Source organism: Cohnella xylanilytica (assembly GCF_014212175.1).
Taxonomy (GTDB): Bacteria; Bacillota; Bacilli; order Paenibacillales; family Paenibacillaceae; genus Cohnella; species Cohnella xylanilytica.
Genome location: NZ_JACJVR010000074.1, coordinates 1 through 57,671, shown reverse-complemented (window position 1 = coordinate 57,671; position 57,671 = coordinate 1). Strand labels below are relative to the sequence as shown.

Genomic DNA, 57,671 nt, shown 5'->3' with positions numbered 1-57,671 from the left:
TCAGCGACAGCACGACGGTCAAGACGATGGTGACCGCGGACACGAACAGGCTGTTGAAGAAATATTTCATAAATTTCCCATCCACCCACGCGTTCACGTAGTTCTGCCACTGGGGCGAGGAGGGCCACTTGAGAATGCTGTCGGAATAGAAATCGGCGCTCGTATTGAACGAGAAGTCGACCAGCCATACCAGCGGGAACAGCTGGAGGAAGGCGACGATCAGGAAGAAGATCCAGATACCCGTTTTGCCTTTGGTTCTCATGATGCCGCCCTCCTTAATACTCGGTCGCATCGCTGCGGATGAACCGGTTGCTCAGATAAGTCGCGATCAGACAGACGATGACGAACAGAATCGAGATGGCGTTGGCGTAGCCGTATTGGCTGGCCGAGAACGCCTTGTTGTACAGGTAGACGGCGAGGAATTGCGTGGAGTCGCCCGGACCGCCGTTGGTCGTCAGGAACACCGTCTCCATCTGCTTCAGCGCCGTGATCATGGCCAGCGTGACCTGCACCGCGATAACCGGCGACAGCAGCGGGACCGTAATGCGCAGGTGTAGCTTCAAGCCGGACGCGCCGTCGAGCGACGCGGCTTCGTACAGATCCTCCGGAATGCCCTTCACTCCGGCGTAGTAGAACAGAAGGCCCCAGCCGAAGCCGGCCCAGATCAGGATGAACAGCATGGAGCCGAGAGCCGTGCTGCTCTCGCCGAGCCAAGCGTGCTTGAGCATGTCCAGCCCGAGGACGTCCAGCACTTTGTTCAGCAGACCGAACGTCGGGTCGAGCAAGGACAGCCACATTTTCGAGATGACGACGACGGAGATGACGCAGGGTATGAAGAAAATCGTGCGAAACACCTTCTCCGCCTTGCCGCCGATGCGGTCGAGCAGAACCGCGAAGAAGATGCAGATCGGGTGCTGGATGACGATGAACCCGATCCCGAGCAGGACGGCGTTGCGCAGCGCGAGCCAGAACTTCGGATCGTGGAAGAGCAGGTTCGCGTAGTTCTCCCAGCCGACCATCGTCACCTTCGTTCCGGGGCCGACCGTCTCGGTGAACGAGTAGTACCCGCTCAGGACGATCGGGGCCAGGAACGTCAGCGCGAACAGCAGCATGCCCGGGAAGACGAACAGGAAGATCGCCGTTTTGTTTTGGAACACTCGATGCATGGTTATCCGCTCCATCCTCTAGAAAGGGATAAAGACAGGAGCGACCTGTCCTTATCCGTTCCTTCTATACTGTTATTTGCGACTGGTCGTACGGCTCGCGGCCCGTTATTGGGTATCCGCCGCGGCCTGGAGGTCCGCCAGCAGCTGCTCCGGCTTCGCGCTGCTCGAGAAGAACTTGCCGAACGCGTTCTGCGTGTCGTCCTTGTACTTCGGCGTGCCGTAGTCGATGAAGGAAGCGCCGGCCGTCGACGAGGCGTTGACCAGGATGTCCGTCAGCTTCTTCTGCACTTCGCTCTCCTTGCCGGTCAGCTCGTACTTCTGAGCCGGCACCGCCGCGCCCGTATCCCACGCCGTCTTGGCCCATTGGTTCGCGCTCATCAGGTAGTCGAAGAACTTCTTCGCTTCCTCCGGATGCTTCGAGCTGCTCACGAGCGCGTAGCCGCCGCCGTTCCAAGCGAGCAGGTCGTCGATCTTGCCCTTGCCGTCTTCGGCGATCGGGAATTGGACGACGCCCAGGTTCTGGCGGAATTCCTCCGGAAGGCTCTCGTTCGTCGCCATGCCGGCTTCCCAGGAGCCCATGTACCACATCGCCGCCTTGCCCTGCGTGAACAGGTTCTGGGAAGCGCCGTAGTCGGCCGTCATGAACGAATCCTGGAACATCTTCGCGTCGCGAACCTGCTGCAGGAATTGTGCGGCCTTCAGGAAGTTCTCGTCCTCCGTGAACTTCTTCTTCTTGTCGACGGCGTCGAGGATCAGGTTCTGGTCGCCGCTGTAGCGCTGGACGACGTTCTGGAACATCTCGCCGAAGCTCCACAGATCCTTGCCGTTGATGGACATCGGCGCGATGCCTTTGTCGCGGAACGCCTTGGCCGCGTCCAGCAGCTCGGCGAACGTCGTCGGCACCTTCACGCCGTTGTCTTCGAACAGCTTCTTGTTATAGTAGATCACTTCGTAGTCGCTGTTGCGGGGCAGGCCGTACAGCTTGCCGTCGAAGGTGAACGACTTGTAGACGCCCGGCAGGAAGTTGTATTGCTCGCCTTCGTATTGCTTCGGATCGAGCTCCTTCACGTAGCCGGCCTGAACGAGCGTGTTCAGCTCGGCGCCGCCGTGCACCATCGTGATGTCGATCGGCTCGTTGGAGGACATGTAGGCTTTGAGCTTGTTCTTGAACGGCTCCTCGGCCAGCGTCTCGACGTCGATCTTCACGTTCGGGTTTTCTTTAACGTAGTTGTCGATGACGGTCTGCTCGGCCAGGCCTTGGCCCGACTTGCGATCCGGCAGGTTGGAGAACAGTCTCAGCGTCACCTTGCCCTCTCCGCCGCCTCCGCCGCCGTTCGCGGCCGAGTTGCCGTCGTTCGATCCGCCGCAAGCGGACAGGGCGGCGACGGTCGCGATCGCCGCGGTGAGAAGAGTCGCTCTTGCCAATCGGGATTGCTTGGTCATATGGATATCCCCCTGATCTTCTGATCTTCGATTGCCTTGCTAGGTTCCTTCGCCATCATAGCAAGCCGGACCCGGAACGGGCAGTAGAGAAAAAGAGGGGAAGGTTCAAGATTGTCGAATCCTTGGCCGAATGCATTGTGATCGCGGCCGGGGAAGACTAGAATAACTACAAACGTCATCGCAAAGGCTCGTGATCGCCATCCTTCGCGCTTACCTGAACCTTAGTCTTAAGGTGAAAATCATCATTCTTTTCGCGCTGCTCATGACGATCTTCTCCGTCGCGTTCGGCTATTATGCGTTCCAGACGTCGCGCGCGCAGATCGTGAACAAGGTCAGCTCCACCAATCTCGGCGTCATGCGGGTGGTGGAGAACAATATGATCTCGATGCAGCGCTCCATGTCGGATTGGGTGACAGTGTTCACGATGGACCCGTTCATCCAGAAGACGCTGCGGCAGACCGAGCGCCCGGCGGAGCCGATCGATCCGCTGCTCTATTCCGGCTCGACCAGCTCGCTCATGAACCAGATGCTGCTGACCGGCAACTTCGACTACGTCGCGCTGTACGGCAAGACGGGCCAGCCGATCTTCCAGATGGCGACCGACGACAGCAGCGGGCCGAGCCCGATGGAGAGCATCGCGCGGAGCCCGATCTACGAGCGGACGGCGGAGCTGCGCGGCGCTCCGTACTGGTTCCCGCTGACGCAGGACAACAACGTGTTCATCCAGAACAACCGGAAGGACAAGATCGGCATGACCCGCGTCGTCAAGGACATGAACAACGGCGGCGTGATCGGCTTTATTTTCGTAGGGGTCAACCTCGACACGATCAAGGACCGGTATCTGAAGAACCTGTACGACAAAGATTACGGAATCGTCATTCTCGACTCCGCAGGCGCTCCCTTGCTTCAAGCAGGCAAGCTCTTCTACGACCAGGAAGCGGGCGGCTGGACGGACTTCCGCGCCGAGGCGTCCGGCTCGAAGGTCATCGGCGTCGGAGGGGAGAAGCTGCTGCTGACCTACAGCAAGGGAGACAACGGCTGGGAGTACCTGTACGCGGTCCCGGTCGGCATGCTGACGAAGGAATTGAATTCGATCAAGCTGTTCGTCATTCTCGCCATCTCGATCTGGCTGCTCATGAGCATCCCGGTCATGCTGCTGCTCACCTCGTTCCTGACCGCGCCGATCAAGAACCTGCTGCTCTCGATGCGCCGCTTCCAGAACGGCCAGTTCGACGAGAAGGTGGAGATCAAGTACGGGGACGAGATCGGGTACCTGAGCCAGGGCTACAACAACATGGTGGCCAACATCAAGAAGCTGGTCGACGACGTCTACGTCCTGCGGCTGAGGGAGCAGGAGGCGGAGCTGAAGGCGCTCCAGGCGCAGATCAATCCCCACTTCCTGTACAACATGCTCGACACGATTTTCTGGGAGGCCGAGGAGGCGGGGCAGGACCGGATCAGCGAGATGATCGTCAACCTGTCGCGCCTGTTCCGCCTGAGCCTGAACCGGGGCAAGAGCTTCACGAGCGTCGCCAAGGAGAGGGAGCTGCTCGAGCTGTACTTGTCGCTGCAGAAGATGCGGTTCCGGGACATCCTCGACTATCGGATCGACATTCCGCGCGAGCTCGACGATTACGTCATGCTGAAGCTGATCCTGCAGCCGTTCGTCGAGAACGCCATCGTCCACGGAATCGAGCGCAAGCGCGGCGGCGGCCGGATGAGCATCTCGGGGCGCAAAGAGGAGGGCGATCTCGTCTTCGTCATCGAAGACGACGGAACCGGGATGAGCCCGGAGGAGCTCGCCCGGCTGACGGAGCCGCCTCCCGAGAGCGACGTCCACTTGGCCCGGGAGACGGGCGGCTACGCGATCCGCAACGTGAACGAGCGGCTGCGGCATTATTACAAGGACGCTTACCGGCTGGTCTACGCCAGCGAGCCGGACAAGGGGACCCGCGTGGAGATCCGCATTCCGGCGGTTCTCGAGGGAGAGGAGGGAGACGAGCATGTACAAGCTGCTGATCGTTGACGACGAGGAGCGCGCGCGGACGGGGATCCGCAAGCTGATCGACTGGGCCGCGCACGGCATCGAGATCGTCGGCGAAGCCCGCGACGGCGCGGAGGCGCTGGAGCTCATGGCGGCGAATCCGGCCAACATTGTGCTCACGGACATCCGGATGCCCGTCATGGACGGCATCGAGCTCATCGAGCGGGTCGCGGAGGCGTATCCGGCCGCCCGCTGCGTCATCATGAGCGGGCACGACGAGTTCGCGTACGCCCAGCGGGCGATGGCGGCCGGCGCCGGCCATTACCTCCTCAAGCCGAGCCGTAGGCAGGAGATTCTCGATCTGGTGCTGAAGCTGACGGAGGAGATCGGGGAGGAGAAGGCGGAGGAGAAGCGGCTGGAGGAGCTGAGGAACGGCTTCCGCGAGAGCTTCCCCTTCCTGAAGGAGAGCGCGCTCAGCCGCCTCGCGCTGACGGAGCGCCCGCCTTACGAGCGCCTCCTCTCGAACCTGAAGCTGAACGGGATCGCGTTCCCGCATCCGTTCTTCGGGGCGCTGGTCGTGCAGATCGACAACTTCCACGCCGTCCAGCAGAAGTACGGCAACGTCGATATCGAGCTGTTCAAGTACGCGTTGAAAAACATCTCGGAAGAGACGTTCGCCCCGCTATGCAGGTGCGCCGCCTTCGAATATAACGACGATCTGGTCCTTATTCTGAACGCGGAGGAATGGCTGGACGCCAAGGAGATCGCTCCGTACGCCCGCGAGATTCAGACCAATGCGGAGCGGTACTTGAAGTTCACCGTGTCCGTCGGCATCGGCAGCCTGGACAAGGGGATCGAGCATCTGCGGGCGTCCCGTCTGGAGGCGGCGAAGGCGCTGAACGCCCGGTTCTTCGCCGGCAGCGGGAAGATCGCCGACTACCTGGAGGCCGCCGAAGAGGAGGAGGACTTCTCGCAGACCTCGTACCCGCTGGCCGACGAGAAGGCGGTGCTTGCGGCGGTGGCCGCGGGCGAGGAGGACGCGATCCAAGGCGGCCTGAAGGCGTTCCTCGCGGCGCTGAAGCCGGAGAGCTCCTCCAAGGACAGCGTCGTCAATTCGGTCATCGCCCTCTACTTCGCGCTGTACCGGCTCTGCGTCGAGAGGAACGTCAACGTCCAGGAGGTGTTCGGCAGCCAGCTCGCGGAGATTACCCGGATGCTGGCCCGTTCCAGCCTGGACCATATCGTCTCTTCGCTGACCGACGCGGCGCTGCGGATCGGCGAGCACCTGAACGCCAAGAAGAACGGCAACAAGCTGTTCGACGCCGTTCTCGCCTACGTGCGGGACAACTTCCGCAAGGACATCAACCGGGAGTCGGTCGCCCGCGAGGTGTTCGTCACGCCGGGTTACATCAGCTATCTGTTCAAGCAGCAGATGCAGACGAGCTTCATCGACTATCTGCACCGGATTCGCATCGAGCACGCGTCCCGCCTGCTGGAGGACCCCAGCCTGCGAATCTCCGACATCGCGCACGACGCCGGCTATCAAGATGAGAAATACTTTTTCCAAGTGTTCAAGAAGTATATGGGCATGACTCCGAATCAGTATCGGAACAACTTGTAATCGCGGGGAGATGGACGAAGATGGACGAATTGCTCTATGGGGTGGCGTATTACGACGAATACATGCCTTGCGAGAGGCTGGACGAAGACATTCGGATGATGAAGGAAGCCGGCATCAACCTGGTGCGCATCGCGGAATCGACGTGGAGCACCCACGAGCCGCAGAACGGCGTGTTCGACTTCTCCAGCGTGGACCGGGTGCTGGACGCCATGCACGAGGCGGGAATCCGCGTCATCGTCGGCACGCCGACGTACGCGGTGCCGACCTGGATGGTCAAGGAGCATCCCGACGTGCTGGCGGAGACGCCGGACGGACCCGGCCGGTACGGGGCGCGGCAGATTATGGACATCGCGAATCCGACGTACCTGTTCTACGCGGAGCGAATCATTCGCAAGCTGATCTCGCGCGTCTGCGATCATCCCGCCGTCATCGGCTACCAGGTCGACAACGAGACGAAGCATTACCGGACGAGCGGGCCGAACGTGCAGCTCCGGTTCGTCAAATACGTCCGGGAGAAGTTCGGCACGGTAGAGCGCTTGAACGAAGCGTTCGGGCTCGCTTATTGGAGCAACCGGATCAACAGCTGGGAGGACTTCCCGTCCGTCGTCGGCACGATCAACGGCAGCCTGGGCGCCGAGTTCGCGAAGTTCCAGCGGCGGCTCGTCACCGAATTCCTCGCGTGGCAGACGTCCATCGTCAACGAGTACAAGCGGCCGGGCCAGTTCGTGACGCACAACTTCGACTTCGAGTGGAGAGGCTATTCGTTCGGCGTGCAGCCCGACGTCGACCACTTCGAAGCGGCCAAGGCGCTCGATATCGCGGGCGTCGACATTTACCACCCGTCCCAGGACGAGCTGACCGGCAAGGAGATCTCGTTCGGCGGCGACTCGACTCGTTCGCTTAAGGGGACGAACTACTTCGTGCTCGAGACGCAGGCGCAGGCGTTCCCGAATTGGACGCCGTACCCCGGGCAGCTGCGGCTGCAGGCGTTCAGCCACTTGGCCTCCGGCGCGGACATGGTCGAGTATTGGCATTGGCACTCGATCCACAACTCGTTCGAGACGTATTGGAAGGGGCTGCTCAGCCACGATCTGGGCCCCAATCCGACGTACGACGAGGCCAAGACGATCGGCCGCGACTTCGCCCGGCTGTCTCCGAAGCTGGTGCATCTGAAGAAAAGGAACCGCGCCGCCATCCTCGTCAGCAACGAGGCGCTGACGGCGCTCGATTGGTTCCCTCTTCCCGGAGGGAACGTGCGGTACAACGACGTCGTCCGGCTCATGTACGACCGGCTGTACGAGATGAATGTCGGCGTCGACGTGCTTCACCCCGGCTCGGACTCGTTCGAGTCGTACGATCTTATCGCGGTGCCGGCGCTGTACGCCGCTTCGGACGAGCTGCTCGCGAGGCTGAACCGATTCGTCGAGAACGGCGGCCATGTCGTCTACACGTTCAAGAGCGGCTTCGCCGACGAGAACGTCCAGGTTCGCGCCGGCGCGCAGCCCGGTCTGATCGGGGAAGCGTGCGGCGTACGCTACAACCAGTTCGTCGAGCCGAAGTCGGTGACGCTGAAGGGCGATCCGTTCGGCGTCGGGGAAGAGCAGAGTGGCGTAAGCGTCTGGATGGAGCTGCTGACGCCGGCGACCGCGGACGTGCTCGCCTGGTACGACCATCCGCACTGGGGCGCTTACGCGGCCATCACCGAGAACCGGTACGGCAAGGGCACGGCGACCTACGTCGGCTGCCTGCCGAACGCGGCCGTGATGGGCAAGGTGCTCGAGCGGGCCGTCAAAGCCGCCGGCCTGTGGGGCGCAGACCAGGAACTGAGCTTCCCGCTCATCGTCAAGTCGGGGACGAACGAAGCGGGCAAGACGATCCGCTATTACTTCAACTATTCGGACGAGCCGCGTGCCTTCGCCTACCCGCACGGGGACGGCACGGAGCTGCTGTCGGACCGGGCGGTCCGCTCCGGCGAGCGGATCGAGCTGGACCGCTGGGGCGTGGCGATCGTCGAGGCGTAAAGCAGTCTGAATGAAAACCGAGCGAAAGCAGGAATCTCTTCTGCTGTCCTCGGTTTTTTTGTAGGAACGATGTTTCCATGTCTCCGCATTCCAAGAAGTTTGTTAGCGATATGGTGTTTCGTCGTATTTTTCGCAGCCATAACGGTTCATGCGTGCAAGATCGGAAGTTCGCGCCATTTGCGAAATGATGGAGCTAGCGGTAAGGTAAATGGAGGAAACTCGGAGCGAAGGAGGGAGAGACGGGAGCCTGTTCGGGAGCCTGATAAGGGAAGCGGATGATTGGAAGCGCTTCATGAAGGCTCGGCAGGGCTTGACAGGAGAAGAGGCGTTGTATACATTTGTATACAAAAAGAATGTTGTATACGGATGTATACATACTCTTGAACGAGGAATTCGAGCACCCGCTTTAAGCGGAATGGAGGTGCACCGCGATTTGAAGTCGACCGGCATTCTGCGACCCTACTTCGCCCGGACCTGGCGCATCTATCTCTGTTCGATCGCGCTGCATGCCGCCGCCAGCATCGTTTACGCCTTCTTCCCGAGAGTGCTGGGCGTTTTCACGGACCGGCTGCAGGCGGAAGATCTGGCTCGGCCGGATGTCGCGCGGTACAGCCTGATTCTGCTGGCGATCGGCGCGGCTTACGCTCTCTTCGGGGGATACGGCCAATATCTCGTCATGTACGTCGGCCGATTGTTCGATTCGATGACCCGCCGGCGGCTGTTCGCGCACTTCTCGGAGCTGAGCGAGCATTATTATTCGAAGAACGGCGTGGGCAAGATGCTGAGCTACTTCATGAACGACGTGACCGGCGTCCGGGAATCGCTCTCCATGGGAATCAACCAGCTGTCGATGGCGTCCCTGCTGTTGCTGTCCTGTCTGGGCGCGATGGTTCTAAGCGGCATTCCGCTCTATCTCGTCGCCGCTACCTTGGGGCCGTTGGCGCTTATCCCGTGGATCGTGACGCGAATCGGTCCGGTCGTTCGGGCGCGGTCCCGTCAGGTGCAGGAAGCGCTGGGCACGATGACGGAGTCGGCCGAAGAACAGTTCGGCGGCATCCGGGTGACGAAGAAGTTCGCGGTCGAGCGGATCATGATGGAGCGGTTCGGCGCCGACGTCGACCGGATCCGCGACAATCAGCTCTCCCTGGTGAAGATCTCCTCGCTGTTCCAGGCGCTTATTCCTTTTCTCGGATCGATGTCCTTGATCGTCGCTCTCGCGTTCGGAGGATACCTGACCGTTACGGACGAGATCACGTTAGGCGACTTCGTCGCGCTGACCCTGTACGTCCGGATGCTGATGAACCCGCTGCAGCAGATCGGCAACGTCATCAACGCCTTGCAGCGATCGCGGGCTTCCTTGCAGCGGCTCAACGAATTGATCGCCGTGCGGCCCGACATCGCCGAGGCGGACGGCGCCGTGCCGGTCGATCTGGAGCGGAGCGAAGTGCGTATCCAAGGGTTGACCTTCTCGTATCCGGGAGCGACCCGGCCTTCGCTTAGCGGAATCGACCTGGTTCTCGAGCCGGGGATGACGCTGGGCATCGTCGGGCGCACGGGTAGCGGCAAGACGACGCTGGTCAAGCTGCTGCTTCGAACCTACGAAGCGCCGGCGGGAACGATTCGGATCGGCGGCACGGATATTCGCGAGGCGAAGCTGGACAGCTTGCGGGGCCAGATCGCTTATGTCCCGCAGGACGGATTCCTGTTCAGCTCGACGATCGGCGAGAACATCGCCTTCGCCCGTCGGGAAGCCGGGCAGGACGAGATCGAGACGGCCGCGAAGCAGGCGCGGATTTACGACAACATCGTCCGGTTCCCGGATCGCTTCGAGACGAAGCTGGGCGAGAGGGGCGTGACCTTGTCCGGAGGGCAGCGCCAGCGAACGAGCCTCGCTCGCGGCCTGATCAAGAAGGCGCCGCTTCTGATCCTGGACGACAGCGTCAGCGCGGTCGACGCGGTGACCGAGACCGAGATCGTGAAGTCGATCCGGGAAGAGCGCCGGGGCAAGACGACCGTGATCATCGCCCATCGAATCAGCGCGTTGAAGCACGCGGACTTGATCGTCGTCCTGGACGACGGGAGAATCGTGCAGCGCGGGAAGCACGAGGAGCTGCTCGCGGAGCCGGGACCGTATGCCGAGCTCCATGCGATTCAAGAGGAGGGAAGCCGGCATGCCGCAGATCGTTGGCAATAGGTTGACGGGGCCGAAGACGGACCTGGGCGAGAAGGGGAACCCCGAATACCGGTCCGCCTTCCGGATTCTCGGCCGCTACGCGGGACCGCATCGGTTCACCTTCGCCCTGGTCGCGGTCTGTACGATAATCGCCGTGGCGTCCGACCTGTTCCAGCCGTACCTGGTCAAGGTCGCCATCGACGATCATCTGATGGGCGGCCGGGCGGAATTCGGAAGTGTTCTGGCGATCTGCCTCGTCTACTTCGGGCTGTCGGCATCGGAATTATCGTTTACTTATCTTCAGAACAACCTGCTGCAGCGTGCCGGGCAGAGCATCGTGGCCCGGATCCGCAAGCAATTGTTCGAGCATATTACGAAGCTGTCCATGTCTTACTTCGACAAGACGCCCAGCGGCAGTCTCATCACCCACGTATCGAGCGACACCGAGGCCGTCAGCCAGTTTTTCAACCAGGTGCTCCTTACGCTGCTGCGCGACGGGCTTACGCTGATCTTCATCCTCGCGATGATGTTCCGGCTCGACGCGACGCTCGGGGCGTATTGCCTCATTCTGCTCCCGATCATCGCGTGCATCTCGATCTCGTTCCGTTCCTACATGCGCCGGACGTATCAACTGGCGAGAACGCGCTTGTCCCGCCTCGTGGCGTTCGTCGCCGAGAATCTGTCGGGCATGAACCTGATCCAGGCGTTCCAACAGCAGCAGGCGCAGGGCGAGCGGTTCGAGGAACGCAACGAAGCGTACTTCCGCGCCAACGTTCGCGAGATCCGCACGAATGTGCTGTTCAACCGGTCGTTCGACCTGCTCAGCAACCTCACCATCGCGTTCGTCACGTGGATCGGAGGCAAGGCGGTGCTCGGCCACGCTCTCGAATTCGGCGTCCTGTACGCGTTCATCGCGTATATCCGCCAATTTTTCCAGCCGATCAACGCCATTACGCAGCAGTGGAACACGCTCCAGTCGGCTACGGTCGGCTTGAACCGGATCTGGGGAGTGCTCGACACCCGGCCGGAGATCGCGGACCGTCCGCAGCCTCTGACTATCGACAGGGAGTCGATCCAAGGACGCATCGACTTCAACCGGATCGAGTTCGGGTATGGGAGCGGCTCGCCCGTTTTTCGCGGTCTCGATCTTCATATTCGTCCGGGCGAGAGGCTCGGGGTCGTCGGAACGACCGGCGCGGGCAAAAGCTCGCTGATGAGCCTGCTGTGCCGATTCTACGACGTTCAGGGGGGCAGCGTTCTCATCGACGGCCACGATATCCGGGATCTCCCGCAGGCCGAGCTGCACCGCATCGTCGGGCTCGTCCAGCAGGAGCCTTATCTGTATGCGGGCAGCATTATCGATAACGTGCGGATGTTCGATACGGCCATCTCCCGCGAGGAGGTCGTGCGGGCGTGCGAGAGGGTGGGCGCCGATCCGCTCGTGAGGCGGATGAAGGACGGCTACGACACGAGGCTGTCCGAGCGCGGCAGCGGGTTGTCGGCGGGAGAGAGGCAGCTTCTGTCCTTCGCCCGCATCCTGGTCTATAAGCCGAAGATTCTGATTCTCGACGAAGCGACCGCCAATCTGGATTCCCGCACGGAGCAACTGATCCAGGAGGCGCTTCGGGTCGCGTCCGAAGGCCGCACGACGATCGTCATCGCGCATCGGCTGTCGACGATCATGGACGCCGACCGCATCATCGTCCTTCGTCACGGGGAGATCGTCGAGGCGGGGACGCATTCGGAGCTCTTGGCGAAGAGAGGTTATTACGAAGAGCTGTATCGGCATTCGCAAGGCAAGGCGAACCATCTGGCCAGCGGGCTTCCAATCTAAATCGAAGAAGAGGGGTATCGAGAAAATGAAAGCGATCGTACTTGACCGTCCGGGAACTCCGGACGCTATGCGCCTGGCCGAGCTGCCGCGGCCCGAACCCGGACCGGGCGAGATTCGGATCCGGGTTCGCGCCGCGTCGCTGAATCCGGCGGATTACAAGGTGGCGGCGGGCGGCCATCCGAATTGGACGTATCCGGTCGTCCCCGGCCTCGACGTCGCCGGGGTCGTCGATGCGGTCGGCGAAGGCGTCGCCCGCTGGCGAGCCGGCGACCGCGTCGTCTATCACGGCGATCTCGCGAATCCGGGCGCGTTCGCGGAATACGCGATCGCGAAGGCCCGCATGGCCGCCGCGATTCCGGAAGGCTTGTCCTTCGAAGCCGCCGCGGCGTTCCCGTGCGCGGGATTAACGGCTTATCAGGCGCTCGTTCGCAAAATGAGGTTCGAGGAAGGGCAGACGATCCTCGTCCATGCGGGAGCGGGGGGCGTCGGGGGCTATGCGATCCAGCTCGCCCGCGCGCTCGGCGCTTCGCGGATTCTAACGAGCGCCTCGCCCGGCCATTCCGACTACGTGCGCGGCCTGGGCGCGGACGTCGCGATCGACTATAACACCGAAGACGTGCCGGCTCGCGTCCTGGAGCTGACGAACGGCCGGGGGGCGGACTGCATCCTGAATACCGTCAATCGAGCGACGGCGCAGGCCGACCTGTCGGCGCTTGCCTTCGGCGGCCAACTCGTCTGCATCGCGGGGGCGCCGGAGACGGTCGCGGATTTCCAGCCGAGCTGGAAGTCGTTCACGCTTCACAAGCTGATGCTGGGCGGCGCCCACTCCTCAGGGGACCGCGCCGCCGAGGAAGACGTGGCGCGCATGGCCGACGAATTCATGGGACTTATGCTGGAGGGCAAGATCGACCCGATGATCGGCGAGATCATCGGGCTCGAAGAGATTCCCGCCGCGCTGACCCGGCTGGCTCGGCGTCATGTCCGAGGCAAGATCGTCGCGACGCTCTGACGACAAGACGCCCCCTGCGCTGCTGCAGGGGGCGTCTTGTCTGCGACGTCTTAGCCGCTTATATCCTTGCGCGGCCCGGGCCTGGCGCTGCGGCTTCATCGCTTCCAGCTCCCGCGCCTTCTCCTGCATGCGGGCGAAGAGCCGCCCGAGGCGGCGCGGGCCGCGCCCGTCCCTCACGATCGCGCGGCAAGGCCTTCCTTCGCGTGCTGCTTGGGCGTACGGCCGTACGTTCGCTTGAACATGCGGATGAAGTACGTGACGTCCATCCCGAGCTGCCGGGCGACCTCCCCGACCGGGATGCCGGGGTTCTCCGCGAACAGCTGGATCGCGCGGCGCATGCGCAGCTGCAGCAAATATTGCTGCGGCGGCATGCCGTAATGGCGGACGAACAGCCGGTTGAAGTGCTGGATCGAGTATCCCGCCGCGCGGGCGATGTTCGGAACGAGCAGCCGCTCGTGGAAGTGGGTGTGCATCAGGCGGACGGCGGTGCGCAGCGCCGGATTGCCGGCGTCCCCGGCCGGAGCCGCGGGAGCCGCGCGCATCGGCCGCTTGCTGTCCGCACGGCCCTCCAGCACCGCCAGCGCAAGGCCGTACATCCGGCGCGACGCTTCCCAATAGGCGCCCTCGCCGCCCAAGCCGACGAGCTGCCACAAGCCTTCCAGCTGGCGCCACAATTCGCCGAAGTTGTCCGCCGAGAAGGCCCGAAGGACGAACGGGCGCATGGTCTCCAAGACAGCGGGAGCGGCTTGGCCGTCGAAGGCCGCGAAGCCGAGCTCCCAGCCCTCCCGCGGATGGGAAGGGCTGTAGAAATGGGGCGTTCCGGCGGGGAGGATCAACGCCATGCCCGCCCCGAGCGTCTGGTCCTCGTGACCGGGCAAGCGGAAGATCCCGGCTCCGCTTCGGCACAAAAAAAGTTGATGGGCCGGGTACCCCTTCGGCCGGTCCAGCCGCTTCTGCTCGTGGCTGCCCACGCAGCAGACGTAGAGCGGCAGCTTCTCCTCGACATTCGCGAACTCGGCCAGAACGAAGGGCATCGTCATGGGTGCGACCTCCATATTCGAATCGTACGATTATTTGGTGGATTCGTTCTATTAGTATAAGCGATTGTTCCTTATGATCAAAGGGAATGAGCGAATCCGACGAATCGTAACGAGCCGAATCGTCGCCGACAATCGACCCCAAAGGAGAATCCCCCATGACCAAGAAGTTCCCGCCGATCAGCGCCAAGCTCCCCGTCTTCATGCACGGAGCCGACTACAATCCGGACCAGTGGCTGCACGATCCGAAGGTGATCGAGGAGGACATCCGCCTCATGAAGCTGGCCGGCTGCAACGTCATGTCCGTCGGCATCTTCGCTTGGGCGGCGCTGGAGCCGGAGGAAGGCCGCTTCGAGTTCGGCTGGCTGGACCGCATCCTGGATACGTTCGCGGAGAACGGAATCTACGCCTGGCTGGCGACTCCGAGCGGCGCCCGTCCGGCGTGGATGTCGCAGAAGTACCCGGAGGTGCTGCGCGTCGGGGCGAACCGGGTTCGCAACCTGCACGGCGCCCGGCACAATCACTGCTACACGTCCCCGGTCTACCGCGAGAAGGTCGCGATCCTGAACGCCAAGCTGGGCGAGCGCTACGGCAGCCATCCGGCGGTCGTCGGCTGGCACATCTCCAACGAATACGGAGGCGAGTGCCATTGCGACTACTGCCAGGAAGCGTTCCGCGGCTGGCTGAAGGCGAAGTACGGTTCGCTCGACGCGCTGAACCGGGCATGGTGGACGGCGTTCTGGAGCCACACGTACACCGATTGGGCGCAGGTGGAATCGCCGGCGCCGCACGGCGAGACGGCGGTCCACGGCCATAACCTCGATTGGCGCCGGTTCGTCACCGATCAGACGATCGACTTCTACCGCCACGAGATCGAACCGCTGAAGAAGGTCAGCCCGGAGCTTCCCTGCACGACGAACTTCATGGACCTGTTCTACGATCTCGACTACCGCCGATTCGCCGAAGCGGTCGACGTCGTCTCGTGGGACGCTTACCCGACCTGGCACTCGGCCGAGTCCGACGCCGACGTCGCCGCCTGGTTCTCGTTCAACCACGACCTGTTCCGCTCGCTCAAGAAGAAGCCGTTCATGCTGATGGAGAGCACGCCCAGCCTGACGAACTGGCAGCCGGTCAGCAAGCTGAAGCGCCCCGGCATGCACCGCCTCTCTTCGCTGCAGGCGGTCGCGCACGGCTCCGACACCGTCCAGTATTTCCAGTGGCGCAAGAGCCGCGGCTCCAGCGAGAAGTTCCACGGCGCGGTCGTCGACCACGTCGGCCACGAGCATACGCGGGTGTTCCGCGACGTCGCGGAGCTCGGCGCCGCGCTGGCGAATCTTAGCGATCTGATCGGCACGACCGTGCCGGCGGAGGCCGCGATCCTCTTCGATTGGGACAACCGCTGGGCCGTGAACGACGCGCAAGGCCCCCGCAACAAGGGCATCGGCTACGAGCAGACGGTCGTCCGGCATTACCGGGCGCTGTGGGAGCTCGGGGTGCCGACCGACATCGTCGGCTCGAACGACGAATTCGGCGGCTACAAGCTGCTCGTCGTGCCGATGGCTTATCTGATGCGGGAAGAGACGGGCGCCAAAATCGAGAGATTCGTACGGGACGGCGGCACCGCGGTCGTCACGTATTGGTCGGGGGTCGTGGACGAGAACGACCTGTGCCATCTGGGAGGCTTCCCGGGGCCGCTCCGTACGACGGTCGGCGTCTGGGCCGAAGAGATCGAAGGGCTCCACGATCACGACAAGAACGCGCTCGCGATGCAAGAAGGCAATCCTCTCGGCTTCGGCGGCACCTATGAAGTTCGCGAGATTTGCGAGCTGATTCATACCGAGACGGCCGAGGCGATCGCCTTCTACGGAGACGACTTCTACGCGGGACGCCCGGCCCTGACGGTGAACCGGCTCGGTTCGGGACGCGCGTACTATCTGGCAGCGCGGGTCAGCGATCCCGCCTTCTACGATTCGTTCTACGCAGCTGTCGTCCGGGAATCGAACGCGCGCCGCGCCCTCGATGCCGCTCTTCCCGCCGGCGTGACCGCCCAGCTGCGAACCGACGGAGTCTGCGACTACGTGTTCCTGCTTAACTTCTCGGGAGCGCCTGCCCGAGTGGAGTTAGACGGTTCCAGCGCCGCCTCTTACTCCGACGCGGAGACGGGCGAATCGCTCGCGGGGACCCTGGAGCTGCCGGCGAACGCCTCCCGGATTCTGAAGCGAGCCTAGGCTTCTTCTAATGTGCGGTCCACCTTTTGCGATACTGGTGAGGGGTAATCCTCATGCGCGATTTGAATAATTTGCAGAAATAAGAGGCATTCGTCAAGCCGATCTCTTCCGCGATGAACGAGATCGGCTTGTTCGTCGTCGCCAGCAGCAGAACGGATTGACGGATCCGGCGGGCGGCGATGTAATCGGAGACACTCACCCCGGTAGCTTCCTTGAACAGGTGGGACAAATGGTAGGGCGATAAATGAAGGGACTTGGCCATCTCGTCCAGCCGGTACGGAGCCGTATAGTGGGCTTCGATCCAGCTCAGAATTTTCTCCACCTGATGGTATCGGCGACGGGGCCGATAAGCGGCGGCATGATTCTGCACCCTCTCCCATTCCCGCTTCAGGGAGCGGAACAGGACGACCAGGAACAGAGAGATCTCTTCCTGCTTCTCCGTCTCGGACAGCGTCGGCAGCCGTTCGTCCATGCTTCCGAACAGGGCGTCCAGAATGCCTGGACCGTCGACTTCGTAGAGGCAAGGGAAGGGAAGCTCCCCATTCGCGATAAATTGGTAGAAGGCGTGAAGAGCGGGCCACTTCTCCATATAAGCCTCGAACATCGTCGGTTCGAAGACGGCGAGCGAACGCTCGAAGATTTGGCCGCCGGTGTAGTCGAGCTTCAGATGGTGGAGCTGATAAGGTTGGAAAAAACAGAGCATTCCCGGCCGGATATCATAGCTCCGGTTGCCGACGATCATGGTGCCTCGGCCTTGATGGATATACAGAACCTCCACGCCGAGGTGGGAATGGAAGGTCTCCCTATGCTCGTAGTTGGCGCTCTTGCGCCTGTAAGCGAAATACAACGGCGAAACGCTGTAATTGGTCGCGGCGAATGGCAAGAGGTTCCCCCCCCCTTCCTATCCAGGTTCCGTTCCTCCTCAATATAGCCAACCGCCGGCGGGCAGACAAGGCCAAAACCCGCAATCCAGCGTTATTTTCTCCCCCATGGCGGAGCACAATTGCCGTTCCCTCTCGGCTATCCTCCTTGTAGGAGGCGATTATCCATGTTGACAGTAGCGATCATAGGCACGGGGGCGATCTCGTCCAGCCATATCGAAGGGTATCTGCGATTCAAGGATCGCTGTCGGATCGCGGCCTTATGCGATCTGTATCCCGAGAAGGCGCAAGCGAAGAAGGAGCAGTACGGGCTGGACGCCAAGGTCGTGACGGATTACAAGGAGCTGCTCCGGGACGGCATCGATCTCGTGTCCGTGTGCATGCCGCCGTATTATCATGCTCCGGTTACGGTCGATTGTCTGAACGCGGGAAGCCATGTTCTCGTCGAGAAGCCGATGGCCGCATCCCTGCAGGAATGCGACGAGATGATCGAAGCCGCCCGCAGGAACGGGAAGGTCTTGTCCGTCGTCGCCCAGAACCGGTTCCGCAACCCGATCATGAAGCTGAAGAACGTTCTGGACAGCGGAATGGCCGGCAAGATTCTTCACGCCCAGGCGGATTCCTTCTGGTGGCGGGGGCACTCTTATTACGACTTGTGGTGGCGCGGCACTTGGGAGAAGGAAGGCGGCGGCTGCACGCTGAACCATGCGGTCCATCACGTCGACGCCCTGCTCTGGATGCGGGGCCGTCCCAGCCACGTTCATGCCTTCATGAGCAACGTCGCCCACGACAACGCGGAGGTCGAGGACTTGTCCATCGCCATGCTCCGATACCCGGACGGAGGCTTGGGCCAATTGACGAGCTCGGTCGTTCATCACGGCGAAGAGCAGCAGTTTATTTTCCAAGGACAGCGGGCCCGTCTCTCGGCTCCCTGGCGGGTGACGGCGTCGGAATCGCTGCCGAACGGATTCCCCCGGCGGAACGAAGAGCTGGAACGCGAGATTCAACGATACTGCGACGAGTTGCCCGATCTTCCCTACGAAGGCCATACGGGGCAAATCGACAACGTGCTGAACGCCATCGAGACGGGAGCGCCGCTCTTGATCGACGGGGTTAGCGGGCGAAGCACGCTGGAATTGATCATGGGCATTTATAAATCGGCCAGCACGGGAGAGACCGTCGAGCTTCCTCTCTCGAAGGACGACCCCTTCTATACGGTAGAGGGCGTCCGGCGGAGCGTTCCCCGATTCTATGAGAAAAGCGGCCATGTCGACAACTTCGCCGACTCGAGCATCACGACGGGAAGCGACTACGAAGAGAAGAAGAGCGGAACGGAGGCGTAGGGAGAACCATCGGCAGACGGAAGAAGCGGCCGGCAGAGCGATCTGCCGGCCTTTTCGCATTTTCGGACCCCCCCCGATTCTTTTTCGGTGCGGATTGTCGAATTGTTTGTCATAATGCTCTTGAGAGTATTTTGAGAGCGGCTTGCGTTAAGCTGACGGAACGGAGCATACGGGGACGAGGGGCGCGGGAGAAGGATGGCGGATGGTTCGGCGAGAGAACGGAAGAGCGGCATGGGGAGAGGGCTGCGGATCGGATATAGAGCGATCGGAATGATGCTCATTCCGATCGTGTCGTTCGTCCTGCTGGCGGCGATCAACGACTATACGGTGCCGGATCAGTCCGCTCCGAAGGCGCGGCAGGGCGTCATCGACCTGAGCGATTGGACGTTCGGGACGAAGCGGACGGTGCTGCTCGACGGGGAATGGAGCTTCTACCCGATGAAGCTGTATGCGCCGGAAGACTTCGCGGCCGGCCGGGTGCCGCCGCCGGGCGAGCCTTACGCGTCCATTCCGAACGCCTGGTACGGTTCGGGCCCGTCCGACGAAGCGGGCGGAACCGAATACGGCACGTATCGGCTGACCGTGAAGCTGAAGGACGAGGACGTCGGCTACGGCATCCGGCTTCCGAACGTGAACGGGGCGCACCGCCTCTACGTGAACGGGCATCTCGCAGGGCAGCAAGGCGTTCCGTCCGATAACGAGCGGGAGTACGTGAAGGAGAACAAGCCGTACATGACGTTCGCCCGGGCGGAGGGCGGACGGCTCGACATCGTGCTGCAGACGGCGAACCTCGCGAAGCCGATGATCTGGGGCGGCTTCGAAGACGTGCAGCTTGGCCTCCAGGAGGATATGGTGCTCATCGAGCGAATCCACTTCGCGCTCGAATTCTCCGGGCTGTTCATTCTGCTTCTGTTCGCGGGGCACCACATGATGATTTACGCGCTAAGGACGAAGGACAAAGCTTATTTGTACAGCGCGCTTTATTTTCTCACGATGCTGGTGCTTATGGTGACGGGCGGGGAGAAGCTGACGCTGCAGCTGCTGCCGGGGTTGTCCTACGGGACGTCGACCAAGCTGTACGACCTCGGAGGCTTCTCCAACATCGTGCTGCTCGGCGTCTTCCTCCACACGCTGGACGGGAAGCTGATCAGCCGCCTGAAGCTGGCGATCGGCATCGCACCCATTCTCGTCTATCTGGCGGCGGTCCTCGTCGTTCCGTACCCGGATTATCGCCTGCTGGGCAACCTGCCCTGGTACTATGCCACGGCGCTGGTCGCGTATTTCCTGTACCGGGCCGTTCGGCTGTTCGCGAAGCGGGAAGGAAGGCTCAGCCGCCAAGAAGCCGCCTTGCTCGTCGGGGTGCTCGTCTCGATCGCGCTCATCCTGCTGTTCGGGATGCTCTATTCGCTTAGCCTCGTGCAGACGGAGATCGGGCGCCGCATCTCGTTCCTCGCGGTGCTGGCGTTCATGAACGCCCTGCTCGCGCTGAGGCTGGCGAACGCGATGGACCGGACCGAGCAGCTGTCGGACCAACTGATCCTTCGCGACCGGCTGAAGGACGAGTTCCTCGCCAACACGTCGCACGAGCTGAAGACGCCGCTGCACGGCATTCAGAACATGGCCGCCTTCCTGCTGGACGAGAAGGCTGGGGCTCTGACCGACCGGCAGCGAAGCGAGCTGTCGCTCATCCAGGACACGTCGACGAAGCTGTCGGCGCTCGTGAACGATCTGGTGGACGTCGTCCGGCTGAAGCACGGCGACCTGCGCCTGCAGCCGTCGGTCCTCGATCTGCGCGTCGCCGCGCAGACGGCGTTCCAGGTGCTGGAGTTCGAGCTCGCCGGGAAGGACGTTCAATGGGAGAACCGCATCGCCGCGGACAGCTACGTCCTCGCCGACGAGAACCGGCTGCGCCAGGTGCTGTACAACCTGATCCACAACGCCATCAAGCATACGAAGGCGGGGCGGATCGAGATCGGCGCGCTGACGGAAGACGGCCTTACGACGATTCGGGTAGAGGATACGGGGATCGGCATTCCCGCGGAGAGCCACGAGGCCGTGTTCGGCTACTTCGAACAGGCGGAGAAGGAGCTGCCGCAGGACGGGTACACCGGCATGGGACTCGGTCTCTACATCAGCCGGCAGCTGGTGGAGCGGATGGGCGGCCGGATCTGGGTCGATCGGTCCGCGCCGGGGCAGGGGACGAGGATCGCGTTCACGCTGCCTGCGGCATCCCCGGACGATATTCCGGTCGAGGCGCTCACGGCGGCGTCTGCGGAGAGCGCCGGCCGCTATCGCCCGTCGCCGTTGGAAGCCGTCGGCGAAGACCGGGAACATACGATTCTCGTCGTCGACGACGAAGCGGCGAACGTCCGCATCCTGCTCAACCTGCTCGGCGACGAGTATAACGTGCTGACCGCGTTCTCCGCCAAGGAAGCGCTCCGCAAGCTGGAGGACCATCCGCGGATCGACCTGCTCGTTCTCGACGTCATGATGCCGGAGATGTCCGGCATCGACCTGTGCCGCGCCGTGAGAGAGAACCGGTCGGTGCTCGATCTGCCGATCCTGTTCGCGACGGTGAAGGACTCCTTGCACGACATCGAGCTCTGCTTCCGGGCGGGAGGCAACGACTTCATCGCGAAGCCGTTCGACCCGAAGACGCTCGCCGCGAGAGTCCATACGCTTCTGCTCATGAAGTCGTCGATGGACCAAGCGATCGAGAACGAGATGGCGTTCCTGCAGGCGCAGATCAAGCCTCATTTTCTATACAACGCCATCAGCAGCATCGTCTCGTTCTGCTACACCGACGGGGAGAAGGCCGCCTACTTGCTGTCCATGCTCAGCCGCTATCTGAGGATGGTGTTCGAGAGGGACGGACAGACGCTGCAGGTGCCGCTCCGGCAGGAGCTCGAGCTCATCCGGGCCTACGTGGAGATCGAGAAGGCGCGGTTCGGCGATCGGCTGGCGTATCGGCTGGAAGCCGAACCGGGCCTCGAGGAGTACCTCGTTCCCTCGCTGGCGATCCAGCCGTTCGTCGAGAACGCCATCCGCCACGGCCTGTTCGAGAAGGAAGGCCCCGGCACCGTCACCCTGTCGATCGCGGACGGGAACGGGTATGTGCGCTTCGATATCGTCGACGATGGCATCGGCATGCCGGACGACATTCTGTATCGGCTGAGGGCCGGAGAGCGGCCGGACGGGGCGGGGATCGGGATGACCAACGCGAGGAAGCGGCTCGCGGCGTTGCCGGGGGCGAGCGTCGCGATCGATTCGGCGCTGGAGAAGGGAACGAAGGTCACCGTCTACCTGCCGAAGCTCGGCGGGCCGCCGTGATCCGCGGCGGAGCGCGGCCGGCGCCTTGGACTCAGTCTCGGAACGGAAAGATGACATTGACGATTTTGAAATTTTCTAAGCGAAGGAGGTGAGAGCCCTGTTCCGCGTCATGATCGTGGAAGACGAGAGGCCGACATTGGAGCTGATGGAGAGACTGATCGGCCGGCATCCCTTATTGGAAGTGGCCGGAACGTTCGACAGTCCGCTGGAGGCGATGGAGCGTTATCCGGAGCTGAAGCCGGACGTCGCGTTCCTCGACGTCGAGATGCCCAAGATGGGAGGCATCGAGCTGGCCGGCAAGCTGAAGGCGGCCGACGAGGAGCTGCAGGTCGTGTTCACGACGGCCTATCCGGGATATGCGGTGGACGCGTTCCGGGTGAACGCGGTCGATTACTTGCTGAAGCCGGTCGTGCCGGAGGATCTGGAGAGGGTAGTCTCCCGGATCGTCAAGAACCGCGAGCCGAGAGCCCCTCTTCGGCGGCCGGAGGGAAGCGGGGAGCCGCCGGTGCGATGCCTGGGCACGTTCGAGACGCGGGGAACGGACGGGACGCTTCTGAATTGGCCGACCCGCAAGACGGAGGAGCTGTTCGCCTACTTCCTCGCCTTCCCGAACCGACTGACGGACAAGTGGCGGCTCGCGGACTTGCTGTGGCCGGACCTGGAGGAGGGCCGCTCCCTTCATAACCTGCACAATACGATCTACCGGCTCAAAAAAACGCTCAAAGAAGCGAACCTCGAGGCGCGGCTGACCCATACGAACGAGGGGTATCTGTACGGAGCGGATCCGTTCCAGTCGGACCTGGGGCGGCTTCGGGAGTTCATGGCGCGCTTCTCGCGCATTGACGGGGGCAACGCGGAGGAAGCGGAAGAGCGGTTCCGGTCCTATCGCGGCGCGCTGTTCGGCGGCAAGGACTATCCGTGGAGCTCGGCGGCGGCTTCGGAAGCCGCCTCGCAGTATGCGGGGCTGGCCCGGATGCTGACGGCTTGGCACCGGGAGAGGGGCGATCCGGCTTCCACGAAGGAGACGCTGCGAATCTATCTCGACCAAGCGCCGCTGGACGAAGAGAAGCATGCGGAGCTGCTGAGGATGTACGCGGACGCGGGAGAGACGGGGAATTACATCCGCCATTACGAGAGATTCGAGCGGCTGCTGGAGGAGGAGCTCGGCATCGAGCCCCCGGAGGAGCTGCGGCGTCTGGCGGAGAGAATGAGATGAGAGAGGCAAGGATGAGAGATGGCAGCGAGCGACCGCGAGATTTGGCGGGGCGAATACGACGCATAGAAGGGATTCGCGGGGACCGATGCGGGGACCGATAATGGGAGACGGCGGGGGACGGAACATGAGAACGAACGAGTATTACATGCCGACGGAGTGGAGAGTCCGGGGAACGATCGAGGAAGTGTACGAGGTCTGTTCGGATTTTCTCGATTATCAGCGGTGGTGGCCGGAAGTCTACTTGAACATCCGGAAGGACCGGATCGACGAGGAGACCGGGAACGTCGTGTACGCGCTCCTCACGAGGGGCAAGCTTCCCTACAAGCTGAGATGGTATTCTTGCAAGACGCGCGAAGACGCTCCGCGTTCGGTGTCGCTGAAGGCTTACGGGGATTTGGCGGGCCGCGGAACGTGGAGCTTCGAGCAGGACGGCGACTGCGTGAACGTCCGGTTCGATTGGTACGTCAACGCCGAGAAGCCGGTGCTGAAGTATTTGTCCTGGCTGATGAAGCCGATCTTCCGCTCGAACCATTACTGGGCGATGGGCAAAGGCTTGGAGAGCCTGAACCGGGAGCTCGAGCGGAGACGCGCGGCGGCGAAATAAGGGAATGCGGATACGAGAGGGACCCTGAAGCGGGTCTCTTTTTTCGTAAGCGGGCTTCTCGGGATAGGGAGGTTCGGAGGTTCAGGGGCCCCGCTGCCTACCGAACTTAGGAGACGCTGTTTGACGTCAGAAGCCCATATTGAAAATCTAACGAACTCCAGCGATCTTATTTAGGGTCAACCGGGGCAAAAACGGGCTGCCGGCACGAAATAGCGTCTCCTCGATTCGATAGCGCCTCCCCCGGGAGGATTTGAGAGAGATTTGAGAGAGACGGATGCTATGCTTCGACAAGATCAAGTTCGAGATGTCGAAGGAGAGTCGGGAACATGAAGCGGAACGGCAATAGAGGGTTGCGTGGAAAAACAGGATGGGCTCGCGCGCTGGCGATCGCGTTGGCTTGGCTCATGGCGGCATCGGTCGCAGCGACGGCGGGGCCGCCCAGGGCGAGCGCGACGGCCGGGGATGCCGTCTTCGCCAGCTCCGTCCCGGCGGATGGGTCGCGGGTTCGTTCGTTTGACGGATTCGAGGTCGTCTGGCAGGATCCGGAAGACAACCTCGCGGAGATTAAAGACTCGGGTTACAGCATCAAGAGATTAAGCGACGGCAAATATATGATGGCCGTAAACGATCCGAGCCAGCAATGGACGGCCGGGGAGAACCTATACTCCCTTGGCGAAGACGGCGGGGGGAAGTTCCACTACAATAGCGAGTGGTTGGCCTCGATTCTGCAGGACGGGGGATACGAGGTCAACTTCTATGCCACCGAATTCGACGGATCGAAATATGGCGTGGTGTACCATAAGATCCGATTCGCTTTGGATCGGACGCCTCCCCGCATATCGAACGCGGTCGTCCAGAGGGATACTCTGACTTTTGATTTTACGGAGCAGCCGGATGGGGGACTGCAAGCGTCGGACTTCGATATTCGCGTGAATGATAAACCTGCGCCTCTCAATACGTTCGCGCCGGTAACCAATTCCGACATGGTGTTAGCGATATTGAGTACGCCGGTCGCCAAGTCGGATACGGTCACCGTCGCTTATGTCGGGCCGGATTATTCCGATGCGGCCGGCAATGCCGTGAGCAGGGAGACGGTGGTCGCCGGCAACCTGAACCCGGGCACTTTTCAGGAGGCGCCTGCCTTGAAGATGAAGCTGCATTCGGGGTACGCCTTGAAGGCGGGCGATTCTCTCGTGAGATTCACTCCCACGGGGGATGAGGCGTACAATCTTCTGTTCGATCTGCCGAGCGAGCCTTCGAATCCGCCGATTCTTAATGCCGGGGCTATCAAGAAGACGGACTTCGAGTTCGTGGATACGGGCGACGGATCGAAGTTCAATTCGAGAGGGGCGACGGTTATCATCGACGAGAGCTTGGGGATCTACCGGCTGCACGTGACGATTCCGGGCGCTTTCCTGCAGGGGCATACGTATGAGCTCCGAATGTCGGCGAGCGCGGGCGGGGACGAGATCGCGATGCCCGCGAATCCGACGCTAAGCGCGACCGCTCGTCTCTCGGTCGAATCCGGAAGCGGCGTGGTGGACGAGTACCTCTTTGAAAATGTAAAAATTACCCTGCCGCCGCCTGTCGATCTGGCGGCGCTGGGGACGGCGATCGGCGCGGCTCAGGCGAAGCATGATTCGGCGGCGGAAGGCGGGGCGATCGGCCAATACGCGGCCGGCGCGAAGGCTGCGCTGCAGGCGGCGATCGATGCCGCCGCGGCCGTGCGGGACGACGCGCATGTCACGCAGGAGGAGGCCGACGCGGCGGTTGAGGCGCTGGCGGCTGCGGTAGCGGCGTTCGAGGCGAAGCGGGTGAATGTTGACGTCTCCGCGTTGTCGTTGGCGATCCATGAAGCGCAAGCGAAGCATGATAGCGCCTTTGAAGGCGAAGCTGACGGTAACTACGAGGCAGGATCAATGGACGTGCTGCAAGCGGCGATCAGCGCGGCAAAGGCGGTGCTCGACGACGAGAAGGCGACGCAGGCGCAGGTGGATGCCGCGGTGACGGCGTTGAGTGCGGCGGTCGCCGTGTTCGATTCGAAGCGAGTCGTAGTAGATTTGGCGGCGCTGTCGACGGCGATCGATGCCGCTCAAGCGAAGCACGATAGCGCTGTGGAAGGCGAAGCGAACGGGAACTATGAAGCGGGCTCGAAGGCTGCGCTGCAAGCAGCGATCAACGCGGCGAAGGCCGTGCTCGCCGACGAGAAGGCGACGCAAGCGCAGGTGAATGCCGCAGTGACGGCGCTGAGCGAAGCGGTTGCCGCATTCGATGCGAAGCGGATCGGCGTCGACGGATCGGCTCTCGCAACGGCAATCTCAGCAGCCCAAGCGAAGCATGAGGCCGCCGTAGAGGGCGAAGCGAACGGGAACTATGAAGCAGGAGCGAAGGCTGCGCTCCAAGTGGCCATCAACGAGGCGAAGGCCGTGCTCACCGACGAGAAGGCGACGCAAGTGCAGGTGAATGCCGCAGTGACGGCGCTGAGCGAAGCGGTCGCCGCATTCGACGCGAAGCGAATCGGCGTCGACGTATCGGCTCTCGCAAAGGCGATTGCAGCAGCTCAAGCGAAGCACGACACCGCCTTGGAAGGCGAAGCGAACGGTAACTATGAAGCGGGAGCGAGGGCTGCGCTCCAAGCGGCGATCAACGCGGCGAAGGCGGTGCTCGCTGACGAGAAAGCAACGCAAGCGCAGGTGAATGCCGCGATAACGGCGCTTAGCGAAGCGGTCGCCGCATTCGACGCGAAGCGAATCGGCGTCGACATTTCCGCGTTGTCGACGGCGGTCAACGATGCTCAAGCGAAGCACGACGCCGCCGTTGAGGGCGAAGCGAACGGCAACTACGAAGCGGGAGCGAAGGCAGCTCTGCAATCGGCGATCAACGCGGCGAAGTCGGTTCTCGATGACGAGAAGGCGACGCAAGCGCAAGTGAACGCCGCGGTGACGGTGTTGAGCGAAGCGGTTGCCGCATTCGATGCGACGCGAATCGGCGTCGACGTATCGGCTCTAGCAAAGGCGATCGATGCCGCTCAAGCGAAGCATGACGCCGCGGTTGAGGGCGAAGCGAATGGCAACTATGAAGCGGGAGCGAGGGCTGCGCTCCAAGCGGCGATCAACGCGGCGAAGGCCGTGTTCGCGGACGAGAAGGCGACGCAAGCACAAGTGAACGCCGCGGTGACGGCGTTGAGCGAAGCGGTTGCCGCATTCGATGCGAAGCGAATCGGCGTCGACGTATCGGCTCTCGCAACGGCAATCTCAGCAGCCCAAGCGAAGCATGACGCCGCCGTGGAAGGCAGCAAGAAAGGCAACTACAAGCCGGGCGCCAAAGCCGAACTGCAAACCGCCATCCGATCCGCGGCGGCGGTCAAGGACAATGCGTCTTCGACCCAAGCGCAGGTCGATGCCGCTCTAACCGCCTTGAACGCCGCAACGGCCGCCTTCGAAGCGAAGAAAGTGACAAGCAGCGGAGGCGGAGGAAGCGGCAGCGGCAGCGGAACCGTCGCCACTTCGGACTCCGCGACTTACACGGTGGAGGTAGTCTCCGGCGGCGTCCATATCGGCAGCTTGGTCGTCACACAGAAGAAGAGTACCGAGGGCCGCTGCCAGGAAACGCTCGAACTGCCGGAGACCTTCGCTGGACAAGCGATAGACAAATTAACCGAAGCGGGTACCGAACGCTTGGTCATTCAGCTTCCCGCATCAACGGCGGCCGACCGGGAGCTTCGAATCTCCCTGCCGACGGGGACGGCATCGAAGCTGGCATCGAAGGGCATCTCGCTCGATATCCAAGCTCCCGAAGCGAGCCTATCCATTCCGTCCGCTTCGCTCCAAGGGGCGAACGAGACGCTGACGTTCACGGTCTCTGCCGTTCGCGATTCCGCAGGCCGATCGGGCATCGAGCAGCGCGCGAACGGCTCGGCGGCGATTCGCACGAAGGCGGGCGCGGGACAAGTGTCGCTGATCGGACAGCCCGTCTCGATCGAGACGAACTTGCAGCAGCGCCTCGTTAACCTGTCTCTGCCAATCACCGGCATCTCGGATACGAGCGACCTGGGCGTCTACATCGAGCATAGCGACGGAACGACGGAGCTTGTACGGGGACGAATCGCGGACGGCCGATCCATCGAGTTCGACGTTCGGAGCTTCAGCACGTTCACGGTCGTGAACGTAGCCGGTTGGTCGGAGCATGAACAACCTCAAGCTCCAACACCTGGCAAGACCCTGCAACTGCGCGACATTCCGTACCTCTCGGGCTATGCCGGAGGGCTGTTCAAGCCGAACGCGAGCTTGACCCGAGCGGAGATGGCGGCAATCCTGACCCGCCTTCTCGGCGGGAATACCGAAGGTTCGAAAAGCGCGTTCAAGGACGTGCCGTCCGCCAATTGGGCCGCCGAAGCGATTCAAAACGTCGTCGCCCTGGGCCTCATGAGCGGGAACGCGGACGGAGCGTTCCGACCGGACCAGCCGATTACCCGGGCGGAGATGGCCGCGATTCTGTCGCGTCTGGCCGCCAAAGCCGGCATCGACAGCAGCGCCGAAGAAGCGGGCGACTTCCGCGATACGGCCGACCACTGGGCGCAAGAAGCGATCCGCATGGCGCGCGCCGAGGGATGGCTGAACGGGTACGCGGACGGCACGTTCCGCCCCGAGCAAGCGCTTAGCCGCGCCGAAGCCGCCGCCATTCTGAACAGGCTGATCGGACGCGAAACCGCCGATCTTGGCGAGCCGCTCTTCAAGGACGTCCCGGCGACGCACTGGGCGTACGGAGCAATTCAAGCGGCGTCCAAGTAACACTAAAATCACGCCAATATGGAGGCTGCCTTCGGGCGGTCTCCTTTTTTGCGGTTTGAAGGCCGCCTTCGGAGCGGGACGGTCAAGCGCGAATAGCGAATATTCATAGCGTCGGAAAGGGTCGAAATATTGTACAATAAGCGTTGGTTATTATTTCATCCAGAGGAACATGGAGGAAGCTGCAATGGTCAAAGCAAAGTTCATCAATCGAGTCGCAAGCTTCATCTTGGCAGGACTTCTCTCGCTGGGCGGCGAGGCAACCGCTGCATCATCCGCCGCAGGCCAGCAGACGGCCGATCGGCTTCCGGAGCCCGCCTGGACGGTCGCCTTGAAGAGCCCTCTCGACGGGTACACGGAAGCTCCTTATCACGTCCCCAATTCCAATACGGTCTATCTCCCCTCCTACACGCTCGTGAACTCCGGGACCAAAAGCTGGGCCGTAGGCGTCGTCACCGCCGTCGACAAGACGACCGGCAAACAAAAGTGGTCCTTCTCCTTCTACAAGAAAGGATCGCCCTACCCTTGGACCACTTCCAATTATGCTTACGGCAAAACCGGCTCCGTCTACGCGCTCGTGACCGACGGGACGGGAACGAAGCTGTACTCCGCGAGCGCGGCGGGCAAGAGCAACTGGACGGTCAAGGTTCCTGACGCGGAAGAAGTGTACGCCATGAACGACGGCACGCTGCTGCTCGTCGATCCCGACAAGCGCAATGCCGCCGGCAAGCTGACGCCTTGGGCGTACGCTTATAGCGCGAGCGGGGTCAAAATCTCGGATCGCTCCATTAGCGAGACCTACGCCGTCCTGGGCGACCGTTATCTCGTCTCGCTATCGGGCGAGCCAAGCAAGCCGAAGCTTGAGGCGTACGGGCCCAAGCTCAACCGATTGTTCGCCTACGCGCTCCCGAACGGAGCCTACACCGATGTCGCCGAAGGGGCGTGGCTGTTCGACAACGCGAATATTCTGCTCCGAATGAACGTCCCCAAGACGGGGAACAAGCTGGTTGCCCTGAACGCGCAAGGGAAGGCGCTATGGGAGCGCAAGATCGCCGGGAACGCGGCGGTCCAAGCCCTAGGCTCGACGTACGCCTTGTATGCGAACGGCGAATTGGGCTTGTACGGGAACGCAGGATTGATCCGGAAAAAAGCTCTGGCAATCGATGAGCCGATGCCGACCCTTCTCCAGGCACCCGATCGCCGAATCATCGTTCGTTCCGCGGAAGGCTGGAACGTCATCGATCCGGCGACCCTGGAGCCGATCTATCATTTTCCGTCCGATCAGAAGCTTCTGACCTATCATTACGCAGGGGATGGCTATTTGTACGCCGTCAGCGACGCCTACCGGCTGTCCCAATACCGGCTGGCCAAGGCCTGAATCGTAGCCAGGACGAGCCGAGAGAGAGGCGCGGAGTTCCCGCGTTTGTCCTCGGCTTTTTTCATTTTTCCGGCAAGGATCGCCTCTTCCAGTTCCTGTGCTATAATGATCAAAAAATGCCAATCGGAACAGGAGGAGAGATGATGGATTTCCGAACGCTGAAGACGTTCCACACCATCGTGAACACGGGCAATTACCACAAGGCGGCGGAGGAGCTGCAATACGTCCAGTCCACCATCACGATGCAGATTCAGAAGCTGGAGGCCGACCTGGGAGTGAAGCTGCTGGAGCGCGGCCGCAAGAACGGAATCCGGTTGACCGACGCGGGAAGGCTGTTCTACGACAAGGCGGCGCAGCTCATCAAGGAGTACGAGGGGGTTAAGTCCGCCCTCGCGGACTGGAAGCACGGGGACGCGGGGACGGTTCGGCTCGGCGTCGTCGAGCCCGCGGCCAGCTACCGGCTGCCCCTGGCGCTGACGGCGTTCTACCGGCAATATCCGAAGATCGACGTAAGCGTCCAGATCGGGAATACGCAAGCCCTGATCGGAGGGCTGCTGAAGGGCGAGCTGGACCTGCTGCTGTGCACGCCGCCCGAGACGGGCTTCGGCACGATCTTCGAACCGCTGTTCGCGGAGCGGGTCGCGCTGCTTGTCCCGGCGGGCCATAGGCTCGCGTCGTGGAAGCGGCCGGTGCGCGTCGCCGATCTGCGGCACGAGCGCCTGCTGATGACGAGCGCCGTCTGCCCGTACCGGAACAAGCTCGAATCCGCCCTGACGGACCGAGGGGCGAGCCCCTATCACGGAATCGAGATCACGAGCACGACGGCGCTGAAGCACTACGTGCAGGCCGGGTACGGCGTGGCCGTCGTTCCGGTCGTGACGGTCGATCCCGTTCCCGAAGGCACCGTGCTGAAGACGGTGGCGGATCTCGACGCCGATCTGGTGACGGGCATTCTGAAGCGGGCGGATCGGACGACGCTCGGAGCGGCGGGGGAGAAGCTGATGCTCGCTTTGCGAAGAGAGCTCGGGGCGGTCGGCGAAGAACGGCTTCAATCGGAACGAAGCGAAGCGTACCGGACGGTCTGACTTCAATTTTTTTGAAAAAGCTGATCTGCGATTTGAATTATACAGGCTCGGGATTTTCTTGTATGCTTTTCACAAGCGGGCGGCCACCATTTTTTTTGAACTTAATACCAAGTATATTGATGCGGATAATTTAGAAAAAGGAGGAGAGAGAAGCCGTCTGCGCCATCATTCCCGACATCCAAAGGAGAGTTGCGGTGTGCGAGCAAAACGCAGAGGCGCCTTCGCCTCGACCGTCCTGCTGCTGGCCAGTCTGGCCTTGACGCTGGGCGCGTGCGGCAAGTCCGATTCGGACTCGTCTTCGCCTCCGTCCGAGGCGAAGCCCTCCGGCCAAGTCCAGGCGCAGGATACGTCCAAGTCCGGGGAATCCAAGACGCTGCGCTTCGGGACCGCGAGCGGCTACTACCCGTTCACGTTCCAGAACGACGCCGGGAAGCTGGACGGCTACGATATCCAGGTGGCGGAGGCGGTCGCGGAGAAGCTGGGGTACAAGGTCGAATGGACGACGGCCGAGTTCAGCGGGCTGTTCGGTCTGTTGGACAGCGGAAAGATCGACGCGATCGCCAACGAAGTCCGGATGACGGACGAACGCCGGAAGAAGTACCTTTTCTCCCGACCGTACGTCTACTCCGGAACGATCATCGTCACGAAGAAGGGCAACGACGCCGTCAAGGATCTGGCGAGCCTCAAGGGGCGCACCGTCGCTTCCCACTACGGCTCCGCCTACGCGAAGTTCATCGAGAAGTACGATACCGGCAAGGAGATTGCCTTGAAGTATTACGAAGAGCGCAGCGCGCTGCTGAAGGACGTCTCGCTCGGCCGGGTGGACGCCTACTTGACCGACAAGGTGGGCGGACCGCTGGAGATCGAGAAGACCGGCCTGCCGCTTCAGGTGGCCGGACCGCCGGTCGATTCGTTCGAGAACGGCATCCCGTTCGCCGACAACGAGAAGAACCGCGACTTCCTGAAGCGATTCGACGAAGCGCTGGAGCAATTACGAAGCGAGGGCGTCCTGACGGAGCTGTCTCGCAAGTGGCTAGGAACGGACGTCGCCACTCCGCCCGCGTCCTGACGCGGAACGGAGGCGGCTCCGGAAGAGGGGGAGCCTGATGTCATTCGATCTCGGCTATATGCTGACCGTCCTTCCGAAGCTTCTGAACTACGTGTACCTGACCCTGGGACTCACGATTCTCTCCTACGCGCTCGGATGCTTGTTCGGATTGGCGGCGGCAATCGCGACGACCTATCGGACGGCGGTTCTGGACCGGCTGGCGCGGCTGTACATCTCCTTCTTCCGCGGCACGCCGCTGCTCGTTCAGCTGTTCATCATCTACTTCGGGCTCCCCCAGCTCTTCCCGGCGTTCGGCTCCCTGACCGCCTACTGGGCGGCGGTAATCGGAATCAGCCTGAACAGCGGGGCTTATCTGTCGGAGACGTTCCGGGCCGCCATCCTGTCGGTCGACCGAGGGCAGTGGGACGCCCTCCATTCGATCGGCATGAACGGCTGGCAGGGCTGGCGCCGCATCGTGCTGCCCCAGGCGGCGAGAATCGCCGTTCCCTCCATGGGCAATGTTTGGATCTCGGTGCTGAAGGAGACTTCTCTGGCCTTTACGCTGGGCCTCGGGGAGGTTCTGGGCCAAGCCAAGATTTTGGCGGGCTCTTCCTTCCGGTTTTTCGAATGCTATCTGGCCGTGGCTTTGATCTATTGGGCGATTACCATCCTGTTCGGCACCCTGCAGCACCGCGTCGAGAAGGCGATGAACGTACCGTATCGTTAATGAAGGATAGGAGGCGGTTCATAATGGCGTTCGATCAAGTGTTCCAATTCCCCTCGGAGCTTCGCGGCGGCAGACAGGGAGGACGTCCGCGGCACGTCGGCATTATCGGGGCGGGGGCAGCGGGCTTATCCGCGGCTTACGAGCTGGAGCGGCTCGGCCACCGGGTCGCGATCTTCGAGGATTCCAACCGGCCCGGAGGACGCATCCGCACCCACCGGTTCGCCGACGGCACCCATTCCGAGCTGGGAGCGATGCGGATTCCGGCCAATCACGGCTGCACGATGCATTACGTCAAGGAGTTCCAGCTTCCGACGCGCCGGTTCGTCAATTACAACCCGAGGGCGTATTACCATATCCGCGACGTCAAGACGCGAATCGGCGACCCAAGCGCTCTGTACCCGGCGTTCAAGCTGCTTCCGGACGAGTCGGCCGACCCGCTGAGACTTTATGAACATCTGATGAAAGAGCTGATGACCTCCCTGTCGCCGGAGGAGCAGAGGGAGATCTTCTCCCCGAACCTGACGAGCGAGAAGCTGCGTAAGTACGCGTCGATCTCCTTCTGGCAGTTCCTGAAGGAGCGGGTGTCGCCGGAGGCGTTCGATCTGATCGGGCACGCGACCGGGATGATTCAGTACGAACGGGCGTCGCTGCTGGAGGTGTTCGTCGACTACTTCGGGCTGTTCCGCGTCGACCAGTACGAGCTGTCGGGCGGCATGGAGACGCTCATTCAAGCGTTCGTCTCGAGGCTGCGCGCCCCGATTCATTACAATACCCGAGTCACCGGCATTCAGAAAACGGAGGGCGGCGTCGCCGTCCACTATTCCCGCCTCGGGCACAAGCGGACCGAGACGTTCGACTACGTCGTCTGCACCGTTCCGGCCCCGGCCCTGACGCGCATCGAGTTCGAACCCGCGCTTCCGCCGAGGCAAAGACAGGCGATCAGCGGGATCACGTACGCCAGCTCCGCCAAGACGATCGTCCATACGTCGGCCCGTCCGTGGGAGTACGAGGACGGGATCTACGGCGGCGGCAGCTTCACCGACCTGCCGATTCAGCAATGCTGGTACCCGTCCGACAACGCGAAGCCGGTCGATCGGGCGACGTACGCGGCGTTCACCGGAGACAGCGACTCGCCGTACAGCGAGGCTCCGCTCAACTGGATCGCCAAGGACAAGGAGCGCTCCCACGGCCCGGGCGTTCTGACGGCGTCGTACTTGTGGGAGGCCAACGCCCGCCGGTTCCTCTCGCTGTCCGAGGAGGACCAGACGGACGTGGTCATCGGCCAGATCCGGAAGCTGCACCCCGGCTTGGACCGCTATGTGGACGAGGTGATCCATTGGTCGTGGGATCGGCAGAACAGCCCGGGCAGCGGCGCCTTCGCCTACTTCGCGCCGGGAGAGCACGAGCGGTACCAGCAGCTGCTGAGCCAGCCCTATCCGGCGGAGAAGCCGGCCGTCTTCTTCGCGGGAGAGCACCTGGCCGTCGCCCACGCCTGGATTCAAGGCTCGATCCAGACCGCCTTGCACGCCGTGCTTCAGATCAAGAGCTTGTCCGCCGCCGGGCAGCAGGAAGTCGCGATCTGACCGGCAGAAGCGCGACATTATCCATTTCGGGAGGTTATCCATTCTATGACTCATTCCGTTCGGACGACGATCCGGATCGACGAGCTGAAGGAGCTGGCGACCCGGATTCTGAAGCTCAAGGGGGCGACGGAACGGGAAGCGGAAGTAATCGTCGGCGATTATCTGGACGCCGATCTGAGAGGCCGGACGTCCCACGGGTTCGTCTCCTTCGGCGTGGCCGTCTCGGCGTTCGACAATAGGGGGAAGTATCGGGTACGCCGGGCGGAGGGGGCTCTCGTCTCCATCGAAGGCAACGGGGACAGCGGCCATCTCGCGGCCCGCGAGGCGATCGACCTGGCGCTGTCCCTCGAGAACCGGTCTCCGGTTCAGGCCATCGGAATCAACGGCGTCACCCGGATCAACAGCCCCGGCGTCATCGCGCGCTACGGGGCGGAGAAGGGAGTCGTCACGCTCGTCTGGGAATATGGGGGGAAGAACTTCATGATTCCCCACGGCGGCAAGCGGGCGGCGCTGTCGACGAACCCGATCGGCATCGGCATTCCGCATACCGATCCGCTCTTCGTCGTGGACATCGCTTCGTCGGAGCGGGCGATCGGCTTCGTGGAGCTGGCCAAGCTGGACGGGGAGTCCATTCCCGAATCGTGGGGGGTGGACGAGTCGGGGCAGGCGACGACCGATCCGCGGCGAGTGGCGGCCGTGAAGCCGTTCGGCGGGTACAAGGGGTACGCGCTGGCTCTGGCGTTCGAGATTCTGTCCGGCCCGCTCGTGGGAGCCGCGGTCGGATCGAAGGGCTCGCTCGGCGAGCGGGGCGTGCTGATTCTGCTGATCGACCCGACCGCGTTCGGTCAGACCGTGGACTCGTTCCGCGACCAAGTGATTGGCCTGCTGCGCGAAGTCGGCGAAGTCGAGCCCGCCGATCCCGCGCGGCCGGTCGTCTATCCCGGTCAAGCTTCCTCTCGCCGGGCCGAAGAGCTCCTTCGCTCCGGGACGCTGACCTATCCCGAGTCCGTCATCGACAATCTGCGGCGATTGGAGAGGGAGCTGCTGGCGCAAGCGCCGAACGGGTGAAGCGGCGAACGGCCGAAGCGATGAACGGCCGAAGCGATGAACGGCCGAAGCCGGGTGGTCCGGGCCGGCCGGTCACGCCCGACTAAGATCATGCCAAGAGGCGTTCCCCGTTCTCCGGGAAGGAGGCGGGCGAACGCCTTTATTATTCGCATAAGGACCGCAAGTGGCGGTCGAGAAGGAGCTCCGCCCGTTCGGCCGGCATCGTGCCGGGGTGCAGCAGCTGATGGATCGCGAGCCCGTCGAGCAGCGCGTGCAGAGTCTCCGCCTCGAGATCGGCGTCAATGATCCAGTTCCAGCGCGAGATGGAGACAGCCGTTCTCAGAGAGGCGCCCCCTTCCCTTCCTCCGAGGCGGTCGAGCGCTTCTGTCGGCGGGAGCGCCAGGTTCCTCCGGAGAGCGCGAGCCCGCCGATCGTGACGAAGAAGCCGGCGACTTGGGCGAAGGAGATCGCTTCGCCGTTCAGAACGAAGGCGAAGAATACGGCGAACAGCGGGATCAGATACATATACAGCATCACCCTCGAAGGGCCGACCCGGCTTACGTTGCGGTACCAGAAGATCAGCCCGAAGATCGTTACGAGGACAACGGAGTAGAGCAAAGAGCCCCAGGTCGGCATCGGCAGCGGCCAGGCGTCCGGCGAGAATCCTTGCCAAGCGCATATCGCGATCAGAGGCAGCGCGCCGATGGCGGAAGACCAGGCGGTGATGCGCAAGGCCGAATACGACTTCAGCAGCGGGGCGGTCACGACCGGATACAACCCCCAGGAGACGGAAGCCGCGAATCCGGCCGCGATGCCGATCGCTTCGTCCGGATAAGCGCCGGCGGGCTCCCGGCCGCCGAGCAGGACGATCGCCGCGCCCGCCAAGGCGACGAGCGAGCCGAGCTGACGGAACCACGACCAGCTCTCCTGCTTGAACAACGCGGAGAACAAGCTGGTGAACACGGGCGAGGCCGCGATGAGAAGGGAGGCCTTGGCCGCGGAAGCGTATTGGACGGAGAGCATGAAGAAGCTCTGGTAGAGAGTGATGCCGACAAGGCCGACCGCAGCCATTCTCGGGAGGTGGCGCGGCTCGACGAAGACGGATCTCTCGAAGAGAGAAGTCAGCAGGAGCAGCAGCGGAGCGGCCATCAGGAAGCGCAAGGCGTTGAACGCGACGGGGGACAGCACGGTTACCCCGTATTTGCCGATCGTGTAGTTGAGGCCCCAGGTGGCGGCGACGGTCAGAAGCGTCACTTCTTGGACTCCTTTTCTCATGCGCGGCCCCCGATCGATGTATATTCGAGTAATCTTATGGACTATATCGAATTTACTCTTAGATTAGCCTAGATCCGGGAATCGGGCAATTCAAAAGTTTCGATCGTTTAGCCAGCGAAAGGCCGATGTTCTGTAACGGACTCAGGAATCGCTATATGGCTCAAAACGCACAATTTATAGCTCTAACGAACTCACGCGACCTTATTTGGGGATAAAGGGGGGGGGGGGAACGGGCTTTCGGAACGAAATAGCGTTTCTACGATTCGTTAGAAGCGCAAACCGCCAATTTTCAGCAAAATAGCGTCTCCTCGATTCGTTAGCACATCCAGTACGCCCCGCAAGAGAATGCCCCGCGGCCGGTGCCCGGTAGCCCTCGAATACCGGGTGTTATATAATGGGGCTCAAGATGAGGTCCCTGCCGGACGCGAGGAGGAGAACACGTGACGGAGCGATATATTCTGGCTCTCGATCAAGGAACGACCAGCTCGAGGGCGATTTTGTTCGACAAGGGAGGGCACCCGGTCAGCTCGGCGCAGCAGGAGATTCGCCAGCATTATCCGCAGCCGGGCTGGGTCGAGCACGACGCGGGCGAGATCTGGGCGTCGATTCTGGCGGTGATCGCCCACGCGATATCGGGAGCGGGAATCGGTCCGGAGCAGATCGAAGCGATCGGCATCACCAACCAGCGGGAGACCGCGGTGATCTGGGACCGGCATACCGGTCAGCCGATCCATCATGCCGTCGTCTGGCAGTCCCGGCAGACGAGCGACATCTGCGACGAGCTGAAGAGCCGGGGACATGAAGAGACCATCCGGAGGAAAACGGGGCTGCTCATCGATCCGTACTTCTCCGGAACGAAGATCAAGTGGCTGCTCGACCGCGTCGAGGGCGCCCGGGAGAAGGCGAACAACGGGGACCTGTTGTTCGGGACGATCGACACCTGGCTTGTCTGGAAGCTGACCGGAGGCCAGGTTCACGTGACGGACTACTCCAACGCCTCGAGGACGCTCCTCTACAACATTCACGAGCTCCGCTGGGACGAGGAGCTTCTGGACATTCTCGACGTTCCGCGGTCGCTGCTGCCCCAGGTGCGCTCCTCCTCGGAAGTATACGGGCATACGGTGGAGCACCACTTCTTCGGCCGCCAAGTCCCGATCGCGGGCATCGCGGGCGACCAGCAGGCGGCTCTGTTCGGGCAAGCCTGCTTCGAGAAGGGGATGGCGAAGAACACGTACGGAACCGGCTGCTTCATGCTGATGAATACGGGCGCGGAGGCGGTCGAGTCGAGGCACGGGCTGCTGACGACCATCGCGTGGGGCCTTGGCGGTCAAGTGCATTACGCGCTGGAAGGCAGCGTGTTCGTGGCGGGCTCGGCGCTCCAGTGGCTGCGGGACGGCCTGCGCATGCTGAAGGCCACGGCCGACAGCGAGACCTACGCGACGCGGGTCGCGTCGACCGAGGGCGTCTACGTCGTGCCGGCGTTCGTCGGCATGGGGACGCCGTATTGGGACAGCGAGGTGCGGGGAGCGGTGTTCGGCTTGACGCGCGGCACGTCGAAGGAGCACTTCGTCCGGGCGACGCTCGAATCCCTCGCCTACCAGAGCAAAGACGTGCTGGACGTCATGGCGCTCGACTCCGGCCTGAAGCTGGCTACGCTGAGGGTCGACGGCGGCGCCGTTCGCAACGACTTCCTGATGCAGTTCCAGAGCGACCTGCTCGGGGTGGAGGTGGAGCGGCCCGTCGTGAACGAGACGACCGCTCTCGGGGCGGCTTATCTGGCCGGGCTTGCGGTAGGCTACTGGAAGAGCAAGGAGGACATCGCCGGAAGCCGGCAGCTGGACCGGACGTTCTCTCCCGCCATGGCGGAGGAAGAACGGGACCGCTTGTACGCGGGCTGGCAGCGGGCGGTTCGCGCGGCGATGGCGTTCAAATAAGCCGCGGACGTCCGGCATCGGCATGAATCTTTTCCCGCCTGCCGCCGTATAGGATTTTGTATCCATAAAATCCTGGGAAAGGTCGAGGTGGGTTCATGTCGTTTTTCGGTCGGATTCTGGCAAAGGTGGGCATCGGGTCGGCGGCGGTCGACACGGTGCTGGAGAAGTCGGCGTACGCTCCCGGAGAGGAAGTTCGGGGTATCGTGCGGATCGAAGGAGGAGCCATCGAGCAGCGGATCGAGGGAATCGTGCTGGCGGTGATGACCCAGTACGTGCGGGAATCGAACGACACGAAGATTCATCACAACGCGGAGATCGCGCGCGTGCGCGTGACGGAGCCGATGACGCTGGAGCCGAATTCCCGTCACGAAGTGCCATTTTCGTTTATCCTTCCTTACAAGACGCCGCTGTCGATCGGCCGCACTCCCGTCTGGATCAAGACGAGCGCGGACATCGCCTCCGCCGTCGATCCGACCGACGAAGACCGGATTCACGTCATGCCCTCGCCGGGCCAGAAGGTCGTGCTGGAAGCGGTCGAGAGCCTCGACTTCCGGCTGAGGCAGACCGAGACGGTATACGCCCCGCGCCTGGGCAGATCGGTGTCGTTCGTGCAGGAGCTGGAATGGGTTCCGACGGGCGGGCGCTTCCGGGGGAAGCTGGACGAATTGGAGCTCATGTTCCTCGGCGACTCGGCGGACGGCGCGGAGCTGCTTCTGCAGATCGACCGGAAGGCGACGAGTCTGCTCGGGCTGTTCGCCGAGGCGGCGGATACGGACGAGTCGTTCGTTCGCGTGTCGTTGTCCGGCGGGGATCTAAGCGCGGGACCCGCGCATGTGGCCGCCAAGCTGTCCGGCATCATCGCGAATTATAGTTAACCTCTCGAGGCGAGCGGTATCGTTGAATTTCGGCAGATGGGGGACTTCCCCCATCTCATTCTTTTTTTTGGGAATAAGAAGAATAACGAATACTTGCCTAGGAGAATGGACGATGCCTGGATTGAAAACAATGGTTCTTGTTGCAGGCTTGTTGCTTATTCTGGCCGGTTGTTCGAATTCTCGCTCGACTACAACCCCTTTAACGGAAGAGGATGTAACGAACTTCATTCGCGATAACGAGATCCATCCGATCGCCGTAGAGAGGATCGGAGATTTTGTTGTTATTTTATATTCCGATGCGACGATTGACGGATATCATCTGATCTACAAGGACGAGAACGGGAAGTTACGCGATCAGAATGCTTACGGGGGAACGCTGCCGGATACTCCGGTTTTATTATCGGGGTCGGCGTCGAGAAATCCTTTCGTTACCGTCATCATCCAAGATGAGGAGATTCGAAGATCGGCATCCGCGGTGGAAGTGACCTACGAGGATGGGAGCACAATTCGCCAAACGATTCGCGGGCAAGGGGCTATCATTCCTTACGGGAAAGAAATAGAAGGAGCGTTGAGCTATTCCCGCGTCGTCATTTACGATGCGAAGAACAAAGCGCTTTATTCCTATCCGGAATAGGCCCCCCCGCGCTTCGCCGTTAGGTTGGCCGAATTCGGATTCGAATCGAAGAGGCGTAAAAAAGATTATTGACCGATCGATCCGGAAATGCTAAGATACGGTCATGAACATTCCAGATCAATGAGTCTAGAAAGGAGGGGAACCGATCATGGCGAGAAGCAAGGAGTTCGACACGGCCCTCGTTCTGCGGAAGGCGATGGAGGTGTTCGGCCATTACGGCTACGAAGGAACGTCGCTTCCCATGCTGCTCGAAGGACTGGGCATCGCCCGCCAGAGCCTGTACGACACTTACGGGACGAAGCGGGATCTGTTCGTCAAGGCCGTCAAGCATTATGTGAACGAGAAGTCGTCCGCCGTCGTCGCCTATCTGGAGAGGCCGGGCTCCGCCAAGCTAGCGATCTCGGAGATTTTCAGGGAAGTGGTGGCGACGCTGCAGGACGAAGAGAGGCGCCGGGAATGCCTGATTCTGAACAGCGCGATCGACCGGATTCCGCACGATTCCGAGATCGAGGCCTTGTTCGAGCAGGACCGAACCCGGCTGGAGCAGGCGTTCGAGGCCGCGTTGGTCCGCGCCCGCGATCAGGGGGAACTTCGGCCCGGCGCGAACGTTCAGGCTCTGGCGAGGTATCTGTACCATGCCCGGTACGCCTTGACGCAATCGGCCAAGCTGACGAAGAGCCCGCAGGATTTGGAAGAGATCGCCGCCGTCGCCTTGACCGTCCTTGACGGCGTTTGAAGCGACGGTGCCGCAATTTCCTTTTTACGTCCTTTTCAGACTGATTGGTCAAATTTTTTTGAGCATATTAGACTGTTTAGTCTACAAAGGAGGAACTTCCGGTGAATGCAACAAAAAGGAAGGGCTTGGCCCTGTTCATTCTGGCCGTCTCGCAGTTGATGATGGCCCTGGATTACACGATTATCTTCGTGGCGATGCCGTCGCTCGGCGAAGATCTGGGATTCTCCGCGAACCATCTTCAGTGGGTCGTCAGCGCGTATTCGCTCGCGTTCGGGGGATTCCTGCTGCTCGGAGGACGCTTGTCGGACCTGACGGGAAGACGCCGCATGTTCCGGATCGCGATGGCGCTGTTCGGCTTGGGCTCGCTGCTGGGAGGGCTGTCGGATTCGCAGGTGATGCTCGTCGTGGCCAGAGGGCTGCAAGGCCTCGGAGGAGCGCTGCTGTCGCCGGCCACGCTGTCGCTGATCATGTCCAACTTCGAAGAGGGCGCCGAGCGCAACCGGGCCATGGGCGTCTGGGCTTCGATGGGCGGCGTCGGGCTGTCGCTCGGCCTGCTTCTGGGCGGAGTGCTGACGAGCTACGTCGGATGGGAGTGGACCTTCTTCGTGAACGTGCCGGTCGCCTTGGCCGCCATCGTCCTGTCGCCCGTCGCTCTCGCGGAGAGCAAGGTTCCTTCCGGCAAGAAGCATTATGACGCCGCGGGCACCGTCTCGGTGACGGCGGGGCTGCTGCTGCTCGTGTACTACCTGATCCAATCGCCGGTGGACGGCTGGCTTGGCGCGAGGACGCTGCCGTTCGCGCTGCTCGGCGCCGCGCTGCTGCTCGTCTTCGTCGTTATCGAGAGCCGCTCCCGGGATCCGCTCCTGCCCTTCCGGCTGTTCCGCAATCGCAGCCTGACCGGGGCCGCGCTGACCGCCTTCCTGTTCTCCGCCTCGTTCGGCTCCCTGTACTACTTCTTGACGCTCTACACCCAAGGGGTGCTGCATTATTCCGCGATCCAGTCCGGCCTCAGCTTCTTGCCGCTGACGATCAGCGCCTTCCTGGGCGCCAGGCTCATCAACGTCATGCTGGCCAAGGCCGGCGTCGCCGGCACGATCGCGGCCGGGATGGGGCTCGGCATCGCGGGCTTCCTGCTGCTGACCCAGCTGTCGGCGACGGGCTCCGCATGGGGGATCCTTCCCGGCACCGTTATCGTCGGCCTCGGGCAGGCGCTCGTTTTCACGACGATGTTCATCGCGGGCGGCATCGGCATCGAGCCTCGTCAGCAGGGCGTAGCCTCCGCGGTCATCACGACCGGGCAGCAGATCGGCGGCGCGATCGGCCTGGCCGTCATCATGGCGATCATCTCCGCCAGACTGGGCACGGACGCCACGCTGGAGACGATGCTGCCGGCGGATCTGAACCGGGCTATCCATACCGCGTTCCTCATCTCGGCCGTCGTCGCGGCGCTCGGCATCGCGGTGGCCATCCTCGTGCTGAAGCGGACGAAGCCGGCCAACCTGGGCGACGCGCCGGCGACCGCCGCTCACTGAGGCGGTTCCCCGAGCCTGTAAGTCGAGAAAATCGACTTACAAGTCACCCAGGGGGCGCCTCCGTGCTCCGTAAGTCGAAAAAATCGAGTTGCAGGCCGTCAAGGGCTGCTCGGAGCCCTCGCCGAAAAGGAAAAATCGCCCTCTTGTCGAATTCAGACAAGAGATGTCTAATTTTCCCAAGCGAGGTTGACACCATGATTATCGATTTGACGGGGATTAACGATCGAGAGCGATTGGACCGCGAGTTCGCCGAGGCGATCGCCCGGCCGGAGGCCATCATCCTGTTGCAGATGGAGAAGAGGAATTCGTTCTTCGACGAAGAAGGGTGGCGCGAGAGCCGGGAGGAGCTGGATAAAACCGAATATCCGGCTTCCCCGGGATGCTATAAGGTGCGGGTCAGCTACACGAACCCGTTCGACAAGATCGAGCTGTCGCGAGAGACTCTCTTCCCGCAACCGGATGTCGAGCTCCCCAGCTCCATGCAAGCCTATCTGGGAACGAGGACGTTCAAGCTTCTACGAAAGAGCCAATCGGAGATTCAGCGGGCGATCGACCGGATCAACCGCAGTTGGGATTGCATCGAGAGCAAGAAGATTCAAGATTGGTACCTGGAGAACAACACGGCATACCGAGAGCAAATCGCCGGGGCACGCCGTAACGAAGACGTCGAATGCGCGGAGATTGTCGTATCGGCCCGGCCGGAGGCGGAGATTCGGGCCCTCGTCGCCGAATACGCCAACCGGAATTCCCCACGCCGGGGCCGTCCGATCAAGCCGCTCGCTTCCAGAATCGTCGAGGCGAGCAGGGGCTTCAACAAAGATCGATTTTATGAAGACGATTCCTTCGCTTCATCCTATACCTATACCTATTCCTATTCAAGCTGGGATGAGGAAGCAAGCGGGGAGGAAGAAGACGGCGGCTTCGGAAGCTCCTCGGGATCCTCGACATCCTGGACATCGTCGGGATCCTACTACGAGCCTTCGGACGAAGACCTGGAGGAACTCCGCGAGCAGGCCTACTCCGACTACGAATACAGCGAACGCCGCAAAAGATTCGAAGCGGAGGAAGGCGGGGACTACGACGATTACCTCTACCACGAGCGGCTGAGAGAGGGCGAAGAATAACCCTCGAACCTGCTCGGTCCCGCACCAGCTACCGGCCGCACAGTTCCTTGAAGTTGCACCGCTCGCAATGCCGTGTATACTCCGTCAGCGGGAACGCCTCCAACTCGTAGGGGACGTTCCCGTCGATGTCTTCCATGTACCTGCGCATCTCCATGACGGACCGCTCCAGCACGTAAAGGGTATTGTCGACGTCGATCGGCTCCAGCTTGTACTCTCTCCACGTCCCGGTCGCCAAATATTCGTTCCGGATCGTGATGTCGCGAATGGACGGGATGTCGTACAGCTTCTGCAAGTACATCGCGTAGAGAGCGAGCTGGGTACGGTCCTCCGCGGACTCCTTCCCGGTCTTCCAGTCGGCGACGACCCACCTGCCCGTATCCCGATCCCGGTACACGATGTCCATGACCACGACGACGTCGACGTCCGCGAACGGCAGCGTGCGGAACCGTTCCAGCTCCATCAGCCGAACGTTCCGGCCGCCGCTGATCTCCCGGAACGTCTTGCTCTTCGGGAAGCTCTCCGCGCAGGCGCCGATCCGGGAGCGAATCTCTTCGATCTTGTCGGGCGGGAGCCCGTCTCCGTAATAGACGTCGCGGAACATCGTGTACCGGCTCGGCTTGTCGAACCAGAGGCCGTAATGGCGCGTCGAGTCGATATAGGCGGCGTTGAGCGACGAACGAACGAGCCGGACGAGATCGTCCGGCCGGGGAATCTTGCGCGACTTCGAGTAGTTCGAGATCGCGTTCTGAATCACGTTGTGCAGGGAGGAGCCGAAGAACATCTCGAGCGAGGTCAGCTTTTTCAGCCGGTAGATTCGCTTCGTCTCCTCGGACGCATCAGCCAACCAACCGTTATGGGAAAAGTAATATTCGTAAGCGTAACGCCGCGGACATTCCGCCAAGGTCTTCTGCCTGGACAGCGACCAGGCGAAGCCGGGGAAGGCCGATCTCGTTGCCGGGTTCATGGAGCACCGCTTCCGTTCGTCTAGATCTCTCTCCTAGTTTATAGCAGAAGCAAGCGAATTTCGATAGAAAAGCAAAGAAAGCGACAAGCCGCCTCCCGAGGGAAGCGGCTTGGCTTATCCAGATGACGGCGAGGCTCGTTCAACTCTCTTGCTCTTGTTCCGCCTCCGCCGCGTCCTCCTCGGAGGCTTCTTCCCTCATGTACTGGTCTTGATCGCTGCCCCAGACGTAATCGTAATTCATCGGGTTCGGGCGGTATTCGTTCCGTTCTTGCTTCTCGTTCCGCGGTTCGTCCATGCGCGCACTTCCTTTTTTTGCTACTCAATATGCGCAAGATCGACCGATTCTATTCCGCGCCGAGAGCGGCGGAGGACGAAGGAGAGGAGGGGCCGACGAGCGACTTGCCCTTCCAGGCCTTGCTGCGCCAACGGAACAGCATGATGATGCCGCGCGCCCATTCGTCGGCGGCGATGGCGAGCCACACCCCCGCGAGTCCCATGTCCAGCACGAACACGAGCAAGTAGCCGAGCGGCAAGCTCATGCCGACCATGGAGACGATCCCCCAGTAGACGGTGTACTTCGCGTCGCCCGCGGCCCGGAGAGCGGGCACGAGAATCAGGTTCAGCGAGCGGCCCGTCTCGAGCACCAGACTGAGCACGACCATCTGGGCGGCCAGCTTCAGAATGTCCGGGTTGTCCGTGAACAGGCCCATAAGCGGATGGCGGACGGCGATGACGATAAGATCGATCGCCACCGTGATCAGCACGCTCCACCGGGCGCTCGCCCACACCCGCCTGTAGGCGTCTTCCGGGCGGGACCCGCCGACGAGCCTGCCGACGAGAATGGCCGTCGCCATGCCGCAGGCGGAGCTGAAGAGGAAGACGTACATCGAGATGTTCATCGCGTATTGGCGCGAAGCGAGGGCCGTCTCGCCCAGAATCGTCACATAGTAGAGGAACACGGATTGGCAAGTGTGATACAGCACGGATTCGAGCGCGGTCGGGACGCCGATCTTGAGGATCTTCCCCAGATACTCCTTGCTGAACGAGAGATAATCCTTGAATGGGATCTTGTAATCCACGATGCGGTACATCATCCAGAAGAAGACGACCACCGCGAAGCCGCGGCTGATGACCGTCGAGAGCGCGGCGCCCTCCGTGCCGAGCTCCGGAAGACCGGCCTTGCCGAAGATGAGCAGGTAATTCAGGATTACGTGCACGACGTTCATGCCGAGCGAGACGAACATCGCTTCCTTCGGATAGCCGTACGTGCGGACGATGCCGGACAGCGCGTTGATGATCGCCTGGAAGAAGATCCAGCCGCCGACGATGCGCAGATACGACACCGCCATGTCCAGCGTGCCTTCCTCGAGGTTCATCAGGCTCATGAGAGGCTCCGAGAACGCGAAGAAGATCGCGCTCATCGCGAGGCCGGTCAGCAGGTTCATCGTCACCGTCAGGGCGGAGATCTTCGACGCTTCCATCCGCCGGCCCGAGCCGAGATATTGCGAGATGACGACGTCCGCGCCGTTGTTGATGACCCCGATGATGAGGATGGCGATGAAGACGAACTGGGACGCGACGCCGACCGCCGACACGGCCTCGTCGGACACGCCGCTGAGCATAAGCGTATCGGCCGAGCTCATCAGCATGAACAGCAGATTCTCAAGCAGGATCGGCCAAGTGAGCCGGAATAAGTTCAATTGTCGATCGGTTGCCACGGGAAGAACCACCTCTAGTTGTCCATACGAGAAAATAATAGATTCATCTATCTTGGCAAGACCAACCCATGTTATCATAAACGCGTGTTCACTACAATGCGGGAAATGTTAAATTTTTTGGTTCGAAGGGGGAGCGACGTTTATGCGATTGGGAACTTCTCTATTCCGCCGGTATGAGGATCCGGCCGTCTGGGCGTCGGACATGCGGCGCCTCGGCTTCCGGGCGTCGGTATGCCCGATCGGCGACGAAGCCGACGACGCGCTTATCGAAGCGTATCGCAAGGAGGCCGCGGCGAGCGACATCCTGATCGGAGAGGTGGGGGCGTGGAGCAATCCGATCAGCCCCGACGACCGGGTCCGGCGGGACGCGCTCGACTTGTGCAAGCGGCGGCTGGAGCTGGCCGAGCGGGTCGGAGCCCGCTGCTGCGTCAACATCGCCGGGTCGCGCGGGGAGCAGTGGGACGGCCCGCATCCCGACAACTTCACGGAGGAGACGTTCGCGCTGATCGTCGACACGGTGCGCGAGATCATCGATGCCGTGAAGCCGGCGCGTACGTTTTTCACGCTCGAGACGATGCCTTGGGTGTATCCGGATTCCGCCGATACATACCTGGAGCTGATCCGGGCGATCGACCGCGAGGCGTTCGCGGTGCACCTCGACCCGGTCAACATGGTCAGCAGCCCGCGGACGTATTACCGGAACGGCGATATGATCCGCGACTTCTTCGTCAAGCTGGGGCCGTACATCAAGAACTGCCACGCCAAGGACATCGCGCTGTCCGGCCGTTTGACCGTCCATCTCGAGGAGACGATCCCGGGAACGGGGGCGCTCGATTACGGCATTTTCCTGACGGAGCTGCACAAGCTCGATCCCGACGTGCCGCTTATCGTCGAGCATCTGTCGTCGGAAGAGGAGTACATCCGGGCGGCGGCGTTCATTCGCAGGAAGGCCGAAGAGCTGGCGATTCCTCTGTAAGCTAGTTTGCGGGATTTCTAGTTTCGGAAAATTTCACCAATTTGTTAGACCCGCCGCGCGGGGAGATGGGGAAGCCGGGTTATAATGGAGGCAGATGCGCTAAAAAAGGAGGACTTCGCCATGACGAATGTCACGAAGCAACGCTCCGTTCTAGGGTTCCTGATGATAGCAACGGCGATTCTTCTGATCGACACGACGCTCGTTCGCACGCTGCCGTCGGCCGACAACGATCGCGTTCTCGCCTATGCGGTGATCTTCGACTTCGCGCTTGTCATTCCGCTTCTGTATTGGTGGTTGGTCGCCCGCCGCAAGGGCAAGCCCGTCTGGAAGGCGATTCCGTTCACGGGGCTCGGCGCGGTCGTCGCTTGGCTCGTTCTCCCCGCGGCGCTGAAGAGCCGAGCGTTCGAAGTGATGTGGCCGCTCGAACTGTCGATCGTCGCGTTCGAAGTCGCGTTGATCGGCTACGAGCTCCGCCTCCTGTACCGGTTCATAGGCCGCTTGCGGCGCGTGAAGAGAACGGAGCCGGAGACGAGCGAAGCTCTTCGCGTCGCGATCCGGGAGGAGTTCGGCGATTCCAAGCTGGCGGCGTTCGTGCTGCACGACGCGAGCCTGGTCTACTTCCTCTTCTTCTCCTGGAGACGCCGGGCGAAGACGGAGGCGGCGGAACCGGGATACACCTACCATCGCAAAACCTCGCTTATTCTCTATGCGGGCATTATCACGCATATGATCGCGTTCGAAGGCGCCATCGTGCACCTGCTCGTTCACCAATGGTCGCCGTGGGCCGCTTGGCTGCTGACCGCGGCGGACGTCTGGCTGCTCGCCTTGCTCTGGGCGGACTGCCGCGCGTCGGCGCTTCGTCCGGTCCGGCTGAGCGGAGGGACGATCCGGCTTCGCTACGGCCTTCGCATTCAGGCGGACGTTCCGCTCGAAGCGATCGCGGAGATCGCTTCGAATTCGTCGTTCGAGCCGGACGCCGCCGAGCAGAGGAGCTTCGCGCTGCCGATTCTCGGCACGCCGAACGTGCGCATCCGCTTCAACCGACCGCTTAGGGTGAACGGCTTCCTTTTCTGGCCTCGCAAGGCGGAGGGGGTTTATCTGGCGATGGACGATCCTCATGCGTTCGTCCGGGACGTGAGAGCTGCGATGGAAGCTAGGGATAGCGAATAAGCGATGGATGGTCGAAAAAAAGGCAGAGGACGCCGGGATACTCCCGGGTTCTCTGCCTTTCTGGCGCTTGCCGCCGTCAGGCCAGCGCCTTCTTGAATTCCTCGGTCAGAAGGGGCACGACCTCGAACAGGTCGCCGACGATGCCGTAATCCGCCACCTTGAAGATCGGCGCTTCGGGGTCCTTGTTGATCGCGACGATGACGCGCGACCGGCTCATGCCGGCCAGATGCTGGATGGCGCCGCTGATGCCGCAAGCGATGTAGAGCTCGGGGGTGACCACCTTGCCGGTCTGCCCGATCTGCAGCGCGTAGTCGCAGTAGCCGGCGTCGCAGGCTCCGCGGGACGCGCCGACCGCGGCGTTCAGGACGGCGGCGAGCTCCTCGAGCGGCTTGAAGCCGTCCGCGCTCTTCACGCCACGGCCGCCCGACACGACGATCCGCGCTTCGGTCAGATCGACGGCGCCCGACGCCTTGCGGACGACGTCCTTGACGACGGTGCGCAGATCCGGCGGCGCCGCGTAATCGGCCTGGACGACCGTCCCGGGCGCGGGCAAGGGCTCGGCGGCGGGGAAGTTGTTCGGGCGGATCGTGACGACCCGGGGCCCGCCGCCCGCGAACTTCTTCGTCTCGAACGCCTTGCCGGCGTAGAGAGGGCGGACGTAGGCGGGTTCGCCCGCGCCGTCCCGCTCGATGGCGACGACGTCGGAGATCTGGCCGGCGTCCAGCCGGGCGGCGATCATCGGCGCGAGGTCGCGGCCGACCGCCGTATGGCCGAGGAAGACGGCCTGCGGATTCAGCGCGTCCAGAACGCCGAAGACGGCCGCCCCGTACGCTTCGGGATTGTACGCTTCCAGCTCCGGCCGGTCGACGACGCGAACCTCGTCCGCGTAGGCGGCCAGCTCCTCCGCCATGGAGGCCGCTTGCGAGCCGATCAGCACGGCCGCGACCCGATCCCCGTCCTCCTTGGCCAAGCGGGCCGCGTGAACCGCTTCCAACGACACCTGCCGCAGCTTCCCGCCGCGGGCTTCCGCGATAACGACGAACGTATGGCTCATCCGCTTCTCCTCCCCTTCTCCCTTATAGAACCTTGGCTTCCGAGCGCAGCAGGCCGACGAGCCGGGCGGCCAGCTCGGCCGGATCGCCCTTCAGCACCTGTCCGGCCTTCCGCTCCGGAGGCAGCGACAGCCGCTCCCGCGTCGCGCGGGGAGCGAGGTCGGCTTCCGTCAGGCCCAGCTCTTCGAGGCCCGCCCGCTCGAAGGGCTTCTTCTTCGCCTTCATGATGCCGGGCAGCGAAGGGTAGCGGGGCTCGTTCAAGCCCTGCTGGGCGGTGAACAGGGCGGGGAGGCGAACCTCCACCGTCTCGGTGTCGCCCTCCGCGTCGCGAAGCGCTTCGGCCTTGTCTCCCGACACGGTCAGCTTGACGATCGACGAGACGTGCGGGATGCCGAGCCGCTCGGCGAGCCGGACGGCGACCTGGCCGCTGCCGTTGTCGATGGAGAAGTTGCCCGCCAGAATGAGATCGAAGCCCTTCGGGCCGGCGTAAGCGGCGAGCGCCTTGGCGACGGCGGCTTCGTCTTCGCCGATCCGGTCGCCGTCCAGAAGGACCGCCTCGTCGGCTCCCATCGCCAGCGCCGTGCGCAGCGCCTCGGCCGCGCGCTCGGGCCCGGCGGAGACGGCGACGACCGTGCCGCCGTGCCGCTCCTTAAGCCGGATCGCTTCCTCGACGGCGTACTCGTCGTACGGATTGATGACGTATTTGACCCCGTCTTCCGCGATTCGGCCGTCTTGGAGGACGATTCTCTCTTCGGTGTCGAACGTTTGCTTCAGAAGGACGCAGATGTTCATGAGCAAACCCCTTTCGAAGATTGGGATGGCGTTACTGAAGACCCCGCAGGAAAAAATCGACGGTATTGTCCACCTGAGCGGAGAGCGAATACTTGCGGCCGGAGATGAGCCAGGAGGTGACCACCTCGTCCATCGCGCCGAACAGCAGCAGACGGGTCAGCTTGACGTCGAGGCCGGGACGGAACGACTTCTCTTCCACTCCCTTCAAGAGAATATGCTCGATCAACTGAATATAGGGCTTCACGGCAAGACCGATGGCCTTGCGCAGCTCCAGCGAGCTCTGGCGCAGCTCGATCTGGGTGACGTAGGCGAGGTTGACGTTGTTCTCCAGCGTCGTGAAGTGAATCTCGCACACCCGCCGCAGCGCGTCCGGGGCGGAGGCCGCTTCGCCGACGCTGGATTCGAACAGGGCGACCAGTTCGCCGAGCCGGTCCCGGAACAACGAGATCAGAATGTCTTCCTTGTTCTTGAAATACAAATAAATCGTTCCGTCCGCCACGCCGGCTTCCTTCGCGATCCGGGACACCTGGGAGCCGTGGAAGCCGTTCTCGGCGATGACCTTCTCGGCGGCATCGAGAATAAGGGCGTATTTTTCTTTCTTTTTACTTGTCATTCGGTCACCCCGGTGCTAAAATTTAATCACAATGAATGAATGACCATTCATTTTTGACTTCATCTTAGGAGATCCCGCCGCGAAAGTCAAGGGTTCTCTTAAGGATTCCGATCGCAACCTCCGCCATCCCCGATACTCTCGTCAGCGCTTGTCGCAAGGCTCGAATCGCAAGGGATTTTTTTTTCTCGGACAACGAACTTGCAACCGCTTCCACATCCGCCTCTTTAACCGACTCATCAAGACCGACCGACCGATAACCGGATCGACGAACGACCGACTGACCGGCATGCGCACGGATCTTCCCCGCGACTGGAAAGGACGGATGAACATGGCGTGGCAAATCGCGAATTTGCTCTTGTTCGTGGCGGCAACGGGTTACGCGCTCTACTTGTTCTACCGGGTCGTCTATCATCGCTATCTCTATATGAAGCTCGGCCGGCCGTCCGGATCGAAGACGAAGGGCCCGGCGACGGAGCCGGGCCTCGGAACCGAAGAGACCGCTGCGGCGGCAGAGGCCGGGGCGGGCGTCAAGACGGGAGCCGCGAGGATCAAGGCCGAGCAGACCGACCCCGGAAGAATCGCCGAGTTCCTCTCGCAGGTGTTCGGCCAGAAGAAGCTGCTCAAGGACCCCCGGAGCGGCATCATGCACGTCGTCGTTTTCTACGGCTTCATTATTCTCCAGTTCGGCGCTCTCGACCTGATCGTCAAAGGGCTGACGCGCGGCAAGCACATCCCGTTCCCGGCCTACGACGTCTTCGGCCTGCTGCAGGAAGCGGCCGTCGTCCTCGTGCTGCTGGCCATGGGCTACGCCGCGTACCGCCGCTACGGCGAGAAGCTGGCCCGGCTCAAGCGAGGGTGGAAGCCGAGCCTCGTCGTCTTCTTCATTTTCGGCCTTATGCTGTCCGTCCTGTTCTCCCTCGGCTTCGAGAGGCTGTGGCTCGGCCTCGAGCCTTCCGCCCTCGCTCCCGTCTCGTCGGCGATCGCGTCGGCATTCGAGGGGCTGTCCGTCCCGGCGGCCCGGGCCGCCTTCTACGTCTGCTGGTGGCTGCATCTTCTCATTCTGCTGTCGTTCCTGGTCTATGTGCCTCAATCGAAGCATTTCCATATTCTGACCGCGCCCGTCAACCTGTGGCTGCGCCGTCGGGAGCCGGTCGGGCGCCTCGCCCCGATCGACCTGGAGGACGAGGAGGCGGAGTCGTTCGGCGTCGGCCGGATCGAGGACTTCACGCGCAAGCAGATGCTCGACTTCTACGCGTGCGTCGAATGCGGGCGGTGCACGAACGTGTGCCCGGCTTCGAATACCGGCAAGGCGCTGTCGCCCATGCACCTGATCACGAAGCTGCGCGACCATCTGCAGGAGAAGGGGGCCGCCGTCACCGGCAAGCCGCCGTGGGCCCCGGCGTTCGCCTTCGCCTCTTCCGCGGCCGGGGCACATGCGTTGTCGCCTTCCGGCGAAGCGGAATGGAAGGAGCCGGAGGGAGCGGTCACCGACATCCGCCCGACGCTCGCCTGGCAGAAGGCTTCCTGGCGCGAGGATTCCGGCAGGAAGCCGGAGGAGCTGGAGCTGATCGGCGATATCATGAGCGAGGAGGAGATCTGGGCTTGCACGACGTGCCGCAACTGCGAGGACCAATGCCCCGTCGGCAACGAGCACGTCGATAAGATCGTCGACCTGCGCCGTCACCTCGTCCTCATGCAGGGAAGCCTTCCGCACGAAGGCCAGCGGGCGCTGCAGAACATCGAGCGGCAGGGCAATCCGTGGGGGCTCAGCCGGAGCAGCCGGGCCGACTGGACGGGCGAGCTCGACGGGCTCCGCGTTCCGACGGTCAAGGACGACCCGGCGTTCGAATATTTGTTTTTCGTCGGATCGATGGGCTCCTACGACCTGCGCAGCCGCCGCGTCTCGCGCGCCTTCGCGCGGCTGCTGAACGAAGCCGGCGTCCGCTACGCCATCCTCGGCAACGAGGAGAAGAACTCCGGCGACACGGCGCGGCGGCTCGGCAACGAGATGCTGTTCCAGCAGCTGGCGGCCGAGAACATCGAGACGTTCCGCCGGTACAACGTCCGCCGCATCGTCACCGCTTGCCCGCACACGTTCAACACGCTGAAGAACGAATATCCCGACTTCGGGCTCGAGGGGGTGGAGGTGCTGCATCATACGCAGCTGCTGGAGAAGCTGGTGGCGGAAGGCCGGCTGAAGCCCCGTCACGAGGTGCGCGAGCGGATCGTCTACCACGACTCCTGCTACCTCGGCCGGTACAACGGCGTCTACGACGCGCCCCGCCGCGTGCTCGCGTCCATTCCGGGCGTGGAGCTGGCGGAAGCGGCGCGCAATCGCGAGAACGGCATGTGCTGCGGAGCCGGGGGCGGGCGGATGTGGATGGAGGAGACGGCCGGCAAGCGGGTCAACCTCGCCCGGACCGAGCAGCTGCTCGAAGCCGCGCCTACCGTCGTCAGCAGCGCCTGCCCGTACTGCCTGACGATGGTCGAGGACGGGGTCAAGACGAAGGAGCTCGAGGAGAGAGTCAAAGCGAGGGACGTCGCGGAGCTGCTGGAGCAATCCGTGTTCGGGGATCGCCCGATCCGCGAATCCGACTATGGACTGGAGGTTAGCGGAACATGAACAGACCGATTCGACAAGCGGCCGTCATCGGCTCGGGCATTATGGGGTCCGGCATCGCGGCCCATCTGGCCAACGCGGGCATCCCCTGCCTGCTGCTGGACGTCGTGCCGGGAGCGGTCAACGAGGAAGAAGCGGCCAAGGGCTGGGGGCTCGATCATCCCGCCGTGCGCAGCCGGCTGGCGACGGCGGCGATCGCCAAGCTGAAGAAGACGAATCCGGCCCCGCTGTACGACGAGGATTTCGCGTCTCGCATCACGCCCGGCAACGTGGAGGACCATCTGGAGCGGATCGCGGACGCCGACTGGATTATCGAGGTCGTCGTCGAGAGGCTGGACGTGAAGCGCGGGCTGCTGGAGAGAATCGAGAAGTTCCGGCGGCCGGGGACGGTCGTCAGCTCGAACACGTCGGGCATCTCCGTGAACGCGATGGCCGAGGGGCGAGGCGAGGAGTTCCGGCGGCACTTCATGGGGACGCACTTTTTCAACCCGCCGCGGTATATGAAGCTGCTGGAGATCATCCCCGGGCGGGACACCGATCCGGCCCTCGTCTCCCGGATGAAGGCGTTCTGCGAGAACGTCCTCGGCAAGGGAGTCGTCATCGCCAAGGACACGCCGAACTTCGTCGCCAACCGGATCGGCACGTACGGCCTTCTGGTCACGCTGAAGGAGATGGCGGAGAAGGGATACACCGTCGAGGAGGTCGACGCGGTCACGGGGCCGGCGATGGGCCGCCCGAAGAGCGCGACGTTCCGCACGCTCGATCTCGTCGGGCTGGACACGTTCGTCCACGTGGCGGACAACGTGCGCGACCATGTGGAGGGGGCGGAGGAACGGGCGGCGTTCGAGACGCCGGACGCGCTGAAGGAGCTCGTGGCGCGGGGATGGCTGGGCGAGAAGAGCGGGCAAGGCTTCTATCGGAAAATCAAAGGAGAAGGCGGCCGAAGCGAGATTCTGGCGCTCGATCTCGGGACGATGGAGTACCGTCCGCAGAAGAAGGTCTCGGCCGGTTCGCTGGAGGCGGCGAAGCTGGCCAAGGGCGCTCGCGAGAAGACGAAGGCGCTGCTCGCCGGAGGCGACCGGTATTCCGCCCTCGCCTGGGACGTGCTGAAGCGGGTGCTCGTCTACTCCGCGGAGAAGGTCGGCGAGATCGCGGATTCCGTGGAAGAGATCGACAACGCGATGAAGTGGGGCTTCAACTGGGAGCTCGGGCCGTTCGAGACGTGGGATGCGATCGGGCTGAAGCGGAGCGTCGGGAGAATGGAGAGCGAAGGGGTGGCCGTCCCTGGCTGGGTGAAGGCATGGATCGCGGCGGGCAACGAGTCGTTCTACCGGCGGGAGGCAGGCGCGCGATTCTACGTGCACGAGGGACGTTACCGCCAGGCGGAGGAGGCTCCCGAAGCGGTGTCGCTGCGGGACTTGAAGGAGCAGGGGAAGACGGTGCGGTCGAACGCCGGGGCCAGCCTGATCGACCTCGGCGACGGGGTCGCCTGCCTCGAGTTCCATTCGCCGAACAACGCGATCGGCGCCGATATCCTGTCCATGATCTCGCAGAGCGCGGACGAGGTGCGGCGCAGCTTCGAAGGGCTGGTCGTCGCCAACCAGGGCCGCAACTTCTGCGTCGGCGCGAACCTGATGATTCTGCTCATGGAAGCGCAGGACGAGGAGTGGGACGAAGTCGACGGCATCATCCGGCAGTTCCAGAACGCGATGCTGAAGCTGAAGCGGCTGGAGAAGCCGGTCGTCGCCGCGCCGCACCGGATGACGCTGGGAGGCGGCGTCGAGGCGTGCCTGCCGGCGGACCAGGTCGTCGCTTCGGCCGAGACGTATTACGGGCTCGTCGAGGTCGGCGTCGGCCTGATCCCGGCCGGGGGCGGGTGCAAGGAGTTCGCGCTGCGGGCGAGCCAGGCCGCGGCGGCGGCCGTCGGGGCTGCGGGATCGGGAGCGGCTGGCGCGGCGGATGTCGACGTGCAGCCGTACTTGAACCGGGCGTTCGAGACGATCGGCATGGCGAAGGTGTCGACGAGCGGCCACGACGCCAAGAAGCTCGGGTACCTGCGGCCGTCGGACCGGATCGTGCTGAATCAGGATCGCTTGATCCACGAGGCGAAGCAGGCGGTGCTCGGCATGGTCCGGGCGGGCTACGAGCCGGTCCCGGAGGAGAAGATCCGCGTCGCCGGGGCGGAGGGCAAGGCGGTGCTGACGCTCGGAGCGATCGCGATGCGGGAGGGCGGCTACATCAGCGACCACGACTTGAAGATCGCGAAGAAGCTGGCGCACGTGCTGGCCGGGGGCGACCTGCCGGCGGGCACGCTCGTCAGCGAGCAGTATATGCTCGATCTGGAGCGGGAAGCGTTCCTTAGCCTGTGCGGGGAACCGAAGACGCAGCAGCGCATGCAGCACATGCTGGCGAAGGGCAAAGCTCTGCGCAATTGACGGGGAGCAAGGGTGAGCAGGGAGAGCAAGGGAAGCATGGGAAGCAAGGGAGAGTAAGGGAGAGTAAGGGAGAGTAAGGGAGAGTAGGGAGAGTACGGGAAGCATGGAAGTGTAGCAAGGGAGAGCAAGGGAGGAGGGAGCGAGCTTATGGGAACGAGTACGAGAGAAGCCGTTATCGTGACGGCCGTGCGCACGCCGGTCGGGAAGGCGAAGAAGGGCAGCCTCGTCCAGACGCGATCCGACGACCTGGGCCGGATCGTTCTGGAGGCGGCGGTCGAGCGGACGCCCGGCCTGGCCAAGGGAGACGTCGAGGACGTCATTATCGGCTGCGCCATGCCGGAAGGAGAGCAAGGGCTGAACTTCGCCCGCATTATGTCGCTGTACGCGGGTTTTCCGAACACGGTGCCCGCGCTGACGATCAATCGCTTCTGCTCCTCCGGGCTGCAGGCGATCGCCTTCGCGGCGGAGCGGATCATGCTCGGCCACGCGGACGTCGTGATCGCCGGCGGCGTGGAGAGCATGAGCCACGTGCCGATGACCGGGTTCAAGGTATCGCCGAACCCGCGCATCGTCGAGGAGATGCCGGAGGTATACATCGGCATGGGCCACACGGCCGAGAACGTGGCGTCGCGGTTCGGGGTGTCGCGCGAGGACCAGGACCGGTTCGCGCTGCGGTCGCACGAGAAGGCCGCGCGGGCGATCGCGGAGGGCAAGTTCGCGGACGAGATCGTGCCGGTGAAGGGCACGTGGCGCGGGTTGGATGAGCGCGGGCGGCCGTTCGCGAAGCCGTTCGAGTTCGCAATGGACGAAGGCGTGCGCGCGGACACGACGCTGGAGGCGCTGGCGAAGCTGAAGCCTTCGTTCAAGGCGGGAGGCACGGTGACCGCCGGCAACTCGTCGCAGATGAGCGACGGGGCGGCCGCCGCGGTCGTCATGAGCCGGGAGCGCGCGGAGGAGTTGGGGCTGAGGCCCCTCGCGACGTTCCGCTCCTTCGCGCTCGCCGGCGTGGAGCCGGAGATTATGGGCGTCGGCCCGGTGAAGGCTATCCCGAAGGCGCTGCGGATGGCCGGCATCGGCATGGACGACGTGAAGCTGTTCGAGATCAACGAGGCGTTCGCGTCCCAATGCGTGCAGGTGATCCGGGAGCTGGGCATCGACGAGGAGAAGGTGAACGCGAACGGCGGCGCGATCGCCCTCGGGCACCCGCTCGGCTGCACGGGCGCCAAGCTGTCCGCGACGCTCATCCACGAGCTGCGCCGGAGGGGCGGCGGCTACGGCGTCGTCTCGATGTGCATCGGCGGCGGGATGGGGGCGGCGGGCGTTTTCGAGGTGCATGCGGGGTAGACGCGGAAGCCGACGACGTCGGGATACAGCGCGATAATCGGAGCCGCGGAATCGCGTGGGCCGACAATATCGGGTTACTGAAAGAACGGAGCGAGTGTAACCGCCAAAATGGCGGTTAGAGAGGGCGGAAAGCGCGACTCCGGTGCTGTAACCGCCAAAATAGCGGTTAGAGAGGGCGGGTAGCGAGAATCCAGTGCTGTAACAGCCAAAACGGCGGTTAGAGAGTGCGGAAAGCGCGACTCCGGTGCTATAACCGCCAAAATGGCGGTTAGAGAGTGCGGATAGCGAGGCTCCGGTGCTGTAACTGCCAAAATGAGGCTGTCTATAAACTG

43 protein-coding genes (1 of these 43 running past the window's edge) are annotated in these 57,671 nt (G+C 62.6%); 29 read left to right on the top strand and 14 right to left on the bottom strand.

Annotated features, from left to right (window positions below):
- From H7B90_RS19305 to H7B90_RS19295, 3 genes are all read right to left on the bottom strand, one after another.
- A protein-coding gene (locus H7B90_RS19305) for a carbohydrate ABC transporter permease (protein ID WP_185137527.1) crosses the window boundary here: on the bottom strand, positions 1-262 show its start. The gene continues 563 nt to the left of window position 1, outside the view; the window shows 262 of its 825 coding nt (coding positions 1-262); the start codon lies at positions 260-262; the stop codon falls past the left edge of the window.
- Positions 263-275: 13 nt separating this feature from the next.
- The gene (locus H7B90_RS19300) at positions 276-1,166 is read right to left on the bottom strand and encodes a carbohydrate ABC transporter permease (RefSeq protein WP_185137526.1); all 891 of its coding nucleotides are present in this window, start codon (positions 1,164-1,166) and stop codon (positions 276-278) included.
- A 105-nt stretch (positions 1,167-1,271) separates the two neighbouring features.
- A complete protein-coding gene (locus H7B90_RS19295; RefSeq protein ID WP_185137525.1) occupies positions 1,272-2,609 on the bottom strand; it encodes an ABC transporter substrate-binding protein in 1,338 nt (445 codons plus the stop codon).
- A gap of 190 nt (positions 2,610-2,799) precedes the next feature.
- Here H7B90_RS19295 and H7B90_RS19290 point away from each other — a divergent pair, with 190 nt between their 5' ends.
- From H7B90_RS19290 to H7B90_RS19265, 6 genes are all read left to right on the top strand, one after another.
- Entirely contained in the window at positions 2,800-4,635 is a 1,836-nt protein-coding gene (locus H7B90_RS19290) for a cache domain-containing sensor histidine kinase (RefSeq protein WP_185137524.1), read from the top strand.
- Positions 4,613-6,214 (top strand): response regulator, encoded by a 1,602-nt coding sequence (locus H7B90_RS19285; protein ID WP_185137523.1) that lies wholly within the window; start codon positions 4,613-4,615, stop codon positions 6,212-6,214. Before H7B90_RS19290 ends, H7B90_RS19285 begins: the two co-directional genes overlap by 23 nt.
- Positions 6,215-6,234: 20 nt before the next feature.
- Positions 6,235-8,235, top strand: a complete 2,001-nt coding sequence (locus H7B90_RS19280) for a beta-galactosidase (protein WP_185137522.1) — start codon at positions 6,235-6,237, stop codon at positions 8,233-8,235.
- Between the two features lie 433 nt (positions 8,236-8,668).
- A complete protein-coding gene (locus tag H7B90_RS19275) occupies positions 8,669-10,429 on the top strand; it encodes an ABC transporter ATP-binding protein (protein ID WP_260411119.1) in 1,761 nt (586 codons plus the stop codon).
- On the top strand, positions 10,407-12,242 hold the full coding sequence (locus tag H7B90_RS19270; protein ID WP_185137520.1) for an ABC transporter ATP-binding protein: 1,836 nt from the start codon (positions 10,407-10,409) through the stop codon (positions 12,240-12,242). The genes H7B90_RS19275 and H7B90_RS19270 overlap by 23 nt, the downstream gene beginning before the upstream one ends.
- 25 nt (positions 12,243-12,267) lie before the next feature.
- A complete protein-coding gene (locus tag H7B90_RS19265; protein WP_185137519.1) occupies positions 12,268-13,251 on the top strand; it encodes a zinc-binding dehydrogenase in 984 nt (327 codons plus the stop codon).
- A gap of 173 nt (positions 13,252-13,424) precedes the next feature.
- On the opposite strand, the gene H7B90_RS19260 is transcribed toward H7B90_RS19265, so the two are convergent.
- Positions 13,425-14,291 (bottom strand): AraC family transcriptional regulator, encoded by an 867-nt coding sequence (locus H7B90_RS19260; RefSeq protein ID WP_246578803.1) that lies wholly within the window; start codon positions 14,289-14,291, stop codon positions 13,425-13,427.
- A 155-nt stretch (positions 14,292-14,446) separates the two neighbouring features.
- Between H7B90_RS19260 and H7B90_RS19255 the strand changes: the two genes are divergently transcribed.
- Positions 14,447-16,516 carry a beta-galactosidase gene (locus H7B90_RS19255; RefSeq protein WP_185137518.1) on the top strand — a complete coding sequence of 690 codons (2,070 nt, stop codon included), beginning with the start codon at positions 14,447-14,449 and terminating at the stop codon, positions 16,514-16,516.
- A gap of 7 nt (positions 16,517-16,523) precedes the next feature.
- On the opposite strand, the gene H7B90_RS19250 is transcribed toward H7B90_RS19255, so the two are convergent.
- Complete coding sequence (locus H7B90_RS19250; protein ID WP_185137517.1) at positions 16,524-17,399, bottom strand: AraC family transcriptional regulator; 876 nt, start codon at positions 17,397-17,399, stop codon at positions 16,524-16,526.
- A gap of 165 nt (positions 17,400-17,564) precedes the next feature.
- Here H7B90_RS19250 and H7B90_RS19245 point away from each other — a divergent pair, with 165 nt between their 5' ends.
- From H7B90_RS19245 to H7B90_RS19195, 11 genes are all read left to right on the top strand, one after another.
- Positions 17,565-18,740, top strand: coding sequence for a Gfo/Idh/MocA family protein (locus H7B90_RS19245; RefSeq protein ID WP_185137516.1), 1,176 nt, complete (start codon positions 17,565-17,567; stop codon positions 18,738-18,740).
- Positions 18,741-18,935: 195 nt separating this feature from the next.
- Positions 18,936-22,070, top strand: coding sequence for an ATP-binding protein (locus tag H7B90_RS19240; protein WP_185137515.1), 3,135 nt, complete (start codon positions 18,936-18,938; stop codon positions 22,068-22,070).
- 88 nt (positions 22,071-22,158) lie between these two features.
- Entirely contained in the window at positions 22,159-23,286 is a 1,128-nt protein-coding gene (locus tag H7B90_RS19235; protein WP_185137514.1) for a response regulator, read from the top strand.
- A 124-nt stretch (positions 23,287-23,410) separates the two neighbouring features.
- Positions 23,411-23,890: an SRPBCC family protein gene (locus H7B90_RS19230; RefSeq protein ID WP_185137513.1), complete on the top strand. Its 480-nt coding sequence runs from the start codon at positions 23,411-23,413 to the stop codon at positions 23,888-23,890.
- Positions 23,891-24,216: 326 nt separating this feature from the next.
- On the top strand, positions 24,217-28,680 hold the full coding sequence (locus tag H7B90_RS19225) for an S-layer homology domain-containing protein (RefSeq protein WP_185137512.1): 4,464 nt from the start codon (positions 24,217-24,219) through the stop codon (positions 28,678-28,680).
- Between the two features lie 184 nt (positions 28,681-28,864).
- Positions 28,865-30,055, top strand: a complete 1,191-nt coding sequence (locus H7B90_RS19220) for an outer membrane protein assembly factor BamB family protein (protein ID WP_185137511.1) — start codon at positions 28,865-28,867, stop codon at positions 30,053-30,055.
- A gap of 143 nt (positions 30,056-30,198) precedes the next feature.
- Entirely contained in the window at positions 30,199-31,140 is a 942-nt protein-coding gene (locus H7B90_RS19215) for a LysR family transcriptional regulator (protein WP_185137510.1), read from the top strand.
- A 196-nt stretch (positions 31,141-31,336) separates the two neighbouring features.
- The gene (locus tag H7B90_RS19210) at positions 31,337-32,209 is read left to right on the top strand and encodes a transporter substrate-binding domain-containing protein (RefSeq protein WP_185137509.1); all 873 of its coding nucleotides are present in this window, start codon (positions 31,337-31,339) and stop codon (positions 32,207-32,209) included.
- Between the two features lie 37 nt (positions 32,210-32,246).
- On the top strand, positions 32,247-32,915 hold the full coding sequence (locus H7B90_RS19205) for an amino acid ABC transporter permease (protein WP_185137508.1): 669 nt from the start codon (positions 32,247-32,249) through the stop codon (positions 32,913-32,915).
- A 23-nt stretch (positions 32,916-32,938) separates the two neighbouring features.
- Positions 32,939-34,498 (top strand): flavin monoamine oxidase family protein, encoded by a 1,560-nt coding sequence (locus H7B90_RS19200; RefSeq protein ID WP_221482099.1) that lies wholly within the window; start codon positions 32,939-32,941, stop codon positions 34,496-34,498.
- 45 nt (positions 34,499-34,543) lie between these two features.
- A complete protein-coding gene (locus tag H7B90_RS19195; protein WP_185137506.1) occupies positions 34,544-35,566 on the top strand; it encodes an Ldh family oxidoreductase in 1,023 nt (340 codons plus the stop codon).
- A gap of 142 nt (positions 35,567-35,708) precedes the next feature.
- On the opposite strand, the gene H7B90_RS32580 is transcribed toward H7B90_RS19195, so the two are convergent.
- Positions 35,709-35,849, bottom strand: a complete 141-nt coding sequence (locus H7B90_RS32580) for a TetR family transcriptional regulator C-terminal domain-containing protein (protein ID WP_281421373.1) — start codon at positions 35,847-35,849, stop codon at positions 35,709-35,711.
- Positions 35,850-35,884: 35 nt separating this feature from the next.
- Positions 35,885-36,820 (bottom strand): DMT family transporter, encoded by a 936-nt coding sequence (locus H7B90_RS19190; RefSeq protein WP_185137505.1) that lies wholly within the window; start codon positions 36,818-36,820, stop codon positions 35,885-35,887.
- Between the two features lie 440 nt (positions 36,821-37,260).
- Between H7B90_RS19190 and glpK the strand changes: the two genes are divergently transcribed.
- From glpK to H7B90_RS19160, 6 genes are all read left to right on the top strand, one after another.
- A complete protein-coding gene (gene glpK / locus H7B90_RS19185) occupies positions 37,261-38,754 on the top strand; it encodes a glycerol kinase GlpK (protein WP_185137504.1) in 1,494 nt (497 codons plus the stop codon).
- 95 nt (positions 38,755-38,849) lie between these two features.
- The gene (locus tag H7B90_RS19180; protein ID WP_185137503.1) at positions 38,850-39,629 is read left to right on the top strand and encodes a sporulation protein; all 780 of its coding nucleotides are present in this window, start codon (positions 38,850-38,852) and stop codon (positions 39,627-39,629) included.
- Between the two features lie 112 nt (positions 39,630-39,741).
- Positions 39,742-40,263 (top strand): hypothetical protein, encoded by a 522-nt coding sequence (locus H7B90_RS19175; RefSeq protein ID WP_185137502.1) that lies wholly within the window; start codon positions 39,742-39,744, stop codon positions 40,261-40,263.
- 148 nt (positions 40,264-40,411) lie between these two features.
- Complete coding sequence (locus tag H7B90_RS19170) at positions 40,412-40,999, top strand: TetR/AcrR family transcriptional regulator (protein WP_185137501.1); 588 nt, start codon at positions 40,412-40,414, stop codon at positions 40,997-40,999.
- Between the two features lie 101 nt (positions 41,000-41,100).
- Positions 41,101-42,531 carry an MFS transporter gene (locus tag H7B90_RS19165; protein WP_185137500.1) on the top strand — a complete coding sequence of 477 codons (1,431 nt, stop codon included), beginning with the start codon at positions 41,101-41,103 and terminating at the stop codon, positions 42,529-42,531.
- 194 nt (positions 42,532-42,725) lie between these two features.
- Positions 42,726-43,655, top strand: a complete 930-nt coding sequence (locus tag H7B90_RS19160; RefSeq protein ID WP_185137499.1) for a hypothetical protein — start codon at positions 42,726-42,728, stop codon at positions 43,653-43,655.
- A gap of 28 nt (positions 43,656-43,683) precedes the next feature.
- On the opposite strand, the gene H7B90_RS19155 is transcribed toward H7B90_RS19160, so the two are convergent.
- The 3 genes from H7B90_RS19155 to H7B90_RS19145 all read right to left on the bottom strand — a co-directional run bounded on the left by H7B90_RS19155 (position 43,684) and on the right by H7B90_RS19145 (position 46,337).
- Positions 43,684-44,619, bottom strand: coding sequence for a PD-(D/E)XK nuclease family protein (locus tag H7B90_RS19155; RefSeq protein ID WP_185137498.1), 936 nt, complete (start codon positions 44,617-44,619; stop codon positions 43,684-43,686).
- Between the two features lie 139 nt (positions 44,620-44,758).
- Entirely contained in the window at positions 44,759-44,914 is a 156-nt protein-coding gene (locus H7B90_RS19150; protein WP_185137497.1) for a hypothetical protein, read from the bottom strand.
- A 49-nt stretch (positions 44,915-44,963) separates the two neighbouring features.
- The gene (locus H7B90_RS19145; RefSeq protein WP_311772761.1) at positions 44,964-46,337 is read right to left on the bottom strand and encodes an MATE family efflux transporter; all 1,374 of its coding nucleotides are present in this window, start codon (positions 46,335-46,337) and stop codon (positions 44,964-44,966) included.
- 142 nt (positions 46,338-46,479) lie between these two features.
- Here H7B90_RS19145 and H7B90_RS19140 point away from each other — a divergent pair, with 142 nt between their 5' ends.
- Positions 46,480-47,313 (top strand): sugar phosphate isomerase/epimerase family protein, encoded by an 834-nt coding sequence (locus H7B90_RS19140; protein ID WP_185137495.1) that lies wholly within the window; start codon positions 46,480-46,482, stop codon positions 47,311-47,313.
- 120 nt (positions 47,314-47,433) lie between these two features.
- Entirely contained in the window at positions 47,434-48,483 is a 1,050-nt protein-coding gene (locus tag H7B90_RS19135) for a hypothetical protein (RefSeq protein WP_185137494.1), read from the top strand.
- A 76-nt stretch (positions 48,484-48,559) separates the two neighbouring features.
- Here the strand turns inward: H7B90_RS19135 and H7B90_RS19130 are convergent, their stop codons facing one another.
- From H7B90_RS19130 to fadR, 3 genes are read right to left on the bottom strand one after another with little or no spacing between them, the layout of a single operon-like run.
- Positions 48,560-49,537, bottom strand: coding sequence for an electron transfer flavoprotein subunit alpha/FixB family protein (locus H7B90_RS19130; RefSeq protein WP_185137493.1), 978 nt, complete (start codon positions 49,535-49,537; stop codon positions 48,560-48,562).
- A 22-nt stretch (positions 49,538-49,559) separates the two neighbouring features.
- Positions 49,560-50,327, bottom strand: coding sequence for an electron transfer flavoprotein subunit beta/FixA family protein (locus tag H7B90_RS19125; protein WP_185137492.1), 768 nt, complete (start codon positions 50,325-50,327; stop codon positions 49,560-49,562).
- Positions 50,328-50,358: 31 nt separating this feature from the next.
- On the bottom strand, positions 50,359-50,940 hold the full coding sequence (gene fadR, locus H7B90_RS19120; protein ID WP_185137491.1) for a fatty acid metabolism transcriptional regulator FadR: 582 nt from the start codon (positions 50,938-50,940) through the stop codon (positions 50,359-50,361).
- Positions 50,941-51,268: 328 nt separating this feature from the next.
- Here fadR and H7B90_RS19115 point away from each other — a divergent pair, with 328 nt between their 5' ends.
- The 3 genes from H7B90_RS19115 (at position 51,269) to H7B90_RS19105 (ending at position 57,339) form a co-directional block, all read left to right on the top strand.
- A complete protein-coding gene (locus tag H7B90_RS19115; protein ID WP_260411114.1) occupies positions 51,269-53,563 on the top strand; it encodes a (Fe-S)-binding protein in 2,295 nt (764 codons plus the stop codon).
- The gene (locus tag H7B90_RS19110) at positions 53,560-55,995 is read left to right on the top strand and encodes a 3-hydroxyacyl-CoA dehydrogenase/enoyl-CoA hydratase family protein (protein WP_185137490.1); all 2,436 of its coding nucleotides are present in this window, start codon (positions 53,560-53,562) and stop codon (positions 55,993-55,995) included. The genes H7B90_RS19115 and H7B90_RS19110 overlap by 4 nt, the downstream gene beginning before the upstream one ends.
- A gap of 147 nt (positions 55,996-56,142) precedes the next feature.
- Positions 56,143-57,339: an acetyl-CoA C-acetyltransferase gene (locus H7B90_RS19105; protein WP_185137489.1), complete on the top strand. Its 1,197-nt coding sequence runs from the start codon at positions 56,143-56,145 to the stop codon at positions 57,337-57,339.
- A gap of 74 nt (positions 57,340-57,413) precedes the next feature.
- Here H7B90_RS19105 and H7B90_RS32575 read toward each other — a convergent pair.
- Positions 57,414-57,671 (bottom strand): hypothetical protein (locus H7B90_RS32575; RefSeq protein ID WP_221482098.1); only part of this gene is annotated, 258 nt, incomplete at its 5' end.

Bases quoted from the DNA above. Each gene is read 5' to 3' on its own strand.
- H7B90_RS19300 (WP_185137526.1), bottom strand. From the start codon at position 1,166: ATGCATCGAGTGTTCCAAAACAAAACGGCGATCTTCCTGTTCGTCTTC.
- H7B90_RS19295 (WP_185137525.1), bottom strand. From the start codon at position 2,609: ATGACCAAGCAATCCCGATTGGCAAGAGCGACTCTTCTCACCGCGGCG.
- H7B90_RS19285 (WP_185137523.1), top strand. From the start codon at position 4,613: ATGTACAAGCTGCTGATCGTTGACGACGAGGAGCGCGCGCGGACGGGG.
- H7B90_RS19280 (WP_185137522.1), top strand. From the start codon at position 6,235: ATGGACGAATTGCTCTATGGGGTGGCGTATTACGACGAATACATGCCT.
- H7B90_RS19270 (WP_185137520.1), top strand. From the start codon at position 10,407: ATGCCGCAGATCGTTGGCAATAGGTTGACGGGGCCGAAGACGGACCTG.
- H7B90_RS19265 (WP_185137519.1), top strand. From the start codon at position 12,268: ATGAAAGCGATCGTACTTGACCGTCCGGGAACTCCGGACGCTATGCGC.
- H7B90_RS19260 (WP_246578803.1), bottom strand. From the start codon at position 14,291: ATGACGATGCCCTTCGTTCTGGCCGAGTTCGCGAATGTCGAGGAGAAG.
- H7B90_RS19255 (WP_185137518.1), top strand. From the start codon at position 14,447: ATGACCAAGAAGTTCCCGCCGATCAGCGCCAAGCTCCCCGTCTTCATG.
- H7B90_RS19245 (WP_185137516.1), top strand. From the start codon at position 17,565: ATGTTGACAGTAGCGATCATAGGCACGGGGGCGATCTCGTCCAGCCAT.
- H7B90_RS19240 (WP_185137515.1), top strand. From the start codon at position 18,936: ATGGCGGATGGTTCGGCGAGAGAACGGAAGAGCGGCATGGGGAGAGGG.
- H7B90_RS19230 (WP_185137513.1), top strand. From the start codon at position 23,411: ATGAGAACGAACGAGTATTACATGCCGACGGAGTGGAGAGTCCGGGGA.
- H7B90_RS19225 (WP_185137512.1), top strand. From the start codon at position 24,217: ATGAAGCGGAACGGCAATAGAGGGTTGCGTGGAAAAACAGGATGGGCT.
- H7B90_RS19220 (WP_185137511.1), top strand. From the start codon at position 28,865: ATGGTCAAAGCAAAGTTCATCAATCGAGTCGCAAGCTTCATCTTGGCA.
- H7B90_RS19215 (WP_185137510.1), top strand. From the start codon at position 30,199: ATGGATTTCCGAACGCTGAAGACGTTCCACACCATCGTGAACACGGGC.
- H7B90_RS19205 (WP_185137508.1), top strand. From the start codon at position 32,247: ATGTCATTCGATCTCGGCTATATGCTGACCGTCCTTCCGAAGCTTCTG.
- H7B90_RS19200 (WP_221482099.1), top strand. From the start codon at position 32,939: ATGGCGTTCGATCAAGTGTTCCAATTCCCCTCGGAGCTTCGCGGCGGC.
- H7B90_RS19195 (WP_185137506.1), top strand. From the start codon at position 34,544: ATGACTCATTCCGTTCGGACGACGATCCGGATCGACGAGCTGAAGGAG.
- H7B90_RS19190 (WP_185137505.1), bottom strand. From the start codon at position 36,820: ATGAGAAAAGGAGTCCAAGAAGTGACGCTTCTGACCGTCGCCGCCACC.
- H7B90_RS19180 (WP_185137503.1), top strand. From the start codon at position 38,850: ATGTCGTTTTTCGGTCGGATTCTGGCAAAGGTGGGCATCGGGTCGGCG.
- H7B90_RS19175 (WP_185137502.1), top strand. From the start codon at position 39,742: ATGCCTGGATTGAAAACAATGGTTCTTGTTGCAGGCTTGTTGCTTATT.
- H7B90_RS19170 (WP_185137501.1), top strand. From the start codon at position 40,412: ATGGCGAGAAGCAAGGAGTTCGACACGGCCCTCGTTCTGCGGAAGGCG.
- H7B90_RS19160 (WP_185137499.1), top strand. From the start codon at position 42,726: ATGATTATCGATTTGACGGGGATTAACGATCGAGAGCGATTGGACCGC.
- H7B90_RS19155 (WP_185137498.1), bottom strand. From the start codon at position 44,619: ATGAACCCGGCAACGAGATCGGCCTTCCCCGGCTTCGCCTGGTCGCTG.
- H7B90_RS19150 (WP_185137497.1), bottom strand. From the start codon at position 44,914: ATGGACGAACCGCGGAACGAGAAGCAAGAACGGAACGAATACCGCCCG.
- H7B90_RS19140 (WP_185137495.1), top strand. From the start codon at position 46,480: ATGCGATTGGGAACTTCTCTATTCCGCCGGTATGAGGATCCGGCCGTC.
- H7B90_RS19135 (WP_185137494.1), top strand. From the start codon at position 47,434: ATGACGAATGTCACGAAGCAACGCTCCGTTCTAGGGTTCCTGATGATA.
- H7B90_RS19130 (WP_185137493.1), bottom strand. From the start codon at position 49,537: ATGAGCCATACGTTCGTCGTTATCGCGGAAGCCCGCGGCGGGAAGCTG.
- H7B90_RS19125 (WP_185137492.1), bottom strand. From the start codon at position 50,327: ATGAACATCTGCGTCCTTCTGAAGCAAACGTTCGACACCGAAGAGAGA.
- fadR (WP_185137491.1), bottom strand. From the start codon at position 50,940: ATGACAAGTAAAAAGAAAGAAAAATACGCCCTTATTCTCGATGCCGCC.
- H7B90_RS19115 (WP_260411114.1), top strand. From the start codon at position 51,269: ATGGCGTGGCAAATCGCGAATTTGCTCTTGTTCGTGGCGGCAACGGGT.
- H7B90_RS19110 (WP_185137490.1), top strand. From the start codon at position 53,560: ATGAACAGACCGATTCGACAAGCGGCCGTCATCGGCTCGGGCATTATG.
- H7B90_RS19105 (WP_185137489.1), top strand. From the start codon at position 56,143: ATGGGAACGAGTACGAGAGAAGCCGTTATCGTGACGGCCGTGCGCACG.